We start from the raw sequence: 57,671 nt of genomic DNA on the forward strand, positions 1-57,671 counted from the left end.
AAATCTTGCTGCCCTTGAATAGTAGTTGTTACTGCTACTACTGCTGGCCCTACCTTCTTAGCTATTTCTGTAGCTGACATAGCGCTGCCAGTTGTAGATAGCTGAGTTGGATGATTATCATATACAGTAGTTGCTGCTTGAGTACTGCCGGATATAGATTTATATAGTGGTGAATTTTTAAATAGGCTGGTGTTAGGTAGTCCGTATAGAATAGCAGCTCCTGAAGCAGCCCCACCTATTGTTGTACATACAACACCTACAAGTACGTAGGACATGACCTTTTTAAACATACCAGGTTTCTTATTAGTTTTTTTCTGATTATAGCTATTATAATTACTTGATGTATTATTATTGTCATTTATGCTGTTAAAGTTAGCTTTAATATTACTGCCATTCATATTTTCACTAAAGGTATTTTCAACAGGTATTGAAGGTTTTACTTCAGTGTTTTCTTCAGATATAGCATTATTTACTGGTTCTGCTTCGTTTACCATTACAAAGTTTTCACCAAGAACTAGATTATCACCGTATTGATTCAATTCGCTAGTGATATCAAATTTTTCAGCTTCTACATTATCTTCATTAGTGATATTAAAGCTTTGAGGTTCCATATTTTCACCGTTTGGTCTTTGTGTATTATTTTCCATATATAATTCCTCCCAATCTATATTGGATTTATATCTATCTTATGTATTATAAGATAGAATACTTTTATGTCAATTTTGTGACAATGATGTAAAGAAATTTAAAATTTCACACCTAAAATTGAAAACAAATTGTTAAAAGCACAAAAATCAAATATATGATATAATAAAAGGATTAGAAAAATCAATGGTATTTTGGAGAGAAAAATGGTTAGAGAAGACATGCTATTACAAATATTTAATGAAGAAACCAGTGGTAAAAATCATATAAGCGGTCAAAGGGTACTGAATAATGATTTGGTCTCTTCTATAGATATTTCTGGCGAAGAAGAATTAGTTTGTATAAATGGAAATGTAATATCCGAGGGTCTTTTTAATGAATATAAGACTAAAATTGAAATGGATATAAAGAAGAAAAGTATTTTTTCTACATTCTGCAGCTGTGAAGATTATGAAAAAAATGAGTTTAAAAAGAGAAACTATTGCTGTAAGCATTTAGTAGCAACTTATTATAAAGCATTAGAGGACCTAGCAAAACACCCATTATTATATGAGGATGAAGCAAAGGACAGATTAGCGAGTAATAATAGCAGCATACTCTCAATTCTTTTAGGAGATGAAAAGGATAAAGATGAAATAAAAATTGAAGTATTCGTTAATAAAAATCAGTGGAGTTATAATTTAAATGCTGAGTTTAAGATAGGGCTTAATTCTATGAGCTCAAATAATCTTTATGTATTAAAGGATATAAATCAGTTTTTATTCAGTATTTATAATAACACCCCAATAGTCTTCAGTAAGAATTTCACTTTTGATATGAAAATTCAAAGATTCAGCACTAGGGATAAAAGGCTAATTGAGTTTATTGAAATGCTTATGGATATGGATAGAGATCATAGATATAGCAAAAGTGGAGAGAGTATTATTGATGGAAAGTATGTAAATATTCCTATGTATATGGTTAGAGAGTTTTTTAGAGTTATAAGAAAGCATAGAGTATATTTAAATGAGGGATTCTTTTTTAGACCTGTAGAAACAGAAATTTTGCTGGAGGCACCTTCTTTAGACTTTGACTTGAAGCTTATAAAAGAGGATTATGTACTTAAATCACCAGGGGGAATGCCTGAGGCTTTAGGTTCTAAAAATGATGTTTTTTTATATGGCACCAGCATATATCTCCCGGACTATGAATTTTGCTACAAGATAAGACCGTATCTGCAGGTCTTTAATGAGGCAAAGGTTATAACTATGCCAGCAGAGAAAGAGGAATCCATACTGAGAAATTTGATACCGGACCTAAATCTGTTATCACAAGAGGTCACATTGTCTAAGAATATAAAAGAGAAAATTGTTATGTCTCAGTGCAAATTTAATTTTTACCTTAATAAAGAGGGAAAAGACATAACTCTAGCAACAAAGGTGATGTATGGGGCTTATGAATTTAATATTTTTGAAGATTTTAAAGATAAGATAATATATAGAGATTCCAAAAAAGAAGCATTAGTAATTTCTAAACTGAGAGCTTTAGGATTTTCTGAATCTAAGGGAAAGTTCTATTTATTAATGGATGATGATTATATATTTAGATTCTTAAAATATGAAATTTCAAAGCTTCAGGAATTAGGAGAAGTGTTTTATTCAGAGAACTTTAAAGGGTTAAAAGCTATAGGCTCTAAAGGAATTGTAGGAGATATAAAGGCTGGCAAATATAATTATTTTGAAATGGACTTTAAGATAGGCGACATTCCTCCAAAAGAAACAGCTGAAATATTAAGGGCATTTAGGGATAATTTAAAATACTATAAGCTTAAGGGTGGAGAGTATTTGGATCTAGAAGAATTAGAACTTAATAAACTTTTAAAGCTCTTGGATGCAGTGAGTAATAAGAACATAAATGAAAATCGTATAGAAATACCTAAAAATAAAGCTGCATTTATCAATGACTTTATTCAGGATGAAGGTATTAGGTACATAAATGGAACTGAAGAACTTAAAGAAGTGAGTGATAAATTTAAAAACATTGAAAAGGTTAAATTCAAAGTGCCAGAGGAACTTAAGGGGACTTTAAGAGAATATCAAAAGGTTGGTTACAATTGGCTTAAAACTTTAGACTATATGGGCTTTGGAGGAATTTTAGGCGATGAAATGGGACTTGGCAAAACACTCCAAACAATTGCCTTTATTCTATCTAATAAGAGCAGCAAGACTCTGATTGTAGCACCAACCTCCTTGATATATAACTGGACCTCTGAGTTTGAAAAGTTTGCACCTTCTGTTAGAGTAGCAGCTGTTAATGGACCTAAGGAAGAAAGAGAAGAGATTATAAAGGAATTGCAAAACTATGATGTATTTATTACTACCTATAATTTATTGAAAAGGGATATGGAAAGCTATAATTCAGTAGAATTTGATTATTGCATATTAGATGAGGCTCAATATATTAAAAATTCAAATTCACAAAATGCTGCAGCTGTAAAAGAAATAAAAGCTATAAATAGATTTGCTCTTTCTGGCACACCTATAGAAAATTCACTTATGGAATTATGGTCAATATTTGACTTTATTATGCCGGGCTATCTATATGACGAGAAGAGATTTAGTGTAAGGTATTATAAGAGACTGAGAGAAAGTCCTGAAATAATAAATGAACTAAACAAACTAATAAAGCCATTCATACTTAGAAGAAAAAAGAAGGATGTTATAAAGGAACTGCCGGATAAAATTGAAAAGAACTTAATGGTAACAATGGAAGAGGAACAAAAAAAGATTTACAAAGCTTATGCAAATTATGCTGTTGAGTTAATTGAAAAGAGAGTAAAGGATTATGAATTTAGAAATAGCAAAATTGAAATCCTTGCTTATATAACAAAGCTGAGACAGCTGTGTTTAGATCCATCAGTGATAATGGATAATTATACTGGAGTAAGTGCTAAAATTGAAGCTCTAGTAGAACTGCTTCAGCAGAGTATAGAAGAGGGACATAGAATACTTATATTTTCACAATTTACCTCAGTTTTAAAAAATATAGGGAAGAGAATTTCAGCAGAGGGAATAAGTTATAGTTATTTGGATGGTTCAATTTCATCGGAAAAGAGAATGGACATGGTTACCAGTTTTAATGGTGGAGAGAACTCGGTATTCTTAATTAGCTTAAAGGCTGGGGGAACGGGACTTAACCTAACTTCTGCAGATGTAGTAATTCACTTTGACCCTTGGTGGAATCCAGCAGTAGAGGAACAGGCTACTGACAGGGCACATAGAATAGGACAAAAGAATGTTGTGGAGGTTATAAAGCTTATAGCCAAAGGAACCATTGAGGAAAAGATTGTATCTCTCCAAGAGGAAAAGAAAAAACTAATATCACAGTTAATGGGGGAAGAATTGTCAAAGGCAGATGGCTTTGCGGATTTAACAGAGGAGGAAATTTTGGGACTATTCCAAGCATAGGTATAGTAAATAAAAATTATTTACTATATATGTTGATTATTATTTCTATATGTGTTATACTTAAAAAGCGTTGGATGTTTGAAAATATCTAACACTAAGATTTAATTTGGTGAACAACATATCCTCTTTTATAGAAGTATTTGTTAATCTAATTTTTTCTTAAATTCTAAAAAAGGAGGAATGTTTAAATGGCAGATAAGACTTTAGTATGCAAAGATTGCGGAAAAGAATTCATATTCACAGAAGGCGAGCAAGCTTTCTACAAAGAAAAAGGATTCGAAAATGAACCACAAAGATGCCCAGATTGTAGAAGAGCTAGAAAGCAACAAAACAATAACAGAGGCTTCAGAAGATAGTAATTAGTTTACTAGTACCCTATAGGATTATTCCTATAGGGTTTTTACTTTTAGAGACAAAAATGGTGCCGCAAACTATTTTAAAATAGTTCTGCTGCACCGTTTTATACTTTTGAAGAGGGATTTATTTGAAGCGTACAGCTTCTATTCCCCAATTGTCAAACTTATCTATCAACCATTTTCCGTTTTCATATTTCAAAAGAGCTTCTCTTTTAGCAGGTTCTTTTAATCCAATTGTATCAGCAGTAAATTCTATATATATACTTGATCTACTTATTTTTTTTGAAGTTATTTTTCCGCCCGTTATGTCTATATTCAAGCCAGCTTGACCTTCGATTAGGTAATAAATATGATTATTAATTACGATGATAGAGCTTTTTAGTTTAGCTTTAAAATCATCAGTAAAAAATTTATCTAGTGATATTTCCTTATTGAGAAATGCATTTAAAGAGCTATCATCACATATTTCTTTTGGAAGCTTAGAATAAAAATGGTCATTCATTTCTATTTCAGGATAATTGTATTTATCTTTTATTTTTTCTATACCTCTTATGCTGGTATTTCCGTTACTTAGTAGCTCTAATATTTGTTCGTCTGTGATTGCTGGTATGTCATCTGTATTATTTTTTATATTAGTACTGCTGCTCCCTGGTGTAGAGTTGCTATTGGTTACTGTGTTTTTTTCTGAGGATTTTGAGTTATTACTAGTTAAAAAAGAATTATTATCCGCTTCATTATTAGGTGAAGATAGCGTATTATTTGGGGTTAATTGGTTTGCTGAATTTTCAATTGCGCTGCTTTTGAATGTTGATAAAGGCACATTCTTGCTGTTTGTTAATGAAGTGCAGCCAATTCCAAAGGTTAATATTACAGCTGTAATTGAACCTATTAAAGAAGCTTTTTTATATTTAGAAATCATTACTATTCTCCTTTTTATTTCTGATTTTTTAATCATTGAAGTGGTTCCAGGAATACTTATGGGTGAAGATATAAACTTAGCAAGCTTTAATATTGTATTTCCATAGTTTGTTCTTTCACTGCTACTTAAACATTTTAAAGTTAGTGTGTCACAGTGAATTTCGCAGTCTGCTCTCATTCTTTTGAAGCAGTACCATATTATTGGATTAAACCAGTGAATGGATAGAATGAGAGTAGTAATCCAATTAAATAGGATATCTTTGTTTTTTAAATGGTTAACTTCATGATAAAAAATATATCTTTTTTCTTCTGGAGACAATGAATTAATTAAATCTTCAGAAATTAGAATCCTTTTCTTTAATATTCCTATTGCCATTGGCATAGTTGCTCTATCATCCATAATAATAGATATATTGCTTTTAAAATTTAAATTCTTTTTACAATGTTCTAAATTATCCATAGTAGTTTTATCTGAGCAGATGTTTTTAATATTAATCTTATGAATGAAGGTAATATAACATACTAAAAAATATGTTAGTAACATTGAAGAAAATATAACCCAGATGAAAGCTAATGTATTAAAATTAAAGTAATTGTTTGGAATAATATGATCACTTTCGATTGACAATGGTGAATTGCTTTTGCTATAAACCTCCATATATTTGTTTGTAGAGCTGTGGTCATTATATAATTTGGAATCAGAAATTGAAGCATTGTTTTGTTCTGTATTCAAAGTGCTTTTTTGTTCCATAATCGAATTAGAAAAATTTATATTAGGGTTAATAATATTATTAGATGATATAAAGGATGTATTACTAAAAACATTAAAGATGCTTATTGGACTACTTGGAGTAAAGGGAAACATTAGCCTTAGTACTAATAGAAGCCAAATATAATAATGCCATTTAGAACTTAATTTATATTTAAAAATGCCTTTTACAAATAATATTAGCAAAGCAGTGACAGATCCCATTAGGGAAGTAGTAATTAATATATTAAAAGCAATATTTAGAGTCACTAATCTCACCACCTATTTATTTTTCTCTTCCAACAGGCGTTTTAACTCTTCAATTTCTTCATCTGAAAAACTTTCTTCTTTAAGGAAATTAGATACAAGTAAGTGAATGGAACCGTCATAGAGTTTTTCTAAAAACGACTTTGTTTCGTGATTAGTCAGTTCCTCTTTTGATATAAGTGGGGCATATTGGTAATGGGAGGAAAACCTGCTTGCTGAGATACCCCCTTTTTTTACTAAACGACTTATTAAAGTATGAATTGTCTTTGGCTTCCAGGGTGTACTTTTAGAAACAGCTTCAATTATTTCTGAGGAAGTAAGAGGAGATTTCTCCCATAAAACCTTCATTATCTGAAGCTCGGCATCTGTAATATTTATGTATTCTTTCATTATAATTCCTCCTACAATTGTAGTATATTTATATAATATTCTATTTCCTACAATTGTAATACATATTTTATAATCAAAATAGTTACATAATATTACATAAATTTGCAAACATTCTATAAAAGGACTGATGCACTTGTTAGCTAAGTAAAAAACCACTCATAACTTTAAAAAATTAACCTTTTAGGCTTATTTCTTTAAAGTAAGAGTGGCTTTTGTATATTATCCAAGCATTAATTGATTTTTTATAGAAGAATTATAATTTTCAAAAACACATTTTAGTAGATCTACCGATATATTTGCAGTTTCATCATTATTGTCAAGAAGTGGGTTAAGCTCAACAAAATCAAGGGATACCATCATTCCGGAAGAAGCAAAAGCACTAAGTACCTTTTTAGCTTCATCAACTGTTAATCCATCAGCAACAGGAGTGCCTGTTCCTGGAACAAAGCTTGAATCCACAGCATCTATGTCAAAGCTCACATGTATTGCATCAACTTTATCTTTAAGATAAGCTATGCTTTCCTCAAGCACTTTGTCTATTCCTTGCTTTTTAATCTTGTCCATAGTATAGGCGTTAATACTGCAATCTTTAATTATATCAACCTCGCCAGGGTCTAGATCTCTACCAGCTATGTGCACAATATTTTCAGGTTTTATTTTTATTCTATGTTCAAACAGATTGACCAATTTATCTGGTCCTTGTCCAATTGATGCAGCCAGAGGCATGCCGTGAATATTTCCTGTAAAAGTAGTTTCGTGGGTGTTTAAATCCCCGTGTGCGTCAATCCAAACCACACCAAGATTTTTTATTTTTTTACTTACTCCTGCGATGCTTCCAATACCTAAGCTGTGGTCACCACCAAGTACTAACGGAAAATTACCCTTTGATATAGAGTCATACACTTTAAAAGCAAGCTTCGTGTTTGCATCTATTACTACATCGTAGAACTTTAATTTTTGATCACATCTGTAAATATGCTCATCACTAACTTTTGCAACCTCAATATCTCCAAGGTCGCATACATCATAATCCATTTCTTTTAATAATTGTTCAATTTCCATTTCTCTAAATTTATCAGGGCCGAAATTACTCCCTTTTTTTGCTGCTCCGTGGTTCATAGGCATTCCTATGATGTTTATTGACATGTATCATTCCTCCTTGGACTTTATAATTTATATGTAATTATAGATTTTGACTTATATAAATTCTAACAGTCTTTTTATACAGATTTTTTCTATTTATATAAGTTAAAACTTTAAAAACAGATTTAATTATAGCAAAAATTCACCAGATGTCTACAAAAAAATAATGAATAAAAATTCAATTCTGAAAAATTAAGGCTTGCGGAAATGTATTGATAAATAAGGCTTCAAGGATATTGTCGTGATATACTATAGATAATTTGGTATAAGTATACATATCTTTATTGGGGCACATTTCAAAATATTCTTGTAATTTGTTGAAAGTTGTCTAAAGTAAGTGGATGACTAAATTTGCAATAGGCAAAAATATGAAAGTAAATATTAGTAAAATGTATATTTATTAGAAAATTTTTTTCAATTTATAAATAAATATTTCAATTGCTCTTCAAAGATGTAGAGGTTTAGTACGGATTTTACATTTATTTACATAAGTTTATAACTCATGTATAATATTATATAATAGTAAAAAAGGGGCTTGAAATTATGAAAAAGAATTTTATCTGGGCATCTATTGCTGTTGCTGCTATCATTATTATTGGCGGAGTAGCTTATGTTGGTGGTGGATTACTAACTTCTAATAATAAAGTTACAGAGGCAAATAAGAATGATGCTAAATAAATGATTAGGGTATTTCTATAAATTAATGTGATTTTAAGCGTATAATGTTAGTATAGGATGTTATAAACATTGTGGAGGAATTTACGTGGATAAAGTAATAATGCATGTGGATATGGATGCTTTTTTTGCATCAGTTGAAGTAGTGGATAATCCTAAGTTAAAAGGAAAGCCTGTTATGGTTGGAGGCACTACAGAAAGAGGTGTTGTGTCTACCTGTTCTTATGAGGCTAGGGTCTTTGGCGTTAGAAGTGCAATGCCAGTTTTTATGGCTAAGGCAAGATGCCCTGAGGGGATTTTTCTTCCCGTTAGATATGAGCGGTATAAGGAAGTTTCCAATGTAATATTTAGTATACTTCATGAAATAACGCCCTATGTGGAGCCTTTGAGTATAGATGAGGCTTATTTAGATATAACTGACGTGAATGATAAACCTATTGAAGTTGCAAAGTTCATAAAAAATAAAGTCAAAAAAGAAACAGGATTGACCATATCAATAGGTATATCCTATAACAAATTTCTTGCTAAGCTAGCATCTGATTGGAATAAGCCTAATGGGCTTAAGATTATTACTGAGGGTATGATGCCTAAGATTTTATTTCCTCTGCCTGTGCGCAATGTTTACGGATTGGGTCAAAAGTCAGCTAAAAAACTTAATGATATTGGTGTGTTCACTATAGAAGAGTTGTATAAGCTTCCAAAAGAATTGTTAATTGAATTCTTTGGTAAGTATGGTTCTGAAATTTATGACAGGATAAGAGGTATAGATAAAAGAAAAGTTGAGATTTCTAGGGAAAGAAAATCTATAGGAAGGGAGACAACCTTAAGGACGGACACGGAGGATAAAGAGGAACTAAAGGAATATATATGGGAATTTGCAGTGGATATTTCAGAAACAATGCATAACAAAAATGTGAGTTCTAAAAGTATAACTATAAAGATAAAGACTGCCTCCTTTGTAAATCATACTAGGAGCAAGACATTAAACTATTATATAGATAATGCCGAGGAAATTTACAAGGAAGCTTGCAGTATTATAGATGAATTAAAATTAGATGAAAAAATAAGACTTATTGGATTATCAGTTTCTTCATTAAAAGAGAACAAGATTGAACAGCTGTCCTTTTATTAAAAAGGACAGCTTATTTCATGTTTTGTTCTCCCCATTCACTCATCATTTTTAGTACTGGAAGAAGGGTTAATCCTTTTGCAGTTAAGGAGTACTCAACCTTAGGAGGGATTTGATGATATTCTTCACGATGTACAAGACCGTCGTTTTCCAGTTCCTTAAGTTGGTTGCTAAGCATCTTATGAGTTATCCCATTAATGCTCTTTTTAAGTTCGTTATATCTTTTAACCCCATCTATAGATAAATAATACATAATTAGTATTTTCCATTTGCCTCCGATTGCATTCAGTGTACATTCAATTGGACATGTAAATTTGCGTATATCGCTACAAGTGTTCATAAATAATGTTACTCTCCTTTTGGATAGTATCTTACATAAAAGTGCATACTTTTATATAGTCACTTATGTTATATAATTAATATATATCATTATTTTTGAAAGGTAAAGAAAATATAAAGCAAATATTTGCTATAAAGGAGTGTTTATTAATGGCAAAGTTACTTAATCCACTAAAGATAAAGAATTTAACTTTAACAAATCGATTGGTTATGCCGCCTATGGCTACAGCAAAGGCGGAAAATGATGGAAAAGTAAGCCAGGGAGTTTTGGAATACTATAATGAAAAATCTAATGGTGGATATATTTCACTGATAATAATAGAGCACAGCTTTATAATGCAGCAGGGAAAGGCTAGTGAAAATCAGCTATCTGCAGCTGATGACAGTACAGTGGAAGGTCTTAGGAAATTAGCTGATACAATACATAAAAATGGATCAAAAGCAGTTATGCAGCTAAACCATGCAGGAAGTGCAGCGAAATTTGAGGTTACTGGGAAAGAAGTGGTTGGACCTTCAGCTGTAGCCAATCCTAGAATGGGGAATGTACCGAAGCAATTATCAGTTGAGGATATTAAAGACATAATCAATGCATTTAAAGAAGCAGCAAGACGTACTAAAGAAGCTGGCTTTGATGGAGTAGAAATACACTCGGCTCATGGGTATTTACTAAACCAATTCTTCTCACCATTAACTAACAAACGTACAGATGAGTATGGTGGCCAGGTACAGAATAGGATCAAGATACATTCAGAGGTAATCAAGGCTGTAAGAGAGGCTGTAGGAGAGGATTTTCCTATATTGTTAAGACTAGGAGCTGCAGATTATATGGAAGGTGGAAGTACTGCTGAGGATAGTAAAATTGCAGTAGTGGAGTTTGAAAAAGCTGGCGTAGATATAATAGATATTTCTGGAGGATTCAATGGCTATATAGTACCAGGAGCTAAAGAACAAGGGTACTTTGCTCCGCTTACTGAAGCTGTAAAAAGTGTGATAAACATACCTGTTATCTTAACAGGAGGAATTGTGGATGCAGAAGCAGCAGAGGTGCTTTTAACAGAGGAAAAAGCTGACCTAATTGGCGTAGGAAGAGCTATTTATAAGGATTCTAATTGGGCTCAAAATGCAATAGAAAGTTTAAGATAATAAAAGGGGAGATAAGAATGAAAGATTTTAATTATTCCATTCCAACAAAAATATTTTTTGGAGTAGATAAGATAAATGTGCTAGGAAGCCAAATCAAAAATTATGGTTCTAGAGTACTGCTTGTCTATGGTGGTGGTAGCATAAAGAAAAACGGCTTGTACAATAAAGTAATAGAAAATTTAAAAGAAAATAATATAAGCTTTTGGGAACTGCCAGGCGTGGACCCTAATCCTAGAGTTACAAGTGTAAGAATAGGTGTGGATTTATGTAGGGAAAATTCTATAGATATTGTGCTTGCTGTAGGTGGAGGAAGCTCTATTGATTGTGCAAAGGTAATTGCTGCAGCTGTGAATTATCCAGGTGATGCTTGGGATATTGTATTGGACCCAAGAAGAATAAAAGGTGTGCTTCCAATTGCAAGTGTATTAACCCTGGCAGCAACAGGCTCAGAAATGGATGCAGGTGCTGTAATTACAAATCTGGATACAAACGAAAAGCTTGGTACAGGACATCCTGATATGGCACCTAGATTTTCTATATTAGACCCAACTTATACATTTACAGTTCCTGCGAATCAAACGGCAGCTGGTACAGCAGATATTATGAGTCATATTTTTGAAGTGTATTTTAACAATACTGAAAGTGCTTATTTACAAAATAGAATGGCAGAAGCAATGCTAAAAACTTGTATTAATTATGGCAGGAAGGCAATAGATGAACCTGAAAACTACGAAGCGCGAGCTAATTTAATGTGGACCTCAAGTCTTGCTATAAACGGTTTGCTTTCCTATGGAAAAGATGCAAAGTGGAGTGTTCATCCAATGGAGCATGAACTGAGCGCGTTTTACGACATTACCCACGGAGTAGGGCTTGCAATATTGACTCCTGCATGGATGAACTATGTGCTTAGTGAGAATACCATAGACAAATTTGTTGAATATGGAGTTAATGTTTGGGATATTGATAAAACTCTTGATAAAGAAACTATAGCGCATAAGGCTATAGAAAGGACAAAAGAATACTTTATTTCACTTGGAATACCTGCTGCTTTAAGAGAAGTAGGTATTGGCGAAGAAAAACTTGAAATAATGGCAAAACAAGCTACAAGCAGAGGGTCAATTGGTAACTTTAAAGTGCTTGAAGCTGAGGACGTGTTGAATATATTTAAAGCTGCTTTATAAACCACGTGAATATTTGTGAGCATATAATTTTTAAGATTTTGTCTTGAATTTTGTATGCTCTTTTATTTTAATTAGCGGAAAAGATTTGTTAAATTAAAAGAAGATTATCGAAAGAATATAGAAACCGGTTTCGATAAGTGCATGTCAATGCTTTTAATAATTTTGTTGTTATATTAGTGCGAGCAAAACAAATGATGAAGTTTAGCCAGCATCAGTATTTGTACTAAGATTTCAAGAGCGTTATTATATTTTTTTAAAAAATAAACAGAAAAATTATTAAAATACATATTGTAAAAATATTGAAAAGATGATATTATAATCTTGTAAGTATAGAAACCGATTTCGGTAAGTTCTTATAGTCATAATTTTTTATATGGGGTGGTAAAAATGAAGAAAAAGGCGATTGCATTGGCTCTTGCATGTCTAATGTCAGTAGGTATACTTGCTGGTTGTAGTAAAGACACTGCAACAAACACAAATAAGTCTTCTGGGAATAAGACATTAAAAGTTTGGTCCTTTACTGATGAACTTAAGACTGCGGCGCTTGCTTTTCAGCAAAAGCATCCAGACGTAAAAGTTGAATACACAATGATTCCGATGACAAATGGTGAATATCAGACAAAGCTTAAATCTACATTGAAATCTGGGGATGTTCCAGATGTAGTTGGACTTGAAGCGGGATTTGTAAGAGAATATGTTGAAAGTGATTATCTTGCAGATGAATCAGATTTATTACCAACTGCAAAAGAGTTAGGCACATATCAATTTACAATTGATATAGGTACATACAAAGGAAAGACTAAGGCTTATTCATATCAATCAACCCCTGGAGCTATGTTCTATAGAAGAAGTCTTGCTAAGCAATATTTTGGAACAGATGATCCAGCTAAAATTCAAGAGTTAGTTTCTGATATGTCTAAATTTGAACAAGCTGCTAAGACAATTAAAGAAAAATCAAATGGAAACACATATATGGTTTGTTCCACAGGAGACTTTGCTAATTTATACTTTGCAAATCGTAAGAGTCCATGGGTAGTAGATGGCAAGCTTGTAATCGATCCCAAGGTCGATGAATTGTTTGAAACTGCAAAATCCTTTAGACAAAACGGCTATGAAGCTCAAGCTACTCAATGGCAAGAAGGCTGGTTTGCGGGAATGAATGATTCCTTAGCAGATGCAAAAGGAAATCCAAAACAAGTATTTTGCTACCTGCTTCCAACTTGGGGACTTCCATACACTCTTATGCCAAATTCAGCTCCAAAAGAAGTTAAAAAAGAAGGTTCTGATGAGAAAAAGACTGTAGGAAAGAACACTGCAGGCGACTGGGCATGTATAAGTGGACCTATACCATATCAATGGGGTGGAACATGGGTAGGAGCATTAAAAGATGCTAAGAATGCTGATTTAGCTAAAGAATTTATAAAGTTTACTACTCTTAATGAAGAAACTCTTAAAAATTGGGCAACTGGAGTTTATACAAACGATTATTTAAAGAAGATAGATCCATCTATAGGTGATAAGCTTTCTCAAGGTGCTGGGGACTTTGTATCTAGTAAAAAAGTAGTTGACTCAATAGTTTCACAATTTGACAATGCTGAAACAAGTAAGTTCTTAGCAGGACAAAACTCTTATAAAGGTTTTGCTGAAGCTGCTCCTTCGGTTAGTGCAAAACTTATACAGGCTTCAGATGATGCTATTCAGCGTGCATTAAATGACCCTCTAGCTAATTATGCTGCTGGTAAAGCTACCAAGGCAGATGCAATGAAGCAATTTAAAGATGCTGTTAAGAATGCATTGCCTGATGTAAAAGTAGATTAATTTAAATTATAATAAAATCTGCGGTTTATATAAATAACCGCAGATTTTATCCATAAGCTATCATTAAATTGGAAAGGATGTAGTTGCCGTGGCAGAGAATTCCGTTAGAATAAAGAAACGCAGCAATAAAATAAGTAAAAACCTCTATGGGTACTTATTTACAGCTCCTTTTATTATTGGATTTTTAATATTTAGTCTTTATCCATTAATTTATACCTTTTACTTGAGCTTTACTAATACAACACTAATGAGCGATGGATACAAACTTGTAGGTTTTGATAATTTCAAAAATCTTTTTGCAGATAAGTTCTTTCTTCAATCCTTAAGAAACACATGGAAGATATGGTTACTTAATTTTATTCCGCAGATAGGCATAGCAATGCTTTTAGCTGTATGGTTTACTAGTAATAGACTTAAAATAAAGTTTGTTGGATTTTGGCGTACTATATATTATTTGCCTAATCTTTTAATGCCAGCAACAATAGCGGTATTATTTTTTAATCTTTTTTCACTATATGGTCCAGTCAATCAGTTCACTGTAAGAGCAGGTATTATTGGTAGTGCAGTTGATTATTTTAGAAGCAATGGGTGGACTCAAAGTTTGGTAGTATTTATTCAGTGGTGGATGTGGTTTGGTTCTACGCTTATAATACTTATGGCCGGTATGACTTCCATTTCTCCTTCCTATTATGAATCTGCAATGGTGGACGGTGCAAGTTCATTTCAAATGTTTAAAAGTATAACACTTCCTCTTTTAAAGCCAATACTTGTGTATACTTTAGTAACCTCCCTTGTTGGTGGTATGCAAATGTATGATATACCTTATATGCTTACAGATGGAAGAGGTTCGCCAAATGGATCTATTATGACAATGAATGTACTTATGTATATGAAATTTTCAAGCGATAAAGGTCATATAGGGGCTGCAGCTAGCGTAGGAGTTATGATATTTATAATAACTTGTATATGTTCTTTATTAATAATTAAGTTATTAAGCGAAAAAGACCCAGTAAAGGATAAAAAGAATGTAAAAAAGGCTAAAATCAACGGAGTAAAGGGGGAAATTGGAGCATGAATTATACTGTAAAAACAAAAATAACACGTTTTTTCGTGTATATAATATTGATTATTCTTCTAATTATTTGTATTCTACCTTTATGGCTTTTAATTGTAAATTCCACCCGAACTACAGCACAGATTCAGCAGGGAATTAGCCTTATTCCAGGTAATAACCTTATGGCGAATTGGAAAAACCTTACTAATAGGGGCTTTAGTATAAGCAGAGGTTTTTTTAACAGTGCATTTATATCAGTTTGTGTTACAATATTGACAGTTTATTTTTCTATGCTGTTTGCATATGCAATTCATGTTTATGACTTTTCCTATAAAAAGTTTCTATATGCCTTTGTAGTTATGCTTGTTATGCTACCTACACAGGTTTCAATTATAGGTTTTTATCGCTATATGTCAGCTATAAAGCTTACTAATTCTTATATACCGCTTATATTGCCTGCAATAGCTGCACCTGGTTCCATTTTCTTTGCTAAGCAGTATTTAGATGCAGTAATAGTACGAGACCTTATTGATGCTGCAAGAATTGACGGCTGCGGAGAGATAACAATATTCCACAAGATAATGATGCCTATAGCAAAGCCAGGAGCTGTTACCATGGGAATATTTGCTTTTGTAGCATCTTGGAATAACTTCTTTACTCCATTTATAATGCTTTCTAAGATGAAATTATACACACTTCCTATGCTGGTTCAGACCTTAAGAGGGGATACTTATAGAACTGAATATGGAAGTATTTATTTAGGACTTGCCGTATCTATAGTTCCTATAATAATTGTTTATGCAATTTTCTCTAAATATATCGTTAATGGTATATCAATGGGAGCAGTAAAAGAATAAAACAAAGGCTGGTGACTAAAATGATAAAAAACCCTGTACTAACAGGATTTCATCCTGATCCAAGTATGATATTTGTAGAGGATTCTTTTTATATTGCCAATTCCACCTTTGAGTATTTTCCTGGTGTAGCCATTTCTTCATCAAAGGATTTAGCGAACTGGAACAGCATTGAAAGCCCATTGAATAGTAAGGATAAGCTTGATATGAAGGGAAATCCAAAGTCTGGCGGGATTTGGGCTCCATGTCTTTCTTATTATGAAGGTATCTTCTATTTAGTATTTACAGATGTAAAGAATTGGGCCTTTGGGCCGTTTAAAGATGCTTTAAATTATGTTGTTAGGTCAGCTTCCATAGATGGACCTTGGAGTGAACCAGTTTTCTTAAATTGTTCCGGCTTTGATCCTTCACTTTTTCATGATGACAATGGCAAGAAGTATTTGGTTAACATGGAATGGGATTATAGAAAGCAAGGAAGCGAGCAATTTTCAGGTATATTACTTACAGAATTAGATTCTCAAAGTTTAGAACCAATAGGTGAGGCAGTAAAGATATTTGAAGGTTCAAAGAAAGGTATGGTAGAAGGACCTCATTTATATAAAAGAGATGGATATTATTATCTAATCACTGCAGAGGGAGGTACTTCTTATGAACATGCTGTGACGGTGGCACGTTCGAAAGAAATTACGGGGCCTTATGAACTGCATCCATATACTCATTTGGTGTGCACCCAGGGTGATGAAATGTCCTACATTCAAAAAGCAGGACATGGAAGTCTCTGCAAATCTAGCGATGGAAGATGGTGGATAGCTTTTTTATGTGGAAGACCTTTAGAAAATACTAAAAGATGTCCACTTGGAAGGGAAACTGCTATTGCAGAGGTAATATGGAAGGAAGGTTGGCCCTATCTTAAAGATGGTGGAATAGTACCATCTGCTAGTTTTGAAGGTTATGGTGAAAAGATTACACAAAAAGTTTACAGTTACAATTTTAAGAACGATAATTTCAAGAAAGATTTTCTATCACTGCGTGTTCCTGCTCAATATGATATTTTGCAGAACGGAAGCTTAAGGCTGTATGGAAAAGAATCTTTACAATCAGTACATGAACAAAATATACTCATGCGAAGACAAACAGATTTTAATTTTGAGGCAGAAACCTGTGTGTCTCTTCCATTTAATCATTTTCAACAGATGGCGGGACTTTTATATAGATATGATGAAGAAAATCAGTACTATTTAAGAATAGCCTATAATGAAAAATTTAATGAACATACTTTGGGAATTCTATGTTTTGAAAAAGGCGGATTTACTATGCCACTTGGAATGAAAGAAATTCCGGTGGGAGAAGGAAAAGTCTATCTTAGACTTACAGTTAGAGGAAGCTGTGGTGAATTCTCTTATGCAAAGGAAGATTTAAATTGGATAGCTATACCTTACACTATTGATGTTAGTATTTTATCAGATGAATATGCTTCACCAATGGGTTTTACAGGAGCCTTTGTAGGATTGGCTTGTCAAGATCTAAAAAGTAGAAAATGTTATGCGGATTTTGAATATTTTAAATATGAAGTACTTGATTGATGGAAGAATTTATGAAGTATATAATTAGAATATAAATAAGAAACCGAGGGAGAGTAAGATGGTAACAATATACGATGTTGCAAAAAAGGCTGGATGTTCGCCTGCCACTGTTTCTAAAGCCTTTAATAATTATAGTGGTGTAAATACAAGTACATATGAAAAAATAATGGAGGCTGCTGAAGAGTTAGAATACACTCCTAATACCAATGCAAGAGCGTTGGCAACTAAAAAAACCTGGCTTTTAGGCGTGCTTTTTTCTGAAGATGTAGGAACTGGAATTGCTCATCCTCATTTTAGTGAAATATTGCAGAGCTTTCAAAGTAAGGCCGGGGAATATGGATATGATGTGGTTTTTGTAAATAAAAGATTGGGAAATAAAGAAGCATCCTATTTGGAGCATTGCCTTTATAGGGGAGTAGATGGAGTGCTTTTGGCAGCAGGTGCAAGATTTACTGATGAGATTCAGTGCGTGCTTTCAAGTGATATAAAGTGTGTATCTGTAGAGATGGTTTATCCAGAAAAATACACTGTAATTTCTGATAATAGAATGGGGAGTATGCAGGCATTAGAATATTTATATTTTCTAGGACATAGAAAAATTGCGCATATTTGCTGCCCACTTTCAAGTTTGGCGGGCATGGAGAGATTTAATGCATATAAGGAATTTATGCAGAGCAAAGGTCTTGAGATTAATCCTAAGTATATAGTTGAAACTGAGGACTTTGATCCGAATGCAGGAACAAAAGCCGCTACTAAGCTGCTGCAGGACTGCTTAGATGATCTTCCTACTGCAGTTTATATTGGTTATGATGAGGCTGCTTGCTCAGCAATGACTGCATTTCAGGCTCAAGGGTTTAGAATACCTGAGGATTTATCAATAGTAGGATTTGATAATTTAAAGGTAACAGGACTAACAACTCCTCCACTTACAACTATAGAACAAGATAGAAAAACTATTGGGCAAAAAGCAGCTGAGACTCTTATAAAATTAATTGAAGATAAGGAAATAGATGAACCTTTGGATAATCGTATTCCTACTAAGCTTATAGCAAGAAATAGTTGCATAAGAATATAGGAATTTATATATAGTGCCTAGCAATTTTAGGTAGCTTGCCGAAGATATACGGCATTGGTAGGAGGAAAATAATGAAATTTAATAGAGATTTTATTTTTGGTGTAGCTACATCATCATATCAAATTGAAGGAGCTTTTGATGAAGATGACAGAACGCCATCTATCTGGGATACCTTCTCTAGGATTGAAGGAAATGTACAAGATATGGATAATGGGGATGTAGCATGTGATCATTATCATAGATACAATGAGGATATAAAACTAATTAAGGAACTTGGAGTAGACAGCTACAGGTTGTCTATTGCTTGGCCAAGAATTTTCCCTGAAAAGGGTAAGTATAATCCCAAAGGTATGGAATTTTACAAAAATATGATAACTGAACTTAAACAAAGAGGAATAAAGGTAGCTGTAACTCTATATCACTGGGATTTGCCACAGTGGGTTCAAGATTTAGGTGGATGGGAAGTTAGAGAAAACATTGATTTATTTTTGCAGTATACTGAAAAATGCTTTACTGAACTTGATGATTTAGTAGATCTTTGGATAACGCATAACGAACCATGGTGCGCATCCATATTATCAAATGCAATTGGTGAGCATGCGCCTGGTAAGAAGGATATATCAGCAGCACTTAAAGTAGCGCATCATATCCTTTTATCTCATGGTATGGTAGTGAGGCAGTATCATAAACTAGGGCTAAAGAAGCAAATAGGAATAACCTTAAACCTCACTCCTGTGTACTCTTCAACTACAAGCTTTGTTGATAAACTTGCAGCTTCAAATATGGATGGATATTTTAATAGATGGTTTTTGGAACCGCTTTTTAAGGGAGCCTACCCTATGGATATAGTGAACCTTTATGCAGCTAGAAACTGTAATTTTGATTTTATTAAAGATGGTGACTTTGATATTATAAGGGAAAAGTGCGATTTTCTAGGTGTAAATTTTTATAATCGTTCACTAGTAAGGTTTGATCCCATGTCCCTAATACTCTGCTCAGGAGCACATTCCAAATATAATAAAACAGATATAGGATGGGATATTTCTCCTAATGAATTTATAGATCTAATTAAAATGGTGAGAGCAAGGTATACTGACCTTCCTATTTATATTACTGAAAACGGCTCTGCATGGCTAGATGTATTAGAAAATGGAGAGGTAAAAGATAATGAAAGAATAAATTACCTGGAACTTCATCTTCAGGCTGTGGCTAAAATGAATGAACTAGGTTTTAATATAGTGGGCTATTACTACTGGTCCTTACTTGATAATTTTGAATGGGCTAATGGATATTCCCAAAGGTTTGGCCTTGTTTATGTAAATTACGATACCCAAGAAAGAATTAAGAAGGGTAGCTTTTATAGATATAAAGAAATAATTGAAAAGAAATGTATTTGAATTAATAAAGCTTAATACTGATAGTCCTAAAGGAGAGAAAAATATGAAATTCGGTTTTTTTGATGACGAAAATCGTGAATATGTCATTAATACCCCAAAAACACCTTATCCTTGGATAAACTATTTGGGAAATAGCGAATTCTTTGGAATTATATCCAATACCAGTGGTGGCTACTGCTTTTATAAGGATGCACGTTTGAGAAGAATTACAAGATATAGATATAATAATGTTCCAATAGACGATGGTGGAAGATACTTTTATATTAATGATAATGGTGACTTTTGGTCACCTTCTTGGAAACCTGTCAAAAAAGAGTTGTCCTTTTATGAATGTCGTCATGGCCTAGGTTATACAAGGATAACGGGAGAAAGAAATGGAATAAGGGTTCAGGAATTAGCATTTGTTCCCCTTGAATTTAATGGAGAAGTTCATAGTTTAAATATAAAAAATACATCAGAGCAAGAAAAGACTATCACATTATTTTCTTTTATAGAGTTTTGCTTATGGGATGCTAATGATGATGCAACCAATTTCCAGCGTAACTTTAGTACGGGGGAAGTTGAAGTAGAAGGATCTGTTATATATCATAAAACAGAATACAGAGAACGTAGAAATCACTATGCTTTTTATTCTGTAAATAATGCAGTTAATGGATTTGATACAGATAGAGAAGAGTTCTTAGGTATTTATAATGGTTTTGATGCTCCAGAGGTAGTAGTTTTAGGAAAAAGCAAAAATTCTATTGCTAGCGGTTGGTCACCAATTGCTTCTCACAGCATTAAAATAACTTTAAAGCCTGGAGAAGAAAAAAATCTTATCTTTATATTAGGGTACGTAGAAAACAAGGAAGAAAATAAGTGGGAGAGTAAGGGGATCATAAATAAAACAAAAGCTAAAGAGATGATAAATAAAATATATAATGTTGAGCAAGTTCAGCAGGAAATGGATAAGTTAAGGGCATATTGGGATGATTTATTATCAAGCTATAAATTAAAAAGTGGAGAAGAAAAGCTGGATAGAATGGTTAATATTTGGAATCCATATCAATGTATGGTTACTTTTAATATGTCCAGAAGTGCTTCGTATTTTGAATCAGGAATAGGTAGAGGAATGGGCTTTAGAGATTCAAATCAAGATCTTTTAGGTTTTGTTCATCAAATTCCAGAAAGAGCAAGAGAGCGTATCCTTGATATTGCAGCAACTCAATTTGAGGATGGCGGAGCATATCACCAATATCAGCCATTAACTAAAAAAGGAAATAATGATGTAGGACAGGGCTTCAATGATGACCCATTATGGTTAATTATTGCAGTTACAGCCTATATAAAAGAAACTGGGGATATGAGCATTCTTAATGAGATGGTTCCCTATGATTGTAATACGAATAATAAAGCTAGCTTAATGCAGCATTTAAAGGCATCCTTTGATCATGTAATTAATAATTTAGGACCTCACGGATTACCTCTAATAGGTAGAGCTGATTGGAATGACTGTTTGAACTTGAATTGTTTCTCAAGAACTCCTGGGGAATCCTTCCAAACAACTGGGAACAAGGATGGGCGCATTGCAGAATCTGTGCTAATAGCTGGAATGTTTGTGTTAATTGGCAATGAATATGCAGAGTTATGTAAGGAAATTGGAAATGAAGAAGAGTGTACTAGGGCTAAAAAGCATGTGGAAGCAATGGAAGAAGTTGTTCTAAAACATGGCTATGATGGAGATTGGTTTTTGAGAGCTTATGATGATTTTGGCACAAAAATTGGAAGTAAAGAAAATGAGGAAGGTCAAATTTTCATTGAATCTCAAGGGTTCTGTGTAATGGCTGGTATTGGAGTTAAAAATGGCTATGCAGAAAAAGCTCTTAATTCGGTAATTGAAAGACTGGATACAAAATATGGCATAGTATTAAATAATCCACCATATACGGAATATCATCCGGAACTAGGAGAGATATCCAGTTATCCGCCTGGATATAAAGAAAATGCGGGTATATTCTGCCATAACAACCCTTGGATAGCTTGTGCTGAAACTGTAATAGGCAGGGGAGATAGAGCTTTTGAAGTATATAGAAAAATTGCTCCATCCTACTTAGAAGATATAAGTGAAATCCATAAAACTGAACCTTATGTATATTCTCAAATGGTTGCAGGTAAAGATGCAGTGAGACATGGTGAAGCTAAGAATTCTTGGTTAACCGGAACTGCAGCTTGGAACTTCATAACAATCTCACAGTGGATATTAGGCATAAAGCCAGAATATAAGGGCTTGATGATTGATCCGTGTATACCAACTTCCTGGAAGGAATACGTTATTTTTAGAAAATATAAAGGCTCCGAATATCACATAACAGTAAAAAACCCTTATGGAGTATCAAAGGGAATAAAGATTGTTACAGTTGATGGAAATCCAATTGAAGGTAACATCATTCCAGCCTATGGAGATGGTAAGGTTCATGAGGTAGTTGCTGAGCTGGGGTAATTATAATACAATTGAAAGTTTGAGAATATGAAAATATAAGAAAAGGCTACTGGATGATATCCAATAGCCTTTTCTTTGTCGTATTCTTGATTTATAAAAAATCATGCTATATAATATAAAAATATTTGAGATAAGATATGGTTATTTTTTATTGGAAAAGTTGGGTGAATATGAAGAGGAAGATAACAATACATAAAAAATCTTTGGTATTTAAACTTTCTGCAGGAACTGCAGTAGTTGTGATAATTCTTTTTGCAGTGCTAATTACAAGTAATCTTTATTCATTGTATGTTATAAGAACTAATACTATCAATTCTGCTATGAATGAAATGAGAATTCACATTCGAGATATAGATAATTCTTTGAATAACGCCGTAAATGATTTGAATGAAGTTGCTATGAATATTGATGATATTACAGCTTTGAAAAGCAGTAATGAGTCAGAAAGGTACTTCTCTACAATGAGATTATCGGATATTTTAAATGAAAGAATAAATATAAGTAAAACCACCGATGCATTGGCTATCTACAATCATGATCATGGAATATTATTATTTAGCAACAGCAGTAGACTTTCCTCGCAAGAGAAGATTTCTGCATCTGATGTTATAAGGGCTGGATTATCAAGTAAGGACCATAAACTTAATGATTTGTGGTCAACCATTGAGATAGATAAAAAGAACTTCTTTATTAAAGCATATGATTTTTCCGGAACCACTATTATTTCTTTAGTTAAGGCAGATACATTGATGTCTCTAGCTAACATAAAGGATCTAAGTACAGATGAACAGATAGTTTTAACAGATAAAGTGGGGAATCCTTTAGCTAGGGTAGGAAATATGGCACTTTCAGATGTAAATTTTCCCTTGAAAAATGGTGTTCAAGTAGTTAGTAAGCTTGTTGGGAAATATCTAATGGTTTCAATAGATTTAGATTCAAGTTATGCTAGACTTTCTACAATATTAAAAGAGAAAAGTGTACTTCTTGGACTTGGATATATTCAATGGATTATTGCTATTTTGGGTATTATATCCCTATTTTTGATGCCATATATTATTAATTATTTAAATAAGGAAATTATAAAACCAGTAAGAGCATTGGTTGTTGGAACAAGACAGCTTGAACAGGGTAATCTGGATTATCAAGTAGAAGAAAAGGGTAGTTCATTTGAATTCCAAACCTTGAACGATTCCTTCAATTCCATGGCTAAGGAGATTAAAACTCTGAAAATTAGTGCTTATGAGGAGAAGATTGAACTGCAGAAGGCGGAGTTAAAGTATTTGCAAATGCAAATAAGACCTCACTTTTTCTTAAATGCATTAACAACTGTACATAGTTTAACCTATAAAGATAAGAATGAGGATATTAGAAAATTTATAGATGCCTTATCTAATCATTTAAGGTATATGTTTAAAGGTGGACTTAGTATGGTACCGATAAGTGAGGAAATAGAGTATATTAAGAATTACTTCTGTATGCAAGAAATTAGATTTCCAAATAGTATTTTCTATGTTTTTGATGTTGAGCCATCTATTGAACAAGAGCAAATACCACAATTTATTATTCACACATTTGTGGAAAATTCATTTAAATATGCAATGACGCTGGAAGAACCACTTTCTATTTTTATTAAAATAAACAAATATATTTTAGATGAAAAAGATACGATAAGGATTGTGATAGAAGATAGTGGAGAGGGGTTCCCTCAAGAAGTTTTAGATAAAGTTAACAACTCTGATGATACCAATACACTTGATGGGTACAGAATTGGAATTTCAAATATAAAAAGGACGTTATCATTATTGTATGGGGAAAACAATCTTTTGAAAATTTCAAATGTGGAAACTTTGGGTGGAAGGGTTGAAATATTAATTCCCATTGGGAAAGGGGATAAAAATGAAACTAATAATAGTTGAAGACGATTTGCTCACTGCAGAAGTAGTAAGAGATTCTATTAACTGGGGTGTATTTGGAATACATGATGTTCAAATGGCTCACAATGTTGCTGGTGCAAAAAAAATTTTTGAAGAAAATGTACCTGATATTGTTATATGTGATATAGAGATGCCTAAGGGTTCTGGATTGGATCTTTTGAAATGGGTTCGCAGCAATAATTACAAGAGTGAATTTATATTTTTGACCAACCATGAAAATTTTGAATTTGCGTCTACAGCATTGGAATACAATGCTATAAGCTATATAACAAAACCTTTTAATATTGAAAAAACGGAAGTGGCTATTTCAAAAGCTGTTGAAAAAATTAGAAAAGAAAACAGACTTCAGCAGTATAGTGAATATGGACAATACTGGCTGGAAAATAAAAAGCTCTTAGTAGAAAGTTTTTGGAGAGATATCTTATTTTTCAATATACCTTCTGAGCAAATGGCAATAGCAGAGGAAATAACAAAGAGAAAACTTACACTGAAGATAGAAGAGTTATATCATATAGTATTGGTCAGCGTAATAAAATCTGAAAATCAGGAAGATAAACCTAAAGATATGACTTTTGAATATGCTTTAAAAAAACTTTCATCAGAAGTTATACTTGGTGAATTGGATTTTGAGCATACAATTTACTATGTTACTGACAGAAATCATTATGTTGCTGTTCTATTAGCTGATAGGTTTTCTGACGAGCAGATAAAGAGCAAATGCGATGAGTTTATTGATAACTGTAAAAAATATTTAAAATATACTGCAGCTTGCTATATCGGTAATAAGACAACAATAGATTTATTAGCTAAAAATAGAGTGAAGCTGGAGGAAATGGATCAGAATAATTTTATATTAAGAAGTAATGTTTTTTTTGAAAATGATGCAGAAACTCTTAATCTAAAAGGTCAATATGCTCTTGATACAGATACACTTAGAATCATGTTTGAAAAGAGGGAGAAGATTCAAATTGTTAACTTTTTAAAGGGCGAGCTGGAGCTATTAGTCTCAAAGAATAGTTTGGATGGTTCCACTATGTATTCAATTCATCAGGATTTTATGCAAGTGGTATATACTTATTTGCATAAGCAAGAAATACAGGCACATAATCTATTTTCTGATAAAATATCGCAAAAATTAAATCAAAAAGCTGATAATTCAGTATTTGATATGTTAAAGTGGATACATTTTTTTACTTCGAGGACGATTGATTATGCAGAAGAGGTAAGAAAGTCGGATAGTATCATAGATAAGGCTAAGAAATATATACAAGAACATTACAATGAGGACATTACAAAAAACGATGTAGCAGCAACTGTTTTTCTTACACCGGATTATTTAGCTAAAATGTTTAAGGCAGAAACAGGTATAGCAATTAAGGATTTTATCAATCATTGCAGGATAGGAAAGGCAAAGGAGCTGCTTAGAAATAGTGATGCTAGTGTTAGTATGATTGCTTCAGAGGTAGGCTTTGATAATTTCTCATATTTCTCAACTATCTTTAAAAAATTAACCGGGGTTAGCCCACAGTCGTTTCGTAAAGAGGATGAAAAGTAAATTTCATCCTCTTTTTTAAAATTGCTTAAAATTGAAAACTCATCACTTATTTTTGAAAGCGTTTACCCTGATTGAGAAATTATAATAGAAATATAGAAAAAATTAAATAATATAAAATAAAAAAGAACAAGGGGGATTCATATGAAAAGGTCAAAAAAACTTCTCAGTGCTTTAATGGCAGTGGCTCTTTGTGGCTCAGTATTTACTGCATGCAGTAAAAGTTCACAAGATTCTGCAGATGGCAAAAAAGGCGAGCCAGAAGAAATAGTTTACGCTTTTACAACATTTAATAAGGTTTCAGAGGACTTGGGAACCGTAGAAAAAGCTATAAATGATATCACTGTTCCTAAAATAAATGTAAAGGTTAAGCTAAAGCCTATGGCTATTTCAAATTATACTCAGCAGGTTAATTTGGCTATACAAAGTGGAGAGCAGCTTGATGTATTTCATACTCTAGGTGATTTAAATCAATATATTTCTAAGAATGAATGTGCTCCTCTTGATGATTTGCTTAATAATTATGGTAAAGAAACAAAACAGATTGTAGGAGATGCTTTCTTAAAAAGCACACAAGCAAATGGAAAAACCTATGCTATTCCAGCATATAAAGGGTATGCTCTTGCTCCTGACTTGGTGTATAGAACTGATATAATGAAGGAACTTGGGGTTTCTCCAGATAGCATTAAAACAATATCAGATTTAGATGCACTTTTTGCAAAAGTAAAGGCTAAGTACCCAAATATGATTCCGATTGCACCAACAAATCAAGGATTCTCAGGTGTTTTATCAACGTTGAATGGTGTTGACTATCTTACAGACGATTTTATGAAACCAACAGCTGTATTAATTGGAGATAACACTAAGGTAGTTGATTTTTATGAAACAGATCTTTTTAAAGAAAGAGTAAAGATAGCTAGAGATTGGTATAACAAAGGTTACATTATGAAAGATGCTGCAACCTCATCAACGTTAGCTACTGAACTTATTTCTTCAGATAGATGCTTCTCATATATAGCAAGCTACTCAGGAAAAGAAGCAGGAGCTCAAATTTCAGCAACTACAGGTAAACCAATAGATATGATAAGAATAGATCAACCATATTTATCAACTACAAGTGTAAATGCTGTAAGCTGGGCAATATCTGCTAATAGTAAAAAGCAAGAAGCTGCAATGAAATTCTTAAATTTAACTTATTCCGATAAAGCTGTTGTTAATTTACTTATATACGGAATTGAAGGACAGGACTATGTTAAAGTAGATGCTGACCACGTAAAATATCCAGATGGAAAAGATCCGAATTCAGTACCATATACTGCTCAACTAAGCTGCGGAATTATTGGAAACATGTTTAATCAATATGCAATGCAGGGGCAAAGTACCAATGATTTAAAGCTTATGGATAGTGAAAATAAATCTGCAGTTAAATCAAAAGCATTTGGATTTACTTTTGATAGTTCACCAGTTAAAACTGAATATTCTTCAGTTATGAATGTAATAAATCAATATTTACCTGGATTAAACTGTGGAAGTTTAGATCCTGATAAGGAAATTCCTAATTTTGTTAAGAAACTTAAAGAAGCAGGAATGGATAAGATAGTCGCAGAAAAACAAAAGCAGCTTGATGCATGGCTTGCAAAACAAAAATAAATATAAACTTTATTGAAGTGAAGAGTTTTTTAACCTTCACTTCATTTATAAGGTGGGAAGGAAAGTGAATATGGATAAAGGTATTAAAAGAAAAAAATCAAAAAGTTCATTGCCTTTATTGATGCTTACAATTCCAGGGTTGCTTTATCTTTTAATAAATAATTATATCCCAATGGTAGGGGTAATTATAGCATTTAAAAGTCAAGATTTCTCAAAAGGGATTTTTGGAGGCAAGTGGATTGGTTTTAACAACTTTGATTTTTTATTTAAAACAAAAGATGCTTGGATTATGACAAGGAACACAATTTTATATAATCTAGCATTTATCGTTATAGGTACAATTTGCGCTATAATAGTTGCAATATTGATGACTGAATTAACTAAGAAAACAATATCAAAATTTTATCAAAATGCATTAGTACTACCAAGTGTCATTTCCATGGTAGTTGTATCTTATATTGCATTTTCATTTTTGAATTCTGATTCAGGACTTATAAATAAATCAATTTTACATGTACTAGGAATACCAGGAGTTTCATGGTATTCAGAGCCAAAATACTGGCCAGTTATTTTAATGGTTGTTTATTTGTGGAAAAGTACAGGCTATGCATCAATAGTTTATATGGCAAGTATTGCTGGTATGGACAAAAGTATTTATGAAGCAGCCAAGATTGATGGAGCAGGAAAGCTTAAACAAATTACAAGTATTACATTGCCTTTATTAAAACCTACAGTAATTATCATGACCCTTATGGCTGTAGGCAGGATAATGGCTTCAGATTTTGGTCTTTTCTATCAGGTGCCAATGAATTCAGGTGCATTATATAGTACTACTCAAACAATAGATACATTTGTATATCGAGCTATGATGCAGCTAAATGATACAGGAATGGCTGCAGCTTCAGGCTTATATCAATCTCTTGTTGGGTTTATTTTAGTAATTGTGGCTAATGGAATTGTTAAAAAGCTAGATCCAGAAAATTCATTGTTTTAGGAGGTTAAAGTCCTAAATGGACTTTAACGGGTAATCTGGCGAGTGGTAACGAGCTAAGATAGATTACCCCGTGTTCCGACTATAAGGAGGAAAGAAAATGGAGGAATTAAAAACTCGTGGAGAAAGAGTATTTACTATTTTTGCTGCAACTGTAATAACTATACTAGCACTATTATGTATTGCACCTTTAATTTTGATTTTTATTGCATCATTTACAAAAGAAAGTTATTTAGTAGCTAACGGTTATAGTTTTTTTCCCAAAGCTTTGAGTCTTGATGCATACTATTACATGATTTCCCAATCTAAAATGATTTTGAGAGCGTATGGTGTTTCTATACTAGTAACTGGAGTAGGTACTTTTTTAAGTATCATTATGACTTCCATGCTGGCATATCCACTATCAAGAAAGGATTTTAAGTATAGAAAAATAATATCTTTTATAGTGTTATTTACTATGCTTTTCAATGGAGGTGTAGCCCCTGCTTATATTATGTGGACTAGGGTTTTTCATATTAAGAATACAATATTTGCTTTGATGATTCCTAATTATTTAATGAATGCTTTTAACGTTTTTCTTATGACAAACTACTATAAGAACAATATTCCTGATTCACTAATTGAATCGGCTCAAATTGATGGAGCAGGGGAATTAAGAATATTTTTCAATATAATGCTACCTCTTTCAACTCCAGCTATTGCTACAATCGGAATATTTACTGGACTAGCTTATTGGAATGATTGGATAAATGGTTTGTACTATATTACTAACCCAAAGCTTTTTGGAATCCAAAATTTACTAGTTAGAATTATGGATAATATTCAGTTCTTAAAATCAGGATCTGCTACCACTGCAGTTGGATCTGTAGCTGTGCAGCTGCCAAGTAATGCAGTTCGTATGGCACTGGCTGCAATCGGAATACTTCCAATCCTAATAGCATTTCCATTTGTTCAGAAGTATTTTATAAAGGGTGTTGTTGTTGGAGCTGTTAAGGGATAATATGAAAATATGAAATATAGGACAAAAATTATTTGATTAAGGGGTTATATTATGAAAGTAAAACAAATTATAGATGAAATTATTAATAAATTTGGTGGAGTGAAATTTGAGCACACTTGTGATCAGCTTATGAGCGGAAGCTTTGATACAGAAGTAACTGGTGTTGTGACTACATTTATGGCTACTGTAGATGTTATAAAACAAACCATAAATTGTGGAGCAAACTTTATTATTACTCATGAGCCAACATATTATACAGGACTTGATAAAACAGAATGGATTGAAAATGATCCTGTATATATAGAAAAGAAAAAGCTGCTTGATGATAATGGTATTGCAATTTGGCGCTTTCATGACCATATGCATGCAGCACCAACAGACTTGATCTATGACGGGTTATTAAAAGAAATAGGCTTTGAAGACTATTTGATTAAAGGGTTACAATTTCCTCATTGTTATGAAATACCTGAAACGTCCTTAAAAGAATTAAGCGACTTTTTTAAAGAAAAGTTAGAGATGGATGTAATTCAAATTGTTGGATCACCTAATACAAAATGCAGGCGAGTTGGAATTTTAGTTGGAGGTGGAAGCCTTGGATTAGGTGTTGAGGAAATGCCTATGAAACTTATGAAGGAACAAAATTTAGATGTTATGGTGTGCGGTGATATTACAGAATGGACTTTGTGCCCGTACATACGTGATGCATCAGCACTTGGTATGAACAAAGCAATGCTTGTTTTAGGCCATGAACGCAGCGAAGAAGCGGGGATGAAATACATGGCTGAATGGCTGACCCCTATGGTGGATGGCACTCCTGTACATTTTATAGATGCGAAAGAACCTTTTATTTACTTGTAATCTTAAAAGGATAATAGAGGTTTATAAGAAAAGTTTTTATACTGCGTGATAATTATTTTATAAGAGGAGTTTTGTTTATGTCATATGAAGATAAAGTTTTGCCTGAATTATTGCCAATGCTGTATAGTAACGTAAGATTTGATTTAAATAAAGATTTAGATATGATGAGAAATCTGAAGCTGCCTGCTTTAAATAAGTCCCCTCATGTTTTGACAACTACTCGTATTATTAAAGGTCCAGAATCAGAGTTACTGGTTAAAATTTATGAGCCAAAGCACAGAAAGAATGGAAAACTTCCTGCACTATTTTGGATTCATGGTGGTGGATATGTACTTGGGCATCCAGATGGTGATGATGGATTGTGTGAGTGTTTTGTAAATGAAATCAATTGTGTTGTAGTTTCAATTGATTATCGGCTAGCACCTGAGCATAAATATCCAGCAGCAATTGAAGATTGTTATGCAGGATTAAAATGGACAACTGATAATTCCGAAGAACTAGGAATAGATGTATCAAGAATAGCTATTGCAGGGGCTAGTGCTGGAGGTGGTTTAACAGCGGCTCTTGCTCTATTGGCTCGTGATAAGGGAGGACCCCAAATAGCGTTTCAAATGCCGTTGTATCCTATGTTGGATGACCGAAATGCAACACCATCAAGCTATGAGATAAATGAAGAGAATTTACCCACAGCATGGAATAGGGAAGCTAATATTGCAGCATGGAATATGTATTTAGGCCGAAGTGCTTCGGATGAAGTTTCACCTTATGCTGCTCCAGCTAGAGCTAAATATTTGACGGGACTTCCACCAGTATATACTTTCATAGGACAGCTAGACCCTTTTAGAGATGAAACAATAGAGTATGTTGCGCGATTGGCTCAGGCTGGCGTGCCAGTTGAATTTCATTTGTATCCTGGATGCTTTCATGGTTTCGATTCAATTTTTAATAATGCAGAGATTAGTAGACAAGCAAGAAATCAATGTATAGAGGCATTGAATAAAGCTTTAAATAAGTAAATATGATAAGGAGATATAAAAATGGCTTTTTTACAAGTGAATTTCTTTTCAAAAGCATTAAAAAGACTTGTTACTTTTAATGCTCTTGTACCAATAGATACTTTTGAGATACCAGGTCAGGAGAAGATTGATAGAGGACCTATGAAGTCCATTTACCTTTTGCATGGCTACTCAGGAAATCATATGGACTGGGTTTGTGGCTCTAAAATTCAAGAATTATCACTAATTCATAATATAGCAGTATTTATGCCTTCAGGGGAAAACAACTTTTATATAGATGATGTTGATAAGGGAGCATTATATGCTGAATATGTTGGAAATGAGTTAGTTAAGTTTACACGAGAGATGTTCCCAATTTCAGATAAGAGAGAAGATACAATTATAGGTGGATTGTCTATGGGAGGATATGGCGCAATAAGAAATGGATTAAAGTACTCTCATAACTTTAGCCGTATTATAGCGTTATCTTCTGCTCTCATAACTCACAATATTGCTGGAATTCCTGTTGATTTTAAGGATCCAATTGCTGACTATAAATATTATAGAAGTGTTTTTGGAGATTTGAACGAGCTTTTTGGAAGTGACAAAGACCCTGAGGCACTAATTACTAACTTAAAGAAAGAAAATGCAGCTATACCTCAAATATATATGGCTTGTGGAACAGAAGACTTTTTATTGAAAGAAAATCGAAGCTATCATGATTTCCTTACTTCAGAAGATGTAAAACATACTTATGTAGAAGGACCCGGGGTTCATGATTGGAACTTCTGGAATGAGTATATAGAAAAAGCAGTTCTTTGGGCACTAAAATAAAGCGTGGTGATTTATGAATGGTTAAAATAATTAAGCTTTTTCATGGTGGAAATAAAAAGGCTTTTACATTAAGCTATGATGATGGAATTACTCAAGATAAGAAACTTGTTGATATATTTAATAAATATAAACTAAAAGCTACCTTTAACTTAAATTCGGGACTCCAAGGAGAGGAAGGTTCTTTTGTTATAAATGATTTACTAATAAAAAGGATGAATAGAGAAGAGATAACTCATTTATATGATGGACATGAAATTGCAATTCATGGTTTAAACCATCTTTCATTAATTGATATACCTAAGGAACTTATGGTTAAAGAAGTTCTAGAGGATAAGATAAATCATGAAAGTATGTATGGATATCCTATTAGAGGAATGGCTTATCCTTATGGTACTTATAATGAAACTGTTTTTCAGGTGTTAGAAGCTCTTGGAGTAGAATATTCAAGAACAGTAAATAACCATAGGGAATTTAGGTTACCTTCAAATTTTCTAGAATGGAATCCTACAGCTCATCATAATGATCCTGATTTAATGGAGTTAGCTAAGAGATTTGTTCAAGGTGAATCCTTAGGGATGGAGCTTTTCTATTTATGGGGCCACAGCTATGAATTTGACTTGGACAATAATTGGAACGTGATAGAAGAGCTATGTGAGCATATAAGTAATAAAGATAATATTTGGTATGCAACAAATATACAGATAGTAGATTATCTAAATGCTGTACACAGCTTGAAATTTTCTGCGGATTTTACTTCTGTATTTAATCCAACAGCAATCTCAACATGGATAGAGCTTAGCGGAACGAAAATAGAGATAAAACCAGGGGAAACTAAAAAATTATAAGGGTGTGAGAGTAAATGCAATTAGAAGCGGATTTAGTTCTAGAATTAGATGTAGAGGTTGGAGAAGTTCAGGAAGTTGGTAAAACTCCAGAGGGTTTTTTGAGACTTATTCCAATTACAGGGGGAACCTTTAAAGGAATAAATATAAAAGGAAAAGTAATATCCGGAGGTTATGATTGGAATATAGCCTTAAACGATAACGAGGCACATGTATTTGCAAAATATGCTCTACAGACAGATGATGGTGTTTATATTTCTGTTGAAAATGAAGGATACTTAGATTCTAGAACACAAGATAGCGTTATAAAGACAAATCCTCGCTTTCAGGTAGCTGATGGTAAATATGACTGGCTAAGAAGCGGAGTTTTTGTTGGAAGCTTGGAGGCTGCAAAAAATGAGAAACCTGGTATATGTATAAAGATTTATATGATGAAATAGGTTATCCAATGATTATGACAAAGGAGAAATTAATATGACTTTTGAAAAAAATAATCTTGATATACAATGGACTGCACCTATGATTACTGACTTTAGCGCTATAAAAAAAGGAGACATGCCTGGGGATAAAATTAGTATAAATGATGACCACGTAAATAAGGCAAATGTCATTTTTCCAGAATTGCTAAAGCTTTTGAATCCAATATTGAAGGCACAGCCAAGTAAGAAGGCTGTTATTGCTGTACATGGTGGGTCAGGTGTAGGAAAATCAGAAATAGGTTCACTAATCGGATACTATTTAAATGATTTAGGAATAGGAAGCTATATTTTGTCCGGAGATAATTACCCACATCGTATACCTAAAGTAAATGATGCGGAAAGAATGCGTGTTTTTAGGGAAAATGGCATAAAAGGCCTTGTTATAAAAGATGAATTTACAAAGGAAAGAAATGCTAAGCTGCAGGAATTGCAAGACCAAGGCAGTGATTCCAATCCTGAATTATGCAAAGAACTTCCATGGTTATCTGTTTATCAGGAAGCAGGAAAGAAGGGGCTTAGTAATTATTTAGGTACAAGCAATGAAACAGATTTTAATGAAGTAAATCATATTATTGCTGAATTTAAAAATGGTGCTGAGAGCATAATGCTTAAACGTATGGGAAGAGAAGAAAAAGAACTTTGGTATGATGCTGTTGATTTTAGCAATGTGACGGTTTTGATCATCGAATGGACTCACGGAAATAATGATAATTTAGTGGGTGTAGATGTACCTGTATTACTTAATAGTACACCACAGGAAACACTTGAACATCGCAGGTCTCGTAATAGAGATGGTGCTACAGATAGTCCATTTACAATGATGGTACTCAATATCGAACAAAACTTATTGTGTTCACAGGCGCATAAAGCAAAAATTATTGTAACTAAGGCTGGAAATGTAATCTCTTATGATGATTATCTTAAATTAATGAATGAATAATTGAAGGAGGCAAGGACTATGTCCACAAGTACTTTAAATACATCAGAAAATAAGACTGTTAAGGCAGGCCCTATGCTTAATGCATATCCTGATAGTATTGGAGGAACTTTAAAAGATATTGCTCAATTTATAAAAAGTCCAAAGCTTAAAGATGTCTTTCAGTCCTTTTATATTCTACCTAGTCTTTTTAATACTGATTTAGATAGAGGGTTTTCCGTTATTAACTATGAACTAAATGAAATGCTTGCTTCTTCAAAGGATTTAGAGGATTTAAAAGAATGTGGTATTGCATTTAAATTTGATTTTATATTAAACCATGCGTCTGTGCTTTCAAAGCAATTTCAGGATATTATAAAAAACGGTGAGGCTTCTAAATATAAAGACTTTTTTATTAACTGGAACAAGTTTTGGAAAGGTCATGGAGAGATGACAGCTGATGGATATATACAGCCTGACGCAGAACTAATAAAAGATATGTTTTTTAGAAAACCGGGACTTCCTATTCTTATGGTGCGTATGCCTGATGGAAAGGAAGTTCCTTACTGGAATACATTTTACCAAGAAGTTAAATATGAAAAAATTGATGCACAAGCTATTATGGAAGCTATAAATATCCAGTATGGAGCTGCAGATGCTATAGCAAGGCTAGTAAATGACTCTCTTGATGCTAAAAAAAGGCCTAAGGAAATAGACTTTAGCGGATTTGAAAGATACAAAGATAGTGTTGTAGAATTACTTGAATCTAGACGAAAATATTTAGGACAGATGGACTTAAATATCAAGTCACCACTAGTATGGGAGTTCTATGAGGATACCTTGAAAAAACTTGCAGAGTATGGCGCAGAAATAGTGAGATTGGATGCATTTGCATATGCACCTAAGGAGCCAGGAGAGAAGAATTTTTTAAATGAGCCAGGAACATGGAATTTGCTCGAAGGTGTTAGGGCACTGGCAGATAAATATGGTCTAGTGCTTCTTCCTGAGATTCATTCAAAATACGAAGAGAAAATTCATGAAAAAATAGCTGAAAAGGGATATATGACTTATGACTTTTTTTTGCCTGGACTAATTATTGATGCATTTGAGAGAAATACAAACGAGACTTTACTAGCATGGATAGACGACATTCAGAAAAAAGGAATTAAAACAGTAAATATGTTAGGATGCCACGATGGTATACCATTACTTGATTTGAAGGGATTATTGCCTGATGAGCAAATAGAGACTCTTATAAAAACTGTGGTTGAAAGAGGCGGCTATGTGAAGGATCTTCATGGTCAGAAAAACATGTATTATCAGGTTAATGCCACTTATTTCAGTGCATTAGGTGAAGATGAACAAAAACTACTTCTAGCTCGTGCTATTCAGATGTTTATGCCTGGAAAGCCACAGATATGGTATCTTGATCTTTTTGCTGGCAAAAATAATCATGAGGCAGTTGAAAGAGCTGGTTCTGGCGGACACAAAGAGATTAACCGTACGAACCTTACACTAGAGCAAATTGAAGAAGGCTTAGGGAAAATGGTTGTTCAGGAACAGCTTGAACTTCTTAGATTCAGAAATACTTGTCCTGCATTCGGATTTGATGCAAAGTTAACAATATTGCCATCTGAAACCCATATTTTAAAATTACAATGGGAAAATAATGGCTGCAGAGCAACATTGGAAGCTAATTTAAAGGAGTACAAATATAAGATTAATTCCTATAATTGCTAAGAATCCAATTCGATTCATCAAAAAAAGAAAAGGTTGTTGGAGTATATCCAACTATGGTCCAGAAAAGGGATTATATACAATTTAAGAAGTTCTAGGAATAGTTTTTAGAAAAATATTAAAGTTAAAAGGCTGATTTTAGATTAATTGAAATCTAGAATCAGCCTTTTATTTATGTGAATTATTATATTGTTTTGAAGCATTATAGAAAGTGCTTTCGGTATGCCCTTATCATATTATTTTTATATGATGTGGTAAAAAGTGAGAAAAGGATAATTGCATTGATGATGCAAATGTTATTATATACAGTTATGTATAAATTTTACATTATGGGATATAAGTTTTATAATTAGCCCATGATATTAAACAAGGAGGGCATTATATGAGAAGTTATGGAAAAGGGGTTTATATAACGCTGTTAATATTTATTTTATGCGTATTTACTGCTGGCTGCAGGGAAAAACAAGATGTTAAAGATCAAGCGGCAAAGGCTTCTGTAAACGAAGAAAAAGTACAAGCTACTGCAGAAGAAGTGGTAGTACAGCCAAATGAAAAAGGAACAGCTATTATTAAGAATCTAAAAAAAGAGGATGGATTAACTAGAATTAATGACAATATAGTTGTTAATACAGATCCAACCGTTGTAAAAGTTAATTCTACTTTAGTTTATTCAGGCAAGGAAGCAGTGCTGATTGATACTGGAGCTGATACTAATGAAGCAAAGAGAATGAAGGACTTTATACAAAAAAATTCTTTAAAGCTTACTAATATTATTTTTACACATTATCATTTCGATCACGTTAGTCTTCAGCCTGAGTTTGCTGCTAAGGATACTAAATTAATAAGAGGAGAAAATATTACAGATGGTCAGGAAATAAAAGTAGGGGATAAAACACTAAGATTAATTAAAACACCTGGACATGATGAAGATCATGATATTAGTGTGGAAATAGTTGATTATAATATACTTGTAGCAGGTGATATAGTTTTAAATTGTGAAATTCCTATTTTTAATTCTGCTCAGCTTATTCCTAAACTAAAGTCTTCTCTTGAGATTATAAAAAAGAAAGAATATGATGCAATCATTCCTGGTCACGGAGAATTAATAGAACCTCGTAAAGCCGTACAAAGGAATTTGGATTATATTAATAACTTGGAAAGATATATTGATAAAATTATTGATAAAGGTAAAAGTGAAGATGAGGTTTCTAAAATTTCATTGGAACAGTGCTTAAAGAATTCTAATGAATTAGATCCTTGCTCAGTACAGAGTCATGGCGGAAATGTTTGGAAGATGTATGAATTAAAGAAAAAATAAATAAAATGGAGCATAACTGTTATGCTCCATTAATTTTACTCAAAAAAACAAATAAACTATAAAAACCTGAGTTTTTGAGCACAACCCAAGCACTTTATAGTTACCTTAAACTTTATATTAATATCTTATAATAAAAACTATAGATTGTCAAGAAAAAGTGAGAAAATTTATAAAAAATGAAGTAAATATCAATTTTATATTTAAGTGGATATAGGGACACTTTAATTTCTCTTATAGCATGTTTTGTTTTTTGTATACTTTACTATAAAATATACTAGCTGGCAAAAATAGTTAGCATATTATTGAATAGTAAATTTATACGAAAAGAAGAGGAGGGATACAATGTCCATATTAAATCATCCTGATTATAGTGAGGAGCTTCAAAGGCTTAATTATACTCTTGATTATCTTAGAGGCTATAATGAAAATGTAGAAAAGGAAAAATCAAGAGTAGATAAAGATGTAGACTATGGTATGAAGCATTATAATTCAGATAATGCAGAGCAATTTAATGAGCTGGTAATAAACAAGGTACTAAAAGAATCTCTAAACCAAAAGCTAAAGGATATAGATAAGAGTCTAATAAAGCCTTACTTTGCAAGAGTGGATTTCTTGGAACAGGGAACTAGTAACATTCAAAAGCTGTATATAGGAAAAATGTCATTACTTAGAAACAAGGATCAAGAAACTATTATAATAGATTGGCGTGCACCTATAGCAACTCTTTATTATGAAGGAAGACTTGGAGAGGCAAGCTTTGAAAGTTTAGAGGGCAAAATATGTGGTGATATAAGGCTTAAAAGACAATATGGTATAGAACAGGCGGAACTAAAGGAGATATATGATATAGATATAACCACTAATGATGATTTTCTTCAAGCAGCCCTTGGTTCTAGTAAAGACAATAGACTAAAGGACATTGTATCCACAATTCAGGCGGAACAAAACAAGGTAATAAGGGCAGATATGTGGAAGCCTCTAATTGTTCAGGGAGCTGCAGGAGGGGGGAAAACCACAATAGCTCTTCATAGAATTGCATATCTTTTATATAATTACGGAAAAAACTTAAAACCAAAGAATTTTATGATAATAGCTCCAAATACTTTTTTCTTAAGTTACATCTCTGAAGTGCTTCCTGACCTAGGAGTAGAAAACGTACTCCAGACTACCTTTGAAGATTTTGCTATAAATATAATAGGGAAAAAGTATAAGATTATGAGTCCAAATGATAAATTAGCATCTTTCATTAGCAGTAGGGATAAAAGTTATTATAGCAACCTTATTAAAAGAATTTCCACATTTAAGTCTTCTTTAGAATTTAAAGCAGTTATAGATAGATACCTTGAAAAGGTTCAAGAAATGTTCATACCAGAGGAAGATTTTAAATTAGACACCTATGTGCTGTTGACTTATGAAGAGATAAAAGCTCTTTTTATGAGTGAATATTGCAGCCTGCCAATGACACAGAGAATTTTAGAAATAAAAAAGACATTAGTAAATAAAGTGAAATATAAAAAGGCTCCTATTCTCGAAGAAGTTGAGAAAAAATATGATAGAAAAATTGATGAAGTGAGAGAAAAAATGGATGATTGCCCAGAGAGGAGAAAGGCAATCATTGAACTAACAGAAAAGAGAGATGCCCATCTTAAAAAAATAAGAGAAGATTCAAAAACAATAGTTAAAGAATATATATCAAAATGCACCACTATGACTCCAATGGAGCACTATAAAAGTTTATTTAGTGATGATGGATTATTCTGTGACCTTGCAAAGGGAATTATTGATGAAGAATTATTAAGGCAAGTAGCAACGGAAACACTTGCAATTCTTGAAAATAATATTGTTGAAGTGGAAGACTTAGCGCCACTTATGTATATAAAGCACTCTATATATGGACTAGATGAAAAAATTGAGGTAAGACATGTTGTTATTGATGAAGCTCAAGACTATAGCTTGTTTCAACTATTCATTTTAAAAAGGATTATTGGAGGAAATTCTTTTTCTATACTTGGTGACCTGTGCCAGGGAATATACTCCTATAGAGGAATAAATAACTGGAAGGAAGCAGCTGAGAATATTTTTGGAGAAGACAATTACGACTTTCTTACACTAGAGCAAAGCTACAGGACTACAATTGAGATTATGAACGCTGCAAACTCTGTTATTAAGTTCTTAAATAATGCTGCATTTCAAGAAGCAAAGCCGGTTATTAGGCATGGAGATGAGGTTAAAGTTACTATAAGGAATGATATGAAGGAAATGTGTGAAAGTATAGCGGAAAATATTACAAGAATTAATAAAGAAGGTTTCAAATCAGCGGCAATAATTTGCAAAACTTTAGAGGAATGTAAGAAAATTAAGGAGCATTTAAAAAGACTGGGATTTGATATTCACATAATTACTGGGAAAGAAAAGGAGTATTCAGGTGGAGTAGTATTAATACCGTCTTATTTAGTAAAAGGTTTAGAATTTGATGTGGTTGTTGTAGCGAATGCTAATAAAGAGCAATATACTACTAAAGAATTAGATGTGAAGCTTTTATATATTGCAATGACGAGACCCCTTCATAGACTCTATATATATTCAATAGGTGAAAAGGCAGAAATGCTCAATAGCATATAGAATTGATTAGCTTGTTATGATACAATTTATTTTAAAATATTAGTTAAGTAGCAATAAAGAATGCAAGCTAAGAGGTGGTATATGAACTTTATAGGTTATAGAACATTAAAAACAGGAATAGGCGCGGCTGCAGCAATGACCATAGCAATGGCTTTAGGTTTAAAATATGCAGCTGCAGCAGGGATTATAACTATACTTAGTTTACAGAGTACTAAAAAACAATCTGTAAATTTTGCTATTCAGAGAATGGGAGCATGTGTGCTTGCTTTATTTTTATCATCAGTTCTATTTAGTTTATTGGGCTACAATACTTTAACCTTTGGACTTTTTTTATTAGTGTTTATTCCATTAACTACTAGACTAAGATTGAATGAAGGAATAGTAGTAAATTCGGTACTAGTTACACATTTGCTTACAGAAAAAAATATTACTGAGGCACTTATTATAAATGAACTAGGACTAATGATAATAGGTGTGGGAATAGCTCTTTTACTAAACCTTTATATACCTAGTATTGAAAATAAGATTAAAGAAGACCAAGAATATATAGAAAATACAATAAAGGACATATTATCTCATATGTCAGTGGCTTTAAAAGCATGTGCAATTTCCATTAAGGAAGAAGAACTATTCACAAATCTAGAGGAAAGATTAAAGCTTGGAAGGAAAAGAGCTTACAGCAATTTGAATAATGCACTTTTTTCAGACAACAGCTATTATGCAAAGTATATGGACATGCGCCTTCAGCAGCTTAGTTGTTTAAAAAATATGCGAAGACATTTTGAAAGATTCTCAATAGGCTATACGCAAAATATGATGATAGCTGACTTTACTGCTAGGCTTTCAGAATCCATTCATCAGTATAATACTGCAGAAGGACTTTTGAAAAGTTTACAGCAGCTTAGGGATAGCTTTAGAGAGATGGAACTTCCAAAGACTAGAGAGGAATTTGAAAATAGGGCAATGCTGTATCAATTTTTAAATGACTTAGAACAATTTTTACTTATAAAAAATGAGTTTAAAAGAAATATTCATGAGAGTATTGCTGTAGATTTATATTAATATCATATACAAAAAGGCTGCCATTTGGCAGCTTTTATCTTATACACATCACGAGAGTAATTTCAAAAGGTTAATATGAACATGTTACTAAAAAGTAATATTTTAGGTTCTTGGATCAGGATTTTTATGAGAAGCAGTGGTTTGAAGAGTGTTCATACCCATGCTGTTTCCTTTATTATTGCTTGCTGGCTTATTTTGTTTTTGGTTTTTTGCTTTATTTTCGTTTTTAGTCATATGTAATCTCCTTTTCAATAAAATTTAGTAGCACATTTATTTTTTACAGATTACATTTAAGTATGTATGATATTTTTCAGTAAATTAAAAAATATATAATTAAAACAGAGATTTAAGCTCTGTTCTAATTATATATATTAACTTGAGAAAATATAAAACATTATATATTTAAAGCATTTTTATAAGCCTGCACAATTTCCTTAGTGGTTTTACTGATGCTAAACTTCTTTTCGCACCATGACTTGCCCCATTCTCCAATTACTCTGCGCCTTTCTATTTCAGACATTAGAAAAGTTATATCATCAGCTAATTTTGAAACATTAGGTTTTTCAAGTGCTGCATGGTCACCAAAATACATCTCCCATTGAATAGCTTTAGTCTTTTCTGTAATTATTCCAGTATAGCCCTGGTTTCCAATAGCTATTACAGGTTTTTTACATATCATTGCTTCTAATGCAACTCTACCAGTGCCTATTACAACTGAGCTTTTTAGATAATAAGGTATTACATTGGCTTTTGCACCTACTAAATGAACTACTTTATCTTTAGCCATGTCATTTATAATTTGAGCTTCTTTTTCAATGCTTTCTCTTCCGTTTCCGTCGCCAATAATAAGGGCATGAAGGTTTGGAAATTTATCTAATAGCTTTGAAAAACTGAATAAAAACACCCTTGCAGCATCAGTTTTATTCCAGTCTAATCTGCTGCAGTAGCATAAAATCTTTCCACTCTGTGGAATACCTAGTTCTTTTCGTATATCTCTATTAATGTCTGAGCCTTTTATAATATCGCTGCTTATGCCGTTAGGGATTACTACAATTTTACTTTTTATCCTGTTTCCTAGCTTTCTATCAAGCATATTCTTCACAGGTATACTCACTGCAATTACAGTAGATGCTTTTATGCAGGTAGAAAATAAAATATCGTTAGGATAGAAAAGTCCATGAATAGTGACTACATAAGGAAGCTGATAGTTTCTATAGAGCTCGCTGGCCAGCTGCATACTTGCAAATAAGTGGCAGTGTATAATGTTGATATTTTCTTTATCTACAATACCCTTCAGCTGCTTAATCATGCCATTTTTTTTCTTGTTAGATATATAATCGCCATCAAAAGGGAATTTAATGATTTTAATTCCGTAGGAGCTAAATATAGCCTCCATAGGTCCTCCTGAGGTTGCTACTACTACATATACCCCCATTTCTATTAGCTGTTTTGTTATGTTAAGTACATGAGTTTCTGTTCCTCCAATGTTTAAAGCATCCACAAGCATTAATACTCTTATTGGACTTTTTTCATTTATTATTAACTTATTCTTTGTTGAAGAACTTAAGTCGCCATAAAATTCTCTGTATTTAAGCTGATTTTTTACTGATGTATTTTTAAGTAATCTTGAGGTATCTTGTTCATAATCTTTTCTGTTAATTATGTGGTAAGCAGTTGGATGCCTTCTGTAATGATAAAGTATATTATCTATTTTTTCTACAGGACATAGCTCTATAAGTTTTAATAATACAGTTGTTTGGTCATCAAAGCTGAGATTTTTATTTTCAATGTAGATTTCATCATAAGCTGATTTTCGAATCATAAGAGTTGGAAAGAGGATTGGAATAAAGCCACCTAAAATGGCTTTTTCTATCTGGTCATAATGTACATAGCTGTTTTGAATTCTTTCAATAAATATACAGTCAGAACGAAAAATCGGCTCTAGGGTAAAGCACGAAATAAGGCAGGATACCATAGCTGCTTTGGGTTTGTTTTCAAGGTAGGAAACTTGAAGCTCCAGTCTTTTAGAAGCGCTAATATCATCTCCGTCATGTCTTAGTATATAATCCCCTTTAGCCAGCTTATACCCTTCAGAAAAAGCAGATGAAAGACCTTTGTGAATTTTCATATTTATTAACTTAATACGAGAATCCTTAAAATTAGTAATTTTATCAAAAGTTTTATCTTCAGAACCATCATTTATAATGATTAATTCCCAATTAGTATATGTCTGCTGCAATATGCTTCTTATACTTTCATCTACATAGGCATCACAGTTATAAACTGGCATAATTATACTAACTAATGGATCCATAAGCTCAACTCCCTTGTTCAAAGTATAGAACGTCTTTAAGATTTTGTACCCTATATCCATTGTTTAGCAGCCTATATATAAATTCAAAGTCTGATGCTCCTTGTATAGAGTTATTAAGACCTGCTGTTTTATGAATAACTTCATATCTAACCATTAAAGTATGAACATTTACACAGGGCATATACTCGGCAATATAGGAATACTCAATATTTTCATCGTACTTTACTAATATATCCTCAGGAAAATAATTAGTTCCTACTGCACTATACATAAAGTAGTTTTTTAGAAAGGTTACTTGATTTTCTATACGCTTAGCATGGCTTTTTCCATGTGCATTATGAAATGCTATAAATTCACCTCTTGATAAATAACAGCCAATGTTGTAGGTCCAGGGAGAGCAGGATTCAGAAGGTAGCTTGAAATATATAAGCTCAATTTGTGTTTTGGATCTTGTTTTTTTCTTGTATTTCTCATACCAGCTTTTAATAAATTCTTCTGCGTTATCTGTAGAAGCATCATCTACTATAATAAGCTCAATGTTAGGGTAGGTCTGAGCTGCTATACTTTCTAAGGCATCTGAAACTGTATTTGAGCAATTCTTTACAGGAAGTACAATGCTCACTAAGTTATCAATTATCTTTCTCTTTTTTAGTACAGGGATTTCTCCTTTACTTCTTATTTGAGAACTCATTTGGCCTTTATGCTTTCTAACATAAAATAAATCTTCCTTTATGTTTTCTATTATAAAGTCATGATTTACCACATTATTTACAAAAAACATGTCATTTCCAACGGGAATAGCCTTAAAGCAGCCGATGATTTCTTCTAAAACCGATGCTCGAAACATTAATGTACCATATGCAACACAATGCCTTAAATATTTTTTATAATTATTTTCTATGGAGTCTGGATTAAAGCTTAGCCAGTTGCTGCCTGACTTAGCCTTGGAAATATCATCATTAAAAGTTTTAAATCCTGTTCCAACCATGGAAGTACAAGGATGACTTTCCAGAAGTTTAACTTGCTTAGCTATTTTTTCTGGGTGACTAATATCATCTGAATCATGAATTACAATATATTCTCCACAGGATATATGAAAGCCAATGTTATAGGCCCAGCCTGCACCACAGTTTCTTGGGAGCTTTATATATTTAAAATTTTGTATTTTGTTTTTATTGTTTTCATGCCACTTATTTATAACTGTTTCAGTATTATCTTCCGAAGCATCATCCATAACAATGAGCTCTATATCAGAATATGTCTGATTTTTTATTGCTTCTAGAGCTTCAATAATATACTCACCATAGTTATAGGTAGCAATTACTATGCTTACAAGACCAGGTTTTCTATTATACAGTAAAGTCATTCTAAATTTCTCCTTTCTTTTGGAATATAGGCAAGCATTAATTGGTAGCAGTACATAATATGATTTCACGATCAACTTAAAATACACTTATATTGACAATATATGGCTAAGCAAAGGGAATGTGTATTTATGCTTAATATTTTCTTTAAAAGTCACTTATCACAGGTAATTTTCATATAGTATTTATTATTAACAAATGAGAGAGGAGAAGGTTATGTGGGTTGATAATAAAAATATATTAATTACAGGTGGAACAGGAACAATAGGAAAAGCATTGTTAGAAAAATTATTAATGTACAATGTAAAGCATGTTTATATATTCAGCAGAGACGAACAAAAGCAGGATACAGAACTTCATACTTTAGGACAAAATCCTAAAGTAAGTTTTATTATTGGGGATATAAGAAATTTTGACAGTATAAATTCGGGGCTTAAGAATATTGACGTGGTTTTTCATACAGCTGCTATGAAAATTGTACGAATATGTGAACAAAATCCTTTTGAAGCTTTTGAGACTAACGTTATTGGAACTGAAAATATTATAAAGGCTGCAGCAGTTAATGGAGTTGAAAAAGTTATATTTACTAGCAGTGATAAGGCAGCTAATCCTACAACTGCAATGGGGATAGGAAAACTATACGCAGAAAGGCTTATGACTTATGCCAATTTTATTAAGGGATGTAATACAATTTATACAACTGTACGCTTTGGAAATGTATTAGGTTCAAGAGGCTGCGTGCTGGATTTATTTAGAAATCAAATTGAGAACCTTGATTATGTTACTGTTACGCATTCAGATATGACAAGATTTATATGTACAATTGAGCAGTCAGTGGAACTTATGATAAAAAGCGGAGAAGTAGGAAAATGTGGAGAAATCTTCATTAAAAAAATGCCTAGTATTCGTATTATGGACCTAGCAGAAGTTTTAATAGAATATTTAGCTCCTGTATATGGTAAAGATCCAAAGTCCATAAGTATAAGAATAACTGAAAAACAGCCTTCAGAAAAATTATATGAAGAACTTATAACAGTGCATGAAGCTGAAAGAACTATAGAGTTTAATGATTATTATTGCATATTGCCAACCCTTCAAAGTGAAAGGGTAAATATGAACAATATTTATAATGGAAAATTGGTTAAAAGAGAAATTTCATCTAACGCTAGTACCCATCTTACAAAAACAGAATTGCTTAATTTTCTCTTAAAAAATAAACTTTTGTTTTAGAAAACGCGTTTATTATGTTTAATTCACATTATAAATGCAAGGAGGGAGTTTATGAACATTCTAGTTACTGGTGGAGCTGGCTTTATTGGAAGATGGATAGTGAAACGACTTGCAGAGGACAATCACTTTGTTTGGATATTAGATGATCTTTCAAATAGCTCTACTAAAAATATAGAAGCGCTACTTCTTAAATATCCTTCTATATCCTTTGTGAAGGGTGATATAACAAACAGCGCAGATTTAGAAAATATTTTTAAAAATAAATTTGATATATGCTACCATTTGGCAGCCTTTATAAATGTACAAGAAAGTATTGATAAGCCAAAGGTTACTTTTGAAAATGATGTGATGGGAACCTTTAATGTATTAGAGCATTGTAAATTAAACAATACAAAGATGGTATATATGAGTACATGCATGGTTTATGATGCAGCGGGTGAAATAGGTGGTATTTCAGAAGGTCATTCCACATGTCCAGCATCACCTTATGCAGCTTCAAAATTAGCAGGGGAACAGTTAGCATTATCTTATTACTATGCTTATGGACTACCTGTAACGGTGCTTAGGCCCTTCAATACTTATGGGCCATATCAAAAACGGGACAGTGAAGGCGGCGTTATTTCAATCTTTATTAATAATAAGCTTAAAAGAGAGCCTCTTTCTATATATGGTAGTGGAAGGCAGACAAGAGACTTTTTATATGTAAAAGATTGTGCAGATTTTGTTGTAGAAGCAGGTTATAGTGTAAAGACAAATGGTAAAGTAATAAATGCCGGGACAGGTTTTGATATATCGATAAGCGAATTAGCTAAGTTAATTGCTGGTGGAGAAGATAATATAAAATATGTGCCTCATATTCATCCTCAAAGTGAAATTAAGAAGCTTCTTTGCGATGATTCCTATGCTTATGAACTTATAGGATGGAAACCTAAGGTAACCTTAGTTGAAGGAATTTTAAAAACAGAAGAATTTTTAAAAAATCAATTTCTATTGGAGGGGGTATAAATGGAAAAGTCCTTTCGCATAGTTGTTATGGGTGATTCCAGCAGCTCAGTTGCCGAAATTAATTCAGATATACTCCGTAAGCTTTTGTCTAATATTAAGAAGCTGTCACCACAGCCTAAATATATATTTTTTGTAGGAGATATGGTTTACGGTGGCAGTAAGGTAAATGAGCAGTTAGAAAAGTGGAAAAAGCTTGTGGAAGAGTATTATCCTATTAATACGTTTTGTACTGCATTAGGCAACCACGATGACAGTGAATCAGCTTTTAGCAATGCATTCTCACACCTTCCCAGTGAACAGCTGGAAGGCCACAAGAGAACAGTTTACTATATAGACTATAAAAACACTCGTTTTATTGTATTAAATTCAAATCGCACAGATTCAAAAGGTAATTATATTATTGGCGAAGATCAGCGAAAATGGCTTAAGAAGGTTTTAAAGAGCAGCCAGTTAAAATATAATTTTATAATGTTTCATGTCCCAGCATTCCCTACAGGACATCATTATAAAGAGAGTTTAGATGCAAATGAAGAGGAACGAAATAAATTGTGGAAAATTATTGATAGCTATAATGTGACAGGGGTATTTGTTGGACATGAACACAGTTATAGTCGCCGTATGATAGATAGTAATTTGGAAAGTGGAGGCAGTTTAGAACTAAAAAATCATATCTATCATATTATAACCGGTGGGGCTGGTACTTCATTGAGTTCATCTAATAAGGACATAAGAAATGTTGAAGTAGGGCCAATAGCAGTATTCAACTATGCTGTTGTTGATATTAATGATAATCATGTTACACTTAAAGCTTATGATATTGAAAATAAGCTTATAGATTCCTGTACAATGTCACCATATTCTAGTGATAGCACTGCAAAATTATCAAAGGACATTCTAATACCCTATAATGCTAAATGGAGGTACTTGGATGATGGTTCTAATCAAGGGGAGCAATGGAGGAAAAGATCCTTTAATGACACTGCTTGGAAAAAAGGACCTGCAGAACTTGGATATGGAGACGGTGGAGAGGCAACTGTAGTAAGCTATGGCAATAATGTTCATAAAAAGTATATTACAACTTATTTTAGAAAGAGCTTTACTATAAATAATGCATATCATTATAAAAAATTAACTATTAATATTCAAAGGGATGATGGTGCTGTAGTATATCTAAATGGCAAAGAGGTATATAGAACCAATATGCCATCAGGAACTATTGGTTATAAAACCTTAGCATCAAAGGCTATAAATGGTGCTGATGAGGTGACTTATGAAAAGATAATTATTGATGCTGAATATCTCAGAGATGGTATCAATGTAATAGCAGTAGAGATTCATCAAGCTAATGAAGCTAGTTCAGATATTAGTTTTAATTTCCAGCTTATTGGTCATAAAAGATAACATTTTAATATAAAACAATGTAAAACCATAGGAAGCCTATGGTTTTACTATTACTAAACTACTTTTCTTATAAGTTCAAAAGCTTCTGCAAAATTGCAGCCGACTACAGTTCCCCATCTCCTGGCACTTGTCTCTATACCTTCCGTGGAACGGGGATGTGGGTATTTTCTTAGCTCAGAGTTATAACATTTCATTGCTGAAAGCTTATCAGCTAGCGTATTTTCAATATTAACAAAATAATTGGGTACAAATTTGTCACCACCTACAAAATTCCATTCACTGGCAGATAAGGTTTCAAAGCAGTATAGTTCCTTTACAGGGCAATCAATCATGGGTCTTGTAGAAGTTTGAACTGCCTTAAAAACTATTTGATGATCAATATTTAAATCTCCATAGTGATGTGTAAATATAATGGATGGTTCTATAAGTGAAATGTATTTTTCAATGGTCTTTACTATAGAAAGTAAATCCACATTGTCAAAGCTGTTATCCTTAAAATTGCAAAAAAGTGTTTCTTTATATCCTATAATTTTACTAGCTGCAATACTATCCTCAAGTCTAGTTTTTATATTTTCTTCTACCTGCTTTGACTGACTATCATATCTAGAAGTAGTTCCGTCGGATAGTATCAATGCATAGCATTCATTTCCTTCTTTAATTAATCGCTTTATAGTGCCGCCACAGCCTAATATTTCATCGTCAGGATGGGCAGCAACTACTAATATTTTATTCATAATACATTTCTCCTTTCACAGGAAACACTGGGTAACTTGTTCATGTGGATTCCAATCCGCAAGTTACTGCCTTAGAGCAATTTGTTATTTAAAAGGTTTTCTAATGTTTTTTTATCAAGGTTATCTTTCATGATAATCTCTAAAGCTTTTTCAGGACCTAGGTTAAACAATAAATCCACTATAGACATATAGGGCATAAATTCACCCCACTGCTGTTTATAGACTGGATGCTGATAATCTTGAAAATATATTTGAATTCCATTGCTTTTAAAGGTTTGCTCCTGAGCATAGTTCCTTCCAAGAGCACCAAAGACAAATTTATCAGCATTAAGCTTTTTACAAATTTCAATTATCAGGTCCTGCTTTTTTTCTTTTGTATGAAGATGACTTTGCTTAATGACTTTAGTTTCAACATGGAGCTCTTTTAAAAAAAACTCCATTGTGTAAATTAAAAAATCTGTAAGATTAGTCCATTTTCTCTTATAAGCTGCTTCAAAAAAATCTGAATATAAATGGAAAAAAGGAGTTTTTTTATAGTTTCTATATAAGCCATTCCAATGCTTTAAATTCCAATTTTCAGAGTTATTTATCTCCATTTCTAAAATGCTTTTAGTTCTGTATCCAGACATGGATACGGGCACAGTAAGCCACTGGTAGCCTTCTGGGGTTTTTATCTTATTTCTGTTAATGAAACTGCTTTTCTCAAATTGGACTTCATCAAGTATTACATAAGTGTCGCTCAGTATAATTTTGTGAAAAAAGCCTAGCCAGGGTAAATAGGCAGGCTGATGCGCTGTTAGAATCAAAGAAATCCCTCCTGTTCTGAGGCAATTTATAACAATAGTTTATGCACATTATGTTTATGAAGTTACATATATTGTAGTATTAAGCAATTGAGATTTAGATATTTATATTATGAAAGGAGAGGTTGGTTTGCTACAATATAAAGTTTTGGTTACATCCATTGGTGGCGATTTAGGAAAGGCAGTATGTAAGTCATTAAAGTACTCAGCTTATAATATAAAAATCTTGGGTACAGACTGCTTAAACTATGTGCCATACCCTATATTTTGTGACGAGTTTTTAATCATTCCTAAGGCTGAAAACAGTGGTTATATAGATTTTATAAGTAATTTAATTTTGCAAAACTCAATTGATATAGTTTATGTATGTAGTGAACAAGAACTTTTATATATTTGTGATAACTTTCATATGCTCTCTAAGGAAATAAGAACTCGTATTGCTATACCTCCCATAGAGGTAATTAATATGTGTAGAGATAAGTATAAAACTATGGAATTTTTAAAAGATAATGAATTTCCTTATCCTAAATCCATATTGTATGACAAATTGATTAAAGAGGAGGAGCTGCTAAAGAATTTTAATTATCCGTTTATTGTTAAAAAAACAGTTGATTGTGGTTCAAAGCATCTTCATGTAATTAGAGATATAAATGAATTTAGGAATATAGCAGATTTAGATTGTACTTATATGCTGCAGGAATATATACCTGGTATTGAATATACAAATGCAGTATACAAAGATGCTTTTACTGATGAAATATATGTTATTACCCTTGAAAGAACCTTGAAGGATGGAATGAGCGATGAGGTAAAAGTTGTTTCTAATAAGGAAATAAAAGAGTTGTGCATTGAAGTTGCAAAAAAAATAAAACTTTCGGGCTCTATAAATATACAGCTTAGAAAACAGGACGATGGAGCACCCATTATTTTTGAAATCAACCCTCGATATTCAAGTACAGCTTTTATGAGGGCAAAGTTTGGGTTTAATGATGTTATTTTTGCCTTTGAAAATATTGTATTAAAAAAAGCTATTTCAAAGCCACAAATAAAAAGAGGGGAGGCTTATAGATATATTACTGAGTATTATAAGTTTTACTTGTAACACAAAGAATTGAAACATCATAAATTGATAAGGAAAGCAATATTAAAGGAAGAATATTTAGTGGATTACCAAATAAATAGATTTGTTATTAATGTTCCTGTGGAAAATGAAAAAACGGGTACAGACCAACTTGAAATGGATTTTTTTCTTCAGCCTGAACATAGAAAAGTAATACTAGGAACTGTACGATTTCCAGATGGAACACCTGCACCTTGTGCAGTAATAAAATTTTTTAGATTAAAACGTCCTTCTTTGAATGCTGAAACTACTTCTGAACTAGAACCAATAGGTCATGCTATTGCAGATGACTGTGGACAATTCCTTTTAGGTCCTGTATATCCTGGTGATAAAATTATACTAAAGATTTTTTATATAAATGGTACTAACATAGATTTAGATAATGATCCTATAAAATGTACACGAGAGCCTGAAATATAAAAAAACAAGAAATTATGAACTGAAGGAATAAGACTATGAAGGATATGGTAGATAGTAAAACTTGTATTATTATCCCTTGTAAAAATGAAGGCATATATATGAAGCAAACTTTAGATTTTATGTATCAAACAGAGGCTAGAGAATTAGCAAAGATAATAGTTATAGATGATAATTCAAACGATGGTTGCTGCAATTTCATAAAGAGTCAGCCAAATAGGTATCTAAATGTAAAGTTAGTACGAACTCAGGGTATAGGTGCTGCTAGAGCAAGAAATTTGGGAGCAAGTCTAGCAATTAACGCAGAGGTTTTAGTGTTTTGTGATGCTCATATTACTATGAAAAATAATTGGCTTAAGGTATTGCTTAATTCACTAAATAACGAGGAGGTTAGTTTAGTTTGTCCTGGTATTAGTGATTTCAATCCCAATAGCCCAATAGGTTATGGCCAAACCTTTGATGATAAATTTCAGGTTTACTGGATGAAAAGGCCTAAAGATATGGTTGAAATTCCTTTGGCACCTGGAGGATGTATGGCTATCAAAAGAGATGTTTTTGATTCTGTTGGAGGCTTCGATAATGGATTTAGAAGTTGGGGATATGAAGACGTGGAGTTATCAATTAAGCTGTGGCTCTTTGGTTATAAAATTTATGTAAATCCTTTCGCTCGAGTTGGGCATAAATTTAGAAAAGTACAGCCATATGAGGTAGATTCCACAGAATATCATTACAATAGACTTCGAATGGTATACAGTCACTTCAATCAAAGTAGAGTTGATAAACTTGTAATTATGATGAAGGATTATCCCAATTATAATGAAATAATGAATAAAATAATTAATAGTGACACCTTTAAGCAGCGTGAGGATTATTTTAAAAACCGTATATATGATGATTGCTGGTTTTTTAATAAATTTAATATACCTTTTTAATAATGCTATGGAGGTTAATGGATTTAGTGCCATTTAATGCGCAACTCGCTGGCGGAAACCAGCACGGATAAGTTGCACTGTTTTCCGAGTGTAAGGAGGGAATATTATAGAGGTTGTAATTGAAAAAATATATAAATTTAATCGCACGGACAAATCGGAATATGAATCTAATGAAGTGACTATAACTGAAAATGATGATAGTGTAATAGAATTAGAAGTTATTATAGAAAAAGGCACTTATCCTTTAAGATAAGTGCCACCTTTTTTTATTTGTATAAAGTATGTGTGGTTTCTAAATAGCTAAACTTATATCCGATCCATTCACTAATATTAATAGCAGGTTTATTTTCGGGATGATGACTTACAAGGACTTGTTCAAAATCAACATTTTCAAATAATCTTTTATACATAGACGCATATAGCCATTTCCCTAAATTTCTTCCTCTATAACCTCTTTTAACTCCAATCATAAATTGGTAAGGAAAACGAGGGTCAGTATTATTAACAGAAACATTGGATTTTGCTACCATTTCATTTCTAGGATTGAATATCATATAGCAATAATGGCTAATATTTCTTAGAATAAAAGAGTTATTAATTTGTCTTTGCTTTTCAGGGGTTATAATATATTGTTCATAGCCATTTTCCTTTACATCAGTCATATCTTTCATAGTTTCCGTAAACAATTCACAATATTGTTCTATATACTCTTCAGAAATAGAATCAGTGAATTTAATAGAAAGATCTTTATTTATTACTTCATATTCTTTTATGTATTTATTAAGTAAATTTATATCTATATCTGCTTTTTTCAAAGTGTAATAATTACATCTTAAATTTACCTTGTTAACATATTTTTTAATTAATTCATCTAATTCATTATTATAGGAGACTACTGCAATCTCCCCATACTTATCTAATTTATTTTGAATTAATTGATTTATTGGATTTAGTATAGATTCATCAATTATTGAACCACATAAGGATATGGTTAATTTATATCGATCTTTTCCGTTCCAATCAGAAGATTTAGTGAAGGTTATTATTCCTAATATTATAGAACTATTTTCAACTATAAAAAGTTCATTATCATTTTCAATAAAGGATGCTAAAAATAAATCTTTATACCTATTAATGGTGTTTAAATTATCTAAATGACCATATTTATTAACTATTTTTTTATTGGTTAAAAACAAATTTTCTAATTCATTTGTTTTTAAAATAATAGGATTTACTTTACATATTTTTATCATTAATGTTTACCCCCAACATTTTTACCGATTTATACCTTATTATAACATTTATTTGTATATAAAAACAAACTATATGCTAATTAATAGCATATAGTTTGTTTTTTATTAAAATATATCAGCTCCAAAGTTGGCGAAGCTTTGTAAAACTAAATAAGCTCTCATATCCATTTTCACATCCTGCTTAAGCAATTCTTTTGCCTTTTGTTTAGTTACTAAGGTCGCTTCTATATCTTCATCGTCTTCAAGATATTTATCAGAAAGTACACCTTCACAGGTACAGTAAACTATTGAGGCGCATTCATCTGTCATTCCAGCCGAAGCATAAACCTTTTTTGCACTTTTATCATAATTAATATCTAAAAGTGAAAGTCCTGTTTCCTCCATAAGTTCCCTTCTTACAGCTATTTCTATACTTTCATTATTATCAATAAGCCCTGCTGGAAGTTCATAAACATAATCATTAAGAGGGATTCTAAACTGCCTTATTAAAACAAGACAATTAGTTTCCTTATGTAAAGCAGCAAGAATTACAGCATCAATACCTTCCTCTTTACCTTGAAAAAACTGTTCAGAAAGAGTAGTATAATTTTTTCTTGAGGCAATAACCCAATGCTTTTCATTTCCCTTTTTATTATTATAAACTGCATCGTAAAGACTTAAAAATTTTGTCTCAGCTAGTGGATTTAATTTTTTTATTCTACCATTACTCATTGATTATCCCGCCTTTCTTATAGGTCAGTAACTACTATTTATCATTGTAAACCTACAAATAAATTATGATTTTCCTTTGAATTCATTGCCACATTTTTTACAGGTAATAGTTACTTTTCCTTGTTTTCTAGGAACTCTAAGCTTTTGAGAACAATTTGGACATTTAAATATTTTATAGTTTTTACGCTGCTCTACAGAAGCTTTATTTGAATAAAACTTTTGTTTTAACTTTAAAGTAAAGTTGTTAAATACTGCTAATTCCTGATATCTCTTATTCTTATTTTTAGAAAGAATTCTAAAGATTCCATAAACAACAAATACAGTCCCTAAAGGAAAAGTATATCTAGAAAATGATAATAATAATCCAAAAATAAATAGAAATTCTGTAAGCTTATCTACTCCATAGGAATCCTTTAACATATTATTTATTTTACTTTTAAAGTTGTTAATGTTCAATTAAATCACCTCATTTTATTCTATTTCATAGGTTAAATAAATTTTTGAATTATTATACCTCTTGAGTTTTTATATTGAACTTCAGCTACTGCGCCATTTATTAAAGTTAGTTGTGGAGGTATATGGCCTAAATCCACATTATATATAATTGGAACATTAAATTCAGAAAATGTATTCTTTAAAGCATCGGGCAATGTAAAATCATCAAAATCTGAATAGCCATCCGGTCTGCCATATAAAACTCCTTTACAATTTTCGAACCATCCATTCATTTTCATCTGCCATAGAGTTTTATAAATATCACCTGCGTTCATGCTGCAGCTCTCCAAGTACCAAATAAAACCATCTTCATAATATTTGCTTATAAATTCCCTAACTGGAGCAAAAGGAGTGCCGATTAGTGAGCGGAGGGTATCTAAACCACCACCGATTAATCTTCCGTTAAAATTGCATTCGTCTTCATCTCCTAAAAGTATCCACTGGCCATATTTTGAAAACTTTTCTACATCTGGATTATACTCTATAAATTCAGAAAAATCCTCACCTAAGCACCCTATACTCTCTTGACGAATTATATTTTCACTCTGCAAAATGTTTAAGGCATTAACTGTAGTTTCATCTATAGGATTACCATCAAAATGAATCAATAAAGGACCGTGAGCCCCAGCCAAATCACATTTCAAAGTTAGTGTAAACAATAAGGTGCTAATGTCGGAAAATCCTAAAATCCACTTAGGTTTACTACTTTTTATTTTCTCATAAACCAGATAAGGCAGCATGTCCATTAGAAATTCTCCGCCCCTTGCTGGAATAATAGCTTTTACTTCGTCATCAAAATATAATGACATGAATTCTTTGGCTCTTTGCCTTGGTGATGCACTTACTGCTTTAAATATTTTTCTAACAGAGGCTGTTTCTTTAATTTTAAACCCCAACTGGTTAAGATTTATTATAGCACCATCAAGAACTTCAATTAGATTATCTGATACCCCCATAGAAGGGGCAGTAGTTCCAATCGTATCGTTTTTTTGTAAAGGTAAAGGATATCTCATTTTAACGCCTCCTCAGCTTTAATATTTTAACTTTTAAATGCACTTCTAGAAACATATTGCAAAACTAGTATAATATATTCTATCAAAATACAAAGGCAAAAGTAAATGTAAACATAGTATTCTTTATTTATTATTGTTGTGTTATAATAATATAAAATATTAAGTGATAAAGATTATTACATTATGATTATATGAGGTGGTTATATGTTAAAAATAGGTTCCCATGTTTCAATGAGTGGGAAAAAAATGATGCTTGGTTCAGTGGAAGAAGCACTTTCTTATGGAGCTAATACATTTATGATATATACAGGAGCACCGCAAAATACTGTTAGAAAACCAATAGAAGATTTGAGAATAGATGAAGCTATTGAATATATGAATAAAAATGGAATTGAAGAAATTGTGGTTCATGCTCCATATATTATAAATCTAGGTAACAGTGAAAAGCCTGAAACCTTTGAGCTTGCTGTTAACTTTTTAAGAGAAGAAATAAAAAGAACCTCAGCTATTAAAAAGGCAAAAAACATAGTACTTCACCCGGGGGCACATGTTGGTGCTGGAGACGAGAAGGGGCTGCAGCAGATAATAAAGGGGCTTAATGAAGTAATTACAAAGGAGCAGAGCATACAAATTGCCCTAGAAACTATGGCTGGAAAAGGTTCAGAATGTGGTAGAAACTTTGAACAAATAGCTAAGATTATTGATGGAGTCATTTATAATGAAAAATTAAGTGTATGTATGGATACTTGTCATATTCATGATGCAGGTTATGATGTGGTAAATAATTTTGATGGAGTGCTTAACGAGTTTGATAAAATTGTAGGGCTTGATAGACTTAAAGTAATTCACCTTAACGACAGCAAGAACCCATGTGGAAGTAGGAAAGACAGGCATGAGATTATTGGTTCAGGATATATAGGCTTTGATGCACTATGTTATGTGGCAAATCATGAAGCACTTAAAGATATACCTAAGATTCTTGAAACTCCATATGTAGCTGATAATGAAGGGAATAAGAAGCCTCCATATAAATATGAAATTGAGATGCTTAGAAATAAATGCTATTATGAGGATTTAATTCAGCGCATTATTAGCTAGGAGTATAATTTAAGTCATATTTATAAAACTAATTATTAAAAAAAGGGTCTTATGACCCTATTTCCTTTAAAAAGGTTTCTACAATTTTTTCATACTCTTCTCGATTCTGCCAATAGGAATCAGCATGACCAGCGTTTGGGGCTAAGTAAAGTTTTTTAACTCCCTTTTTAATATTATACATATCTATACTCATTTGATTTGGAATATAGGTATCTTGCTGTCCATGAATAAATAATATAGGGGTTTCAACATCCTTTATATCCCTAATAGGTGAAATTTCCTTATAGAAAAATTTATACTTTATTTTACTTACAACACTTGAGGTATATAAAATAGGAAATCCAGGCAATT

The 57,671-nt window shown here is 32.4% G+C and carries 50 protein-coding genes (2 of these 50 running past the window's edge); 35 read left to right on the top strand and 15 right to left on the bottom strand.

The annotated features are described in order from the left end of the window. Nucleotides 1-647: the start of a S1C family serine protease gene (locus bsdE14_RS17245; RefSeq protein ID WP_264851243.1), read on the bottom strand. The gene continues 832 nt to the left of window position 1, outside the view; only the first 647 of its 1,479 coding nucleotides appear in the window; the start codon lies at nucleotides 645-647; its stop codon lies off the left edge, out of view. Nucleotides 648-851: 204 nt separating this feature from the next. On the opposite strand from bsdE14_RS17245, the gene bsdE14_RS17250 reads away from it, so the two are divergent. Next, nucleotides 852-4,091 (top strand): DEAD/DEAH box helicase, encoded by a 3,240-nt coding sequence (locus tag bsdE14_RS17250; protein ID WP_264852291.1) that lies wholly within the window; start codon nucleotides 852-854, stop codon nucleotides 4,089-4,091. Nucleotides 4,092-4,279: 188 nt separating this feature from the next. Next, nucleotides 4,280-4,447 (top strand): zinc-ribbon domain-containing protein, encoded by a 168-nt coding sequence (locus bsdE14_RS17255; RefSeq protein ID WP_264851244.1) that lies wholly within the window; start codon nucleotides 4,280-4,282, stop codon nucleotides 4,445-4,447. Between the two features lie 124 nt (nucleotides 4,448-4,571). On the opposite strand, the gene bsdE14_RS17260 is transcribed toward bsdE14_RS17255, so the two are convergent. The 3 genes from bsdE14_RS17260 to rocF all read right to left on the bottom strand — a co-directional run bounded on the left by bsdE14_RS17260 (nucleotide 4,572) and on the right by rocF (nucleotide 7,916). Next, complete coding sequence (locus bsdE14_RS17260) at nucleotides 4,572-6,395, bottom strand: M56 family metallopeptidase (RefSeq protein ID WP_309298125.1); 1,824 nt, start codon at nucleotides 6,393-6,395, stop codon at nucleotides 4,572-4,574. Next, complete coding sequence (locus bsdE14_RS17265) at nucleotides 6,396-6,770, bottom strand: BlaI/MecI/CopY family transcriptional regulator (protein ID WP_264851246.1); 375 nt, start codon at nucleotides 6,768-6,770, stop codon at nucleotides 6,396-6,398. It abuts the gene before it with no gap. Between the two features lie 219 nt (nucleotides 6,771-6,989). Continuing rightward, entirely contained in the window at nucleotides 6,990-7,916 is a 927-nt protein-coding gene (rocF, locus tag bsdE14_RS17270) for an arginase (RefSeq protein WP_264851247.1), read from the bottom strand. Nucleotides 7,917-8,456: 540 nt separating this feature from the next. Here rocF and bsdE14_RS17275 point away from each other — a divergent pair. After that, nucleotides 8,457-8,591 carry a hypothetical protein gene (locus bsdE14_RS17275; protein ID WP_264851248.1) on the top strand — a complete coding sequence of 45 codons (135 nt, stop codon included), beginning with the start codon at nucleotides 8,457-8,459 and terminating at the stop codon, nucleotides 8,589-8,591. 85 nt (nucleotides 8,592-8,676) lie between these two features. After that, nucleotides 8,677-9,720, top strand: a complete 1,044-nt coding sequence (locus bsdE14_RS17280) for a DNA polymerase IV (protein WP_264851249.1) — start codon at nucleotides 8,677-8,679, stop codon at nucleotides 9,718-9,720. A 10-nt stretch (nucleotides 9,721-9,730) separates the two neighbouring features. On the opposite strand, the gene bsdE14_RS17285 is transcribed toward bsdE14_RS17280, so the two are convergent. Continuing rightward, a complete protein-coding gene (locus bsdE14_RS17285; RefSeq protein ID WP_264851250.1) occupies nucleotides 9,731-10,057 on the bottom strand; it encodes a winged helix-turn-helix transcriptional regulator in 327 nt (108 codons plus the stop codon). 149 nt (nucleotides 10,058-10,206) lie between these two features. Here bsdE14_RS17285 and bsdE14_RS17290 point away from each other — a divergent pair, with 149 nt between their 5' ends. From bsdE14_RS17290 to bsdE14_RS17405, 24 genes are all read left to right on the top strand, one after another. Then, nucleotides 10,207-11,199: an NADH:flavin oxidoreductase gene (locus bsdE14_RS17290; RefSeq protein ID WP_264851251.1), complete on the top strand. Its 993-nt coding sequence runs from the start codon at nucleotides 10,207-10,209 to the stop codon at nucleotides 11,197-11,199. Between the two features lie 17 nt (nucleotides 11,200-11,216). Further along, entirely contained in the window at nucleotides 11,217-12,380 is a 1,164-nt protein-coding gene (locus tag bsdE14_RS17295) for an iron-containing alcohol dehydrogenase (RefSeq protein WP_264851252.1), read from the top strand. A 387-nt stretch (nucleotides 12,381-12,767) separates the two neighbouring features. Then, entirely contained in the window at nucleotides 12,768-14,198 is a 1,431-nt protein-coding gene (locus bsdE14_RS17300; RefSeq protein WP_264851253.1) for an ABC transporter substrate-binding protein, read from the top strand. Nucleotides 14,199-14,286: 88 nt separating this feature from the next. Next, on the top strand, nucleotides 14,287-15,273 hold the full coding sequence (locus bsdE14_RS17305) for a carbohydrate ABC transporter permease (protein WP_264851254.1): 987 nt from the start codon (nucleotides 14,287-14,289) through the stop codon (nucleotides 15,271-15,273). Then, complete coding sequence (locus bsdE14_RS17310) at nucleotides 15,270-16,109, top strand: carbohydrate ABC transporter permease (RefSeq protein ID WP_264851255.1); 840 nt, start codon at nucleotides 15,270-15,272, stop codon at nucleotides 16,107-16,109. The genes bsdE14_RS17305 and bsdE14_RS17310 overlap by 4 nt, the downstream gene beginning before the upstream one ends. A gap of 20 nt (nucleotides 16,110-16,129) precedes the next feature. After that, entirely contained in the window at nucleotides 16,130-17,689 is a 1,560-nt protein-coding gene (locus bsdE14_RS17315; RefSeq protein ID WP_264851256.1) for a glycoside hydrolase family 43 protein, read from the top strand. Between the two features lie 58 nt (nucleotides 17,690-17,747). Then, the gene (locus bsdE14_RS17320) at nucleotides 17,748-18,764 is read left to right on the top strand and encodes a LacI family DNA-binding transcriptional regulator (RefSeq protein WP_264851257.1); all 1,017 of its coding nucleotides are present in this window, start codon (nucleotides 17,748-17,750) and stop codon (nucleotides 18,762-18,764) included. 71 nt (nucleotides 18,765-18,835) lie between these two features. Beyond that, the gene (locus tag bsdE14_RS17325) at nucleotides 18,836-20,161 is read left to right on the top strand and encodes a GH1 family beta-glucosidase (RefSeq protein WP_264851258.1); all 1,326 of its coding nucleotides are present in this window, start codon (nucleotides 18,836-18,838) and stop codon (nucleotides 20,159-20,161) included. 43 nt (nucleotides 20,162-20,204) lie between these two features. Beyond that, entirely contained in the window at nucleotides 20,205-22,640 is a 2,436-nt protein-coding gene (locus bsdE14_RS17330; RefSeq protein WP_264851259.1) for a glycoside hydrolase family 94 protein, read from the top strand. A gap of 203 nt (nucleotides 22,641-22,843) precedes the next feature. After that, nucleotides 22,844-24,556, top strand: a complete 1,713-nt coding sequence (locus bsdE14_RS17335; RefSeq protein WP_264851260.1) for a sensor histidine kinase — start codon at nucleotides 22,844-22,846, stop codon at nucleotides 24,554-24,556. After that, nucleotides 24,537-26,129: a response regulator gene (locus tag bsdE14_RS17340; protein WP_264851261.1), complete on the top strand. Its 1,593-nt coding sequence runs from the start codon at nucleotides 24,537-24,539 to the stop codon at nucleotides 26,127-26,129. The genes bsdE14_RS17335 and bsdE14_RS17340 overlap by 20 nt, the downstream gene beginning before the upstream one ends. 141 nt (nucleotides 26,130-26,270) lie before the next feature. Then, nucleotides 26,271-27,776 carry an ABC transporter substrate-binding protein gene (locus tag bsdE14_RS17345; RefSeq protein ID WP_264851262.1) on the top strand — a complete coding sequence of 502 codons (1,506 nt, stop codon included), beginning with the start codon at nucleotides 26,271-26,273 and terminating at the stop codon, nucleotides 27,774-27,776. Nucleotides 27,777-27,846: 70 nt separating this feature from the next. Continuing rightward, a complete protein-coding gene (locus bsdE14_RS17350) occupies nucleotides 27,847-28,770 on the top strand; it encodes an ABC transporter permease (protein WP_264852292.1) in 924 nt (307 codons plus the stop codon). 97 nt (nucleotides 28,771-28,867) lie between these two features. Further along, nucleotides 28,868-29,767 (top strand): carbohydrate ABC transporter permease, encoded by a 900-nt coding sequence (locus bsdE14_RS17355; protein ID WP_264851263.1) that lies wholly within the window; start codon nucleotides 28,868-28,870, stop codon nucleotides 29,765-29,767. A gap of 51 nt (nucleotides 29,768-29,818) precedes the next feature. Beyond that, nucleotides 29,819-30,625 (top strand): Nif3-like dinuclear metal center hexameric protein, encoded by an 807-nt coding sequence (locus tag bsdE14_RS17360; protein WP_264851264.1) that lies wholly within the window; start codon nucleotides 29,819-29,821, stop codon nucleotides 30,623-30,625. Between the two features lie 77 nt (nucleotides 30,626-30,702). Next, nucleotides 30,703-31,641 carry an alpha/beta hydrolase gene (locus bsdE14_RS17365; RefSeq protein ID WP_264851265.1) on the top strand — a complete coding sequence of 313 codons (939 nt, stop codon included), beginning with the start codon at nucleotides 30,703-30,705 and terminating at the stop codon, nucleotides 31,639-31,641. Between the two features lie 21 nt (nucleotides 31,642-31,662). Further along, a complete protein-coding gene (locus bsdE14_RS17370; protein WP_264851266.1) occupies nucleotides 31,663-32,454 on the top strand; it encodes an alpha/beta hydrolase in 792 nt (263 codons plus the stop codon). Between the two features lie 17 nt (nucleotides 32,455-32,471). Further along, nucleotides 32,472-33,299 (top strand): polysaccharide deacetylase family protein, encoded by an 828-nt coding sequence (locus bsdE14_RS17375; protein WP_264851267.1) that lies wholly within the window; start codon nucleotides 32,472-32,474, stop codon nucleotides 33,297-33,299. 14 nt (nucleotides 33,300-33,313) lie between these two features. Continuing rightward, on the top strand, nucleotides 33,314-33,736 hold the full coding sequence (locus bsdE14_RS17380; RefSeq protein WP_264851268.1) for a DUF3237 domain-containing protein: 423 nt from the start codon (nucleotides 33,314-33,316) through the stop codon (nucleotides 33,734-33,736). A 34-nt stretch (nucleotides 33,737-33,770) separates the two neighbouring features. Further along, entirely contained in the window at nucleotides 33,771-34,715 is a 945-nt protein-coding gene (locus tag bsdE14_RS17385; protein WP_264851269.1) for an adenylylsulfate kinase, read from the top strand. A gap of 18 nt (nucleotides 34,716-34,733) precedes the next feature. Beyond that, nucleotides 34,734-36,431, top strand: coding sequence for an alpha-amylase family protein (locus bsdE14_RS17390; protein ID WP_264851270.1), 1,698 nt, complete (start codon nucleotides 34,734-34,736; stop codon nucleotides 36,429-36,431). A 379-nt stretch (nucleotides 36,432-36,810) separates the two neighbouring features. Next, nucleotides 36,811-37,746, top strand: a complete 936-nt coding sequence (locus bsdE14_RS17395) for an MBL fold metallo-hydrolase (RefSeq protein WP_264851271.1) — start codon at nucleotides 36,811-36,813, stop codon at nucleotides 37,744-37,746. A 342-nt stretch (nucleotides 37,747-38,088) separates the two neighbouring features. Next, complete coding sequence (helD, locus tag bsdE14_RS17400; RefSeq protein ID WP_264851272.1) at nucleotides 38,089-40,368, top strand: RNA polymerase recycling motor HelD; 2,280 nt, start codon at nucleotides 38,089-38,091, stop codon at nucleotides 40,366-40,368. Between the two features lie 81 nt (nucleotides 40,369-40,449). Then, nucleotides 40,450-41,430: an aromatic acid exporter family protein gene (locus bsdE14_RS17405; protein WP_264851273.1), complete on the top strand. Its 981-nt coding sequence runs from the start codon at nucleotides 40,450-40,452 to the stop codon at nucleotides 41,428-41,430. 102 nt (nucleotides 41,431-41,532) lie between these two features. Here bsdE14_RS17405 and bsdE14_RS17410 read toward each other — a convergent pair whose 3' ends face one another. The 3 genes from bsdE14_RS17410 to bsdE14_RS17420 form a co-directional block, all read right to left on the bottom strand. After that, the gene (locus bsdE14_RS17410) at nucleotides 41,533-41,664 is read right to left on the bottom strand and encodes a hypothetical protein (RefSeq protein WP_264851274.1); all 132 of its coding nucleotides are present in this window, start codon (nucleotides 41,662-41,664) and stop codon (nucleotides 41,533-41,535) included. A 160-nt stretch (nucleotides 41,665-41,824) separates the two neighbouring features. Next, nucleotides 41,825-43,744 (bottom strand): glycosyltransferase, encoded by a 1,920-nt coding sequence (locus bsdE14_RS17415; RefSeq protein ID WP_264851275.1) that lies wholly within the window; start codon nucleotides 43,742-43,744, stop codon nucleotides 41,825-41,827. Between the two features lie 4 nt (nucleotides 43,745-43,748). Continuing rightward, nucleotides 43,749-45,110 (bottom strand): glycosyltransferase family 2 protein, encoded by a 1,362-nt coding sequence (locus bsdE14_RS17420; RefSeq protein ID WP_264851276.1) that lies wholly within the window; start codon nucleotides 45,108-45,110, stop codon nucleotides 43,749-43,751. A gap of 214 nt (nucleotides 45,111-45,324) precedes the next feature. Here bsdE14_RS17420 and bsdE14_RS17425 point away from each other — a divergent pair, with 214 nt between their 5' ends. The 3 genes from bsdE14_RS17425 to bsdE14_RS17435 are packed head-to-tail and all read left to right on the top strand — an operon-like array spanning nucleotide 45,325 to nucleotide 48,744. Then, entirely contained in the window at nucleotides 45,325-46,338 is a 1,014-nt protein-coding gene (locus bsdE14_RS17425) for an SDR family NAD(P)-dependent oxidoreductase (RefSeq protein WP_264851277.1), read from the top strand. A 51-nt stretch (nucleotides 46,339-46,389) separates the two neighbouring features. Further along, complete coding sequence (locus bsdE14_RS17430; RefSeq protein ID WP_264851278.1) at nucleotides 46,390-47,343, top strand: dTDP-glucose 4,6-dehydratase; 954 nt, start codon at nucleotides 46,390-46,392, stop codon at nucleotides 47,341-47,343. Further along, complete coding sequence (locus bsdE14_RS17435) at nucleotides 47,344-48,744, top strand: metallophosphoesterase family protein (protein WP_264851279.1); 1,401 nt, start codon at nucleotides 47,344-47,346, stop codon at nucleotides 48,742-48,744. Between the two features lie 53 nt (nucleotides 48,745-48,797). On the opposite strand, the gene bsdE14_RS17440 is transcribed toward bsdE14_RS17435, so the two are convergent. Both bsdE14_RS17440 and bsdE14_RS17445 read right to left on the bottom strand, forming a co-directional pair. Beyond that, the gene (locus bsdE14_RS17440; protein ID WP_264851280.1) at nucleotides 48,798-49,478 is read right to left on the bottom strand and encodes a PIG-L deacetylase family protein; all 681 of its coding nucleotides are present in this window, start codon (nucleotides 49,476-49,478) and stop codon (nucleotides 48,798-48,800) included. Nucleotides 49,479-49,549: 71 nt separating this feature from the next. Continuing rightward, on the bottom strand, nucleotides 49,550-50,284 hold the full coding sequence (locus bsdE14_RS17445; RefSeq protein WP_264851281.1) for a WbqC family protein: 735 nt from the start codon (nucleotides 50,282-50,284) through the stop codon (nucleotides 49,550-49,552). Nucleotides 50,285-50,411: 127 nt separating this feature from the next. On the opposite strand from bsdE14_RS17445, the gene bsdE14_RS17450 reads away from it, so the two are divergent. Genes bsdE14_RS17450 through bsdE14_RS17460 form a run of 3 tightly spaced genes read left to right on the top strand, consistent with a single transcriptional unit; the run spans nucleotide 50,412 to nucleotide 52,750 of the window. Beyond that, nucleotides 50,412-51,383 (top strand): ATP-grasp domain-containing protein, encoded by a 972-nt coding sequence (locus bsdE14_RS17450; RefSeq protein ID WP_264851282.1) that lies wholly within the window; start codon nucleotides 50,412-50,414, stop codon nucleotides 51,381-51,383. 60 nt (nucleotides 51,384-51,443) lie between these two features. Beyond that, nucleotides 51,444-51,821, top strand: coding sequence for a hypothetical protein (locus tag bsdE14_RS17455; RefSeq protein WP_264851283.1), 378 nt, complete (start codon nucleotides 51,444-51,446; stop codon nucleotides 51,819-51,821). Nucleotides 51,822-51,856: 35 nt separating this feature from the next. After that, the gene (locus tag bsdE14_RS17460; RefSeq protein ID WP_264851284.1) at nucleotides 51,857-52,750 is read left to right on the top strand and encodes a glycosyltransferase; all 894 of its coding nucleotides are present in this window, start codon (nucleotides 51,857-51,859) and stop codon (nucleotides 52,748-52,750) included. A 266-nt stretch (nucleotides 52,751-53,016) separates the two neighbouring features. Here the strand turns inward: bsdE14_RS17460 and bsdE14_RS17465 are convergent, their stop codons facing one another. The 4 genes from bsdE14_RS17465 to bsdE14_RS17480 all read right to left on the bottom strand — a co-directional run bounded on the left by bsdE14_RS17465 (nucleotide 53,017) and on the right by bsdE14_RS17480 (nucleotide 56,222). Further along, nucleotides 53,017-54,003, bottom strand: coding sequence for a GNAT family N-acetyltransferase (locus tag bsdE14_RS17465; RefSeq protein ID WP_264851285.1), 987 nt, complete (start codon nucleotides 54,001-54,003; stop codon nucleotides 53,017-53,019). A gap of 105 nt (nucleotides 54,004-54,108) precedes the next feature. Then, nucleotides 54,109-54,714 (bottom strand): NUDIX hydrolase, encoded by a 606-nt coding sequence (locus bsdE14_RS17470; RefSeq protein ID WP_264851286.1) that lies wholly within the window; start codon nucleotides 54,712-54,714, stop codon nucleotides 54,109-54,111. 63 nt (nucleotides 54,715-54,777) lie between these two features. Continuing rightward, entirely contained in the window at nucleotides 54,778-55,170 is a 393-nt protein-coding gene (locus bsdE14_RS17475; protein ID WP_309298126.1) for a hypothetical protein, read from the bottom strand. Nucleotides 55,171-55,202: 32 nt separating this feature from the next. Beyond that, entirely contained in the window at nucleotides 55,203-56,222 is a 1,020-nt protein-coding gene (locus bsdE14_RS17480) for a S66 family peptidase (RefSeq protein WP_264851287.1), read from the bottom strand. Between the two features lie 204 nt (nucleotides 56,223-56,426). Between bsdE14_RS17480 and bsdE14_RS17485 the strand changes: the two genes are divergently transcribed. After that, on the top strand, nucleotides 56,427-57,320 hold the full coding sequence (locus bsdE14_RS17485) for a deoxyribonuclease IV (protein ID WP_264851288.1): 894 nt from the start codon (nucleotides 56,427-56,429) through the stop codon (nucleotides 57,318-57,320). A 49-nt stretch (nucleotides 57,321-57,369) separates the two neighbouring features. On the opposite strand, the gene bsdE14_RS17490 is transcribed toward bsdE14_RS17485, so the two are convergent. Continuing rightward, on the bottom strand, nucleotides 57,370-57,671 hold the 3' end of the coding sequence (locus tag bsdE14_RS17490; RefSeq protein ID WP_264851289.1) for an alpha/beta hydrolase. It continues 601 nt past the right edge of the window; the window shows 302 of its 903 coding nt (coding positions 602-903); its start codon lies off the right edge, out of view; the stop codon is at nucleotides 57,370-57,372.

The sequence above is a fragment of the Clostridium omnivorum genome, from assembly GCF_026012015.1.
GTDB classification, from domain to species: domain Bacteria; phylum Bacillota; class Clostridia; order Clostridiales; family Clostridiaceae; genus Clostridium_AX; species Clostridium_AX omnivorum.

Excerpts from the sequence above, each read along its gene's own strand:
- bsdE14_RS17250 (WP_264852291.1), top strand. The coding sequence starts at position 852 with ATGGTTAGAGAAGACATGCTATTACAAATATTTAATGAAGAAACCAGT.
- bsdE14_RS17255 (WP_264851244.1), top strand. The coding sequence starts at position 4,280 with ATGGCAGATAAGACTTTAGTATGCAAAGATTGCGGAAAAGAATTCATA.
- bsdE14_RS17265 (WP_264851246.1), bottom strand. The coding sequence starts at position 6,770 with ATGAAAGAATACATAAATATTACAGATGCCGAGCTTCAGATAATGAAG.
- rocF (WP_264851247.1), bottom strand. The coding sequence starts at position 7,916 with ATGTCAATAAACATCATAGGAATGCCTATGAACCACGGAGCAGCAAAA.
- bsdE14_RS17275 (WP_264851248.1), top strand. The coding sequence starts at position 8,457 with ATGAAAAAGAATTTTATCTGGGCATCTATTGCTGTTGCTGCTATCATT.
- bsdE14_RS17285 (WP_264851250.1), bottom strand. The coding sequence starts at position 10,057 with ATGAACACTTGTAGCGATATACGCAAATTTACATGTCCAATTGAATGT.
- bsdE14_RS17290 (WP_264851251.1), top strand. The coding sequence starts at position 10,207 with ATGGCAAAGTTACTTAATCCACTAAAGATAAAGAATTTAACTTTAACA.
- bsdE14_RS17295 (WP_264851252.1), top strand. The coding sequence starts at position 11,217 with ATGAAAGATTTTAATTATTCCATTCCAACAAAAATATTTTTTGGAGTA.
- bsdE14_RS17300 (WP_264851253.1), top strand. The coding sequence starts at position 12,768 with ATGAAGAAAAAGGCGATTGCATTGGCTCTTGCATGTCTAATGTCAGTA.
- bsdE14_RS17310 (WP_264851255.1), top strand. The coding sequence starts at position 15,270 with ATGAATTATACTGTAAAAACAAAAATAACACGTTTTTTCGTGTATATA.
- bsdE14_RS17315 (WP_264851256.1), top strand. The coding sequence starts at position 16,130 with ATGATAAAAAACCCTGTACTAACAGGATTTCATCCTGATCCAAGTATG.
- bsdE14_RS17320 (WP_264851257.1), top strand. The coding sequence starts at position 17,748 with ATGGTAACAATATACGATGTTGCAAAAAAGGCTGGATGTTCGCCTGCC.
- bsdE14_RS17325 (WP_264851258.1), top strand. The coding sequence starts at position 18,836 with ATGAAATTTAATAGAGATTTTATTTTTGGTGTAGCTACATCATCATAT.
- bsdE14_RS17330 (WP_264851259.1), top strand. The coding sequence starts at position 20,205 with ATGAAATTCGGTTTTTTTGATGACGAAAATCGTGAATATGTCATTAAT.
- bsdE14_RS17340 (WP_264851261.1), top strand. The coding sequence starts at position 24,537 with ATGAAACTAATAATAGTTGAAGACGATTTGCTCACTGCAGAAGTAGTA.
- bsdE14_RS17345 (WP_264851262.1), top strand. The coding sequence starts at position 26,271 with ATGAAAAGGTCAAAAAAACTTCTCAGTGCTTTAATGGCAGTGGCTCTT.
- bsdE14_RS17350 (WP_264852292.1), top strand. The coding sequence starts at position 27,847 with ATGGATAAAGGTATTAAAAGAAAAAAATCAAAAAGTTCATTGCCTTTA.
- bsdE14_RS17355 (WP_264851263.1), top strand. The coding sequence starts at position 28,868 with ATGGAGGAATTAAAAACTCGTGGAGAAAGAGTATTTACTATTTTTGCT.
- bsdE14_RS17360 (WP_264851264.1), top strand. The coding sequence starts at position 29,819 with ATGAAAGTAAAACAAATTATAGATGAAATTATTAATAAATTTGGTGGA.
- bsdE14_RS17365 (WP_264851265.1), top strand. The coding sequence starts at position 30,703 with ATGTCATATGAAGATAAAGTTTTGCCTGAATTATTGCCAATGCTGTAT.
- bsdE14_RS17370 (WP_264851266.1), top strand. The coding sequence starts at position 31,663 with ATGGCTTTTTTACAAGTGAATTTCTTTTCAAAAGCATTAAAAAGACTT.
- bsdE14_RS17375 (WP_264851267.1), top strand. The coding sequence starts at position 32,472 with ATGGTTAAAATAATTAAGCTTTTTCATGGTGGAAATAAAAAGGCTTTT.
- bsdE14_RS17380 (WP_264851268.1), top strand. The coding sequence starts at position 33,314 with ATGCAATTAGAAGCGGATTTAGTTCTAGAATTAGATGTAGAGGTTGGA.
- bsdE14_RS17385 (WP_264851269.1), top strand. The coding sequence starts at position 33,771 with ATGACTTTTGAAAAAAATAATCTTGATATACAATGGACTGCACCTATG.
- bsdE14_RS17390 (WP_264851270.1), top strand. The coding sequence starts at position 34,734 with ATGTCCACAAGTACTTTAAATACATCAGAAAATAAGACTGTTAAGGCA.
- bsdE14_RS17395 (WP_264851271.1), top strand. The coding sequence starts at position 36,811 with ATGAGAAGTTATGGAAAAGGGGTTTATATAACGCTGTTAATATTTATT.
- helD (WP_264851272.1), top strand. The coding sequence starts at position 38,089 with ATGTCCATATTAAATCATCCTGATTATAGTGAGGAGCTTCAAAGGCTT.
- bsdE14_RS17405 (WP_264851273.1), top strand. The coding sequence starts at position 40,450 with ATGAACTTTATAGGTTATAGAACATTAAAAACAGGAATAGGCGCGGCT.
- bsdE14_RS17410 (WP_264851274.1), bottom strand. The coding sequence starts at position 41,664 with ATGACTAAAAACGAAAATAAAGCAAAAAACCAAAAACAAAATAAGCCA.
- bsdE14_RS17415 (WP_264851275.1), bottom strand. The coding sequence starts at position 43,744 with ATGGATCCATTAGTTAGTATAATTATGCCAGTTTATAACTGTGATGCC.
- bsdE14_RS17420 (WP_264851276.1), bottom strand. The coding sequence starts at position 45,110 with ATGACTTTACTGTATAATAGAAAACCTGGTCTTGTAAGCATAGTAATT.
- bsdE14_RS17425 (WP_264851277.1), top strand. The coding sequence starts at position 45,325 with ATGTGGGTTGATAATAAAAATATATTAATTACAGGTGGAACAGGAACA.
- bsdE14_RS17430 (WP_264851278.1), top strand. The coding sequence starts at position 46,390 with ATGAACATTCTAGTTACTGGTGGAGCTGGCTTTATTGGAAGATGGATA.
- bsdE14_RS17435 (WP_264851279.1), top strand. The coding sequence starts at position 47,344 with ATGGAAAAGTCCTTTCGCATAGTTGTTATGGGTGATTCCAGCAGCTCA.
- bsdE14_RS17440 (WP_264851280.1), bottom strand. The coding sequence starts at position 49,478 with ATGAATAAAATATTAGTAGTTGCTGCCCATCCTGACGATGAAATATTA.
- bsdE14_RS17460 (WP_264851284.1), top strand. The coding sequence starts at position 51,857 with ATGAAGGATATGGTAGATAGTAAAACTTGTATTATTATCCCTTGTAAA.
- bsdE14_RS17465 (WP_264851285.1), bottom strand. The coding sequence starts at position 54,003 with ATGATAAAAATATGTAAAGTAAATCCTATTATTTTAAAAACAAATGAA.
- bsdE14_RS17470 (WP_264851286.1), bottom strand. The coding sequence starts at position 54,714 with ATGAGTAATGGTAGAATAAAAAAATTAAATCCACTAGCTGAGACAAAA.
- bsdE14_RS17480 (WP_264851287.1), bottom strand. The coding sequence starts at position 56,222 with ATGAGATATCCTTTACCTTTACAAAAAAACGATACGATTGGAACTACT.
- bsdE14_RS17485 (WP_264851288.1), top strand. The coding sequence starts at position 56,427 with ATGTTAAAAATAGGTTCCCATGTTTCAATGAGTGGGAAAAAAATGATG.